The 57,671-nt window shown below is 72.2% G+C and carries 47 protein-coding genes and 3 pseudogenes (1 of these 50 running past the window's edge); 18 read left to right on the forward strand and 32 right to left on the reverse strand.

Translation table 11 applies throughout. From position 1 onward, the window contains the following. Positions 1–110 precede the first annotated feature (110 nt). The 5 genes from AB0412_RS09610 to AB0412_RS09630 form a co-directional block, all read right to left on the reverse strand. Positions 111–2,150, reverse strand: a complete 2,040-nt coding sequence (locus AB0412_RS09610) for an RICIN domain-containing protein (RefSeq protein WP_366401969.1) — start codon at positions 2,148–2,150, stop codon at positions 111–113. A gap of 144 nt (positions 2,151–2,294) precedes the next feature. After that, complete coding sequence (locus tag AB0412_RS09615; RefSeq protein ID WP_366401970.1) at positions 2,295–4,337, reverse strand: beta-galactosidase; 2,043 nt, start codon at positions 4,335–4,337, stop codon at positions 2,295–2,297. Positions 4,338–4,394: 57 nt separating this feature from the next. Then, positions 4,395–5,738: an extracellular solute-binding protein gene (locus AB0412_RS09620; RefSeq protein WP_366401971.1), complete on the reverse strand. Its 1,344-nt coding sequence runs from the start codon at positions 5,736–5,738 to the stop codon at positions 4,395–4,397. Positions 5,739–5,816: 78 nt separating this feature from the next. Beyond that, positions 5,817–6,770 carry a carbohydrate ABC transporter permease gene (locus tag AB0412_RS09625; protein WP_366401972.1) on the reverse strand — a complete coding sequence of 318 codons (954 nt, stop codon included), beginning with the start codon at positions 6,768–6,770 and terminating at the stop codon, positions 5,817–5,819. Between the two features lie 7 nt (positions 6,771–6,777). Next, positions 6,778–7,704, reverse strand: a complete 927-nt coding sequence (locus tag AB0412_RS09630; RefSeq protein ID WP_366401973.1) for a sugar ABC transporter permease — start codon at positions 7,702–7,704, stop codon at positions 6,778–6,780. A gap of 275 nt (positions 7,705–7,979) precedes the next feature. On the opposite strand from AB0412_RS09630, the gene AB0412_RS09635 reads away from it, so the two are divergent. From AB0412_RS09635 to AB0412_RS09645, 3 genes are all read left to right on the forward strand, one after another. Beyond that, positions 7,980–8,969, forward strand: coding sequence for a LacI family DNA-binding transcriptional regulator (locus AB0412_RS09635; RefSeq protein ID WP_366402319.1), 990 nt, complete (start codon positions 7,980–7,982; stop codon positions 8,967–8,969). A 240-nt stretch (positions 8,970–9,209) separates the two neighbouring features. Then, positions 9,210–10,748, forward strand: coding sequence for an MFS transporter (locus AB0412_RS09640; RefSeq protein WP_366402320.1), 1,539 nt, complete (start codon positions 9,210–9,212; stop codon positions 10,746–10,748). Between the two features lie 135 nt (positions 10,749–10,883). Then, positions 10,884–11,936 carry a glycoside hydrolase family 5 protein gene (locus AB0412_RS09645; RefSeq protein ID WP_366401974.1) on the forward strand — a complete coding sequence of 351 codons (1,053 nt, stop codon included), beginning with the start codon at positions 10,884–10,886 and terminating at the stop codon, positions 11,934–11,936. 55 nt (positions 11,937–11,991) lie between these two features. Here AB0412_RS09645 and AB0412_RS09650 read toward each other — a convergent pair whose 3' ends face one another. Then, positions 11,992–12,639, reverse strand: coding sequence for a CBS domain-containing protein (locus AB0412_RS09650; protein WP_366401975.1), 648 nt, complete (start codon positions 12,637–12,639; stop codon positions 11,992–11,994). A 362-nt stretch (positions 12,640–13,001) separates the two neighbouring features. On the opposite strand from AB0412_RS09650, the gene AB0412_RS09655 reads away from it, so the two are divergent. Beyond that, positions 13,002–14,543, forward strand: coding sequence for a von Willebrand factor type A domain-containing protein (locus tag AB0412_RS09655; RefSeq protein WP_366401976.1), 1,542 nt, complete (start codon positions 13,002–13,004; stop codon positions 14,541–14,543). Positions 14,544–14,567: 24 nt separating this feature from the next. Here AB0412_RS09655 and AB0412_RS09660 read toward each other — a convergent pair whose 3' ends face one another. From AB0412_RS09660 to AB0412_RS09745, 18 genes and pseudogenes are all read right to left on the reverse strand, one after another. Beyond that, entirely contained in the window at positions 14,568–16,484 is a 1,917-nt protein-coding gene (locus AB0412_RS09660; RefSeq protein WP_366401977.1) for an AMP-binding protein, read from the reverse strand. Positions 16,485–16,585: 101 nt separating this feature from the next. Next, complete coding sequence (locus AB0412_RS09665; RefSeq protein WP_366401978.1) at positions 16,586–17,533, reverse strand: endonuclease/exonuclease/phosphatase family protein; 948 nt, start codon at positions 17,531–17,533, stop codon at positions 16,586–16,588. A gap of 107 nt (positions 17,534–17,640) precedes the next feature. Beyond that, the gene (locus AB0412_RS09670) at positions 17,641–18,822 is read right to left on the reverse strand and encodes a low temperature requirement protein A (RefSeq protein WP_366401979.1); all 1,182 of its coding nucleotides are present in this window, start codon (positions 18,820–18,822) and stop codon (positions 17,641–17,643) included. A gap of 80 nt (positions 18,823–18,902) precedes the next feature. Then, positions 18,903–19,667, reverse strand: a complete 765-nt coding sequence (locus AB0412_RS09675; RefSeq protein WP_366401980.1) for an SDR family oxidoreductase — start codon at positions 19,665–19,667, stop codon at positions 18,903–18,905. 151 nt (positions 19,668–19,818) lie between these two features. Beyond that, positions 19,819–20,730 (reverse strand): AraC family transcriptional regulator, encoded by a 912-nt coding sequence (locus AB0412_RS09680; protein ID WP_366401981.1) that lies wholly within the window; start codon positions 20,728–20,730, stop codon positions 19,819–19,821. 25 nt (positions 20,731–20,755) lie between these two features. Continuing rightward, positions 20,756–21,148: a DUF2267 domain-containing protein gene (locus tag AB0412_RS09685; protein WP_366401982.1), complete on the reverse strand. Its 393-nt coding sequence runs from the start codon at positions 21,146–21,148 to the stop codon at positions 20,756–20,758. 103 nt (positions 21,149–21,251) lie between these two features. After that, positions 21,252–21,710: a MarR family transcriptional regulator gene (locus AB0412_RS09690; protein WP_366401983.1), complete on the reverse strand. Its 459-nt coding sequence runs from the start codon at positions 21,708–21,710 to the stop codon at positions 21,252–21,254. Beyond that, complete coding sequence (locus AB0412_RS09695; RefSeq protein WP_366401984.1) at positions 21,707–22,201, reverse strand: MarR family transcriptional regulator; 495 nt, start codon at positions 22,199–22,201, stop codon at positions 21,707–21,709. The genes AB0412_RS09690 and AB0412_RS09695 overlap by 4 nt, the downstream gene beginning before the upstream one ends. A 117-nt stretch (positions 22,202–22,318) precedes the next feature. Further along, positions 22,319–23,440 (reverse strand): tryptophan dimethylallyltransferase family protein, encoded by a 1,122-nt coding sequence (locus tag AB0412_RS09700; protein WP_366401985.1) that lies wholly within the window; start codon positions 23,438–23,440, stop codon positions 22,319–22,321. A 197-nt stretch (positions 23,441–23,637) separates the two neighbouring features. Continuing rightward, complete coding sequence (locus tag AB0412_RS09705) at positions 23,638–24,987, reverse strand: cytochrome P450 (RefSeq protein ID WP_366401986.1); 1,350 nt, start codon at positions 24,985–24,987, stop codon at positions 23,638–23,640. Between the two features lie 155 nt (positions 24,988–25,142). Then, positions 25,143–25,733, reverse strand: a pseudogene (locus AB0412_RS09710) (ATP/GTP-binding protein); the annotation flags it as partial. Then, positions 25,708–26,085 (reverse strand): DUF742 domain-containing protein, encoded by a 378-nt coding sequence (locus tag AB0412_RS09715; protein ID WP_366401987.1) that lies wholly within the window; start codon positions 26,083–26,085, stop codon positions 25,708–25,710. The pseudogene AB0412_RS09710 and the gene AB0412_RS09715, both read right to left, overlap by 26 nt. Then, positions 26,082–26,462: a roadblock/LC7 domain-containing protein gene (locus tag AB0412_RS09720; RefSeq protein ID WP_366402321.1), complete on the reverse strand. Its 381-nt coding sequence runs from the start codon at positions 26,460–26,462 to the stop codon at positions 26,082–26,084. The genes AB0412_RS09715 and AB0412_RS09720 overlap by 4 nt, the downstream gene beginning before the upstream one ends. Before the next feature lie 14 nt (positions 26,463–26,476). Next, positions 26,477–27,670, reverse strand: coding sequence for an ATP-binding protein (locus tag AB0412_RS09725; protein ID WP_366401988.1), 1,194 nt, complete (start codon positions 27,668–27,670; stop codon positions 26,477–26,479). A gap of 437 nt (positions 27,671–28,107) precedes the next feature. Continuing rightward, complete coding sequence (locus AB0412_RS09730; RefSeq protein WP_366401989.1) at positions 28,108–28,632, reverse strand: gluconokinase; 525 nt, start codon at positions 28,630–28,632, stop codon at positions 28,108–28,110. Between the two features lie 60 nt (positions 28,633–28,692). After that, a complete protein-coding gene (locus AB0412_RS09735; protein ID WP_366401990.1) occupies positions 28,693–30,120 on the reverse strand; it encodes a glucose-6-phosphate dehydrogenase in 1,428 nt (475 codons plus the stop codon). Beyond that, positions 30,117–31,943, reverse strand: a complete 1,827-nt coding sequence (locus AB0412_RS09740; protein WP_366401991.1) for a glycoside hydrolase family 15 protein — start codon at positions 31,941–31,943, stop codon at positions 30,117–30,119. The genes AB0412_RS09735 and AB0412_RS09740 overlap by 4 nt, the downstream gene beginning before the upstream one ends. 42 nt (positions 31,944–31,985) lie before the next feature. Beyond that, the gene (locus tag AB0412_RS09745; protein WP_366401992.1) at positions 31,986–33,035 is read right to left on the reverse strand and encodes an NAD(P)-dependent alcohol dehydrogenase; all 1,050 of its coding nucleotides are present in this window, start codon (positions 33,033–33,035) and stop codon (positions 31,986–31,988) included. A gap of 226 nt (positions 33,036–33,261) precedes the next feature. Here AB0412_RS09745 and AB0412_RS09750 point away from each other — a divergent pair, with 226 nt between their 5' ends. Further along, complete coding sequence (locus AB0412_RS09750; protein WP_366401993.1) at positions 33,262–34,311, forward strand: lactonase family protein; 1,050 nt, start codon at positions 33,262–33,264, stop codon at positions 34,309–34,311. A 92-nt stretch (positions 34,312–34,403) separates the two neighbouring features. Here AB0412_RS09750 and AB0412_RS09755 read toward each other — a convergent pair whose 3' ends face one another. Then, the gene (locus AB0412_RS09755; protein WP_366401994.1) at positions 34,404–34,823 is read right to left on the reverse strand and encodes a hypothetical protein; all 420 of its coding nucleotides are present in this window, start codon (positions 34,821–34,823) and stop codon (positions 34,404–34,406) included. 129 nt (positions 34,824–34,952) lie between these two features. Next, the gene (locus AB0412_RS09760) at positions 34,953–35,762 is read right to left on the reverse strand and encodes a universal stress protein (protein ID WP_366401995.1); all 810 of its coding nucleotides are present in this window, start codon (positions 35,760–35,762) and stop codon (positions 34,953–34,955) included. 375 nt (positions 35,763–36,137) lie between these two features. On the opposite strand from AB0412_RS09760, the gene AB0412_RS09765 reads away from it, so the two are divergent. The 5 genes from AB0412_RS09765 (at position 36,138) to AB0412_RS09785 (ending at position 42,248) form a co-directional block, all read left to right on the forward strand. Then, positions 36,138–36,560 carry an Hsp20/alpha crystallin family protein gene (locus tag AB0412_RS09765; protein ID WP_366401996.1) on the forward strand — a complete coding sequence of 141 codons (423 nt, stop codon included), beginning with the start codon at positions 36,138–36,140 and terminating at the stop codon, positions 36,558–36,560. A 101-nt stretch (positions 36,561–36,661) separates the two neighbouring features. Further along, the gene (locus AB0412_RS09770; RefSeq protein ID WP_366401997.1) at positions 36,662–37,162 is read left to right on the forward strand and encodes a DUF2267 domain-containing protein; all 501 of its coding nucleotides are present in this window, start codon (positions 36,662–36,664) and stop codon (positions 37,160–37,162) included. 317 nt (positions 37,163–37,479) lie between these two features. Beyond that, positions 37,480–39,192: an enoyl-CoA hydratase-related protein gene (locus AB0412_RS09775; protein WP_366401998.1), complete on the forward strand. Its 1,713-nt coding sequence runs from the start codon at positions 37,480–37,482 to the stop codon at positions 39,190–39,192. 169 nt (positions 39,193–39,361) lie between these two features. Next, positions 39,362–39,808: a helix-turn-helix transcriptional regulator gene (locus AB0412_RS09780; RefSeq protein WP_366401999.1), complete on the forward strand. Its 447-nt coding sequence runs from the start codon at positions 39,362–39,364 to the stop codon at positions 39,806–39,808. Between the two features lie 55 nt (positions 39,809–39,863). Then, positions 39,864–42,248, forward strand: coding sequence for an excinuclease ABC subunit UvrA (locus AB0412_RS09785; protein WP_366402322.1), 2,385 nt, complete (start codon positions 39,864–39,866; stop codon positions 42,246–42,248). Here AB0412_RS09785 and AB0412_RS09790 read toward each other — a convergent pair. Further along, on the reverse strand, positions 42,233–42,517 hold the full coding sequence (locus tag AB0412_RS09790; RefSeq protein ID WP_366402000.1) for a hypothetical protein: 285 nt from the start codon (positions 42,515–42,517) through the stop codon (positions 42,233–42,235). The genes AB0412_RS09785 and AB0412_RS09790 overlap by 16 nt on opposite strands. 21 nt (positions 42,518–42,538) lie before the next feature. Beyond that, a complete protein-coding gene (locus AB0412_RS09795; RefSeq protein WP_366402001.1) occupies positions 42,539–43,540 on the reverse strand; it encodes a TerC family protein in 1,002 nt (333 codons plus the stop codon). A gap of 155 nt (positions 43,541–43,695) precedes the next feature. Here AB0412_RS09795 and AB0412_RS09800 point away from each other — a divergent pair, with 155 nt between their 5' ends. Then, positions 43,696–44,241: a DUF1990 domain-containing protein gene (locus tag AB0412_RS09800; RefSeq protein ID WP_366402002.1), complete on the forward strand. Its 546-nt coding sequence runs from the start codon at positions 43,696–43,698 to the stop codon at positions 44,239–44,241. A 19-nt stretch (positions 44,242–44,260) separates the two neighbouring features. Here the strand turns inward: AB0412_RS09800 and AB0412_RS09805 are convergent, their stop codons facing one another. Continuing rightward, on the reverse strand, positions 44,261–44,917 hold the full coding sequence (locus AB0412_RS09805; protein WP_366402003.1) for a dienelactone hydrolase family protein: 657 nt from the start codon (positions 44,915–44,917) through the stop codon (positions 44,261–44,263). 133 nt (positions 44,918–45,050) lie between these two features. Between AB0412_RS09805 and AB0412_RS09810 the strand changes: the two are divergent. Continuing rightward, positions 45,051–45,703 (forward strand): annotated as a pseudogene (locus AB0412_RS09810) (phosphoribosyltransferase family protein). Between the two features lie 5 nt (positions 45,704–45,708). Here the strand turns inward: AB0412_RS09810 and AB0412_RS09815 are convergent. Next, positions 45,709–46,155, reverse strand: coding sequence for an SRPBCC family protein (locus AB0412_RS09815; protein WP_366402004.1), 447 nt, complete (start codon positions 46,153–46,155; stop codon positions 45,709–45,711). Between the two features lie 169 nt (positions 46,156–46,324). After that, positions 46,325–47,425 carry a C45 family peptidase gene (locus tag AB0412_RS09820; RefSeq protein WP_366402005.1) on the reverse strand — a complete coding sequence of 367 codons (1,101 nt, stop codon included), beginning with the start codon at positions 47,423–47,425 and terminating at the stop codon, positions 46,325–46,327. Between the two features lie 89 nt (positions 47,426–47,514). Between AB0412_RS09820 and AB0412_RS09825 the strand changes: the two genes are divergently transcribed. The 4 genes from AB0412_RS09825 to AB0412_RS09840 all read left to right on the forward strand — a co-directional run bounded on the left by AB0412_RS09825 (position 47,515) and on the right by AB0412_RS09840 (position 55,322). Next, complete coding sequence (locus AB0412_RS09825) at positions 47,515–48,177, forward strand: TetR family transcriptional regulator C-terminal domain-containing protein (protein WP_366402006.1); 663 nt, start codon at positions 47,515–47,517, stop codon at positions 48,175–48,177. A gap of 184 nt (positions 48,178–48,361) precedes the next feature. After that, the gene (locus AB0412_RS09830) at positions 48,362–51,547 is read left to right on the forward strand and encodes an FtsX-like permease family protein (protein WP_366402007.1); all 3,186 of its coding nucleotides are present in this window, start codon (positions 48,362–48,364) and stop codon (positions 51,545–51,547) included. After that, entirely contained in the window at positions 51,544–54,336 is a 2,793-nt protein-coding gene (locus tag AB0412_RS09835) for a hypothetical protein (RefSeq protein ID WP_366402008.1), read from the forward strand. Before AB0412_RS09830 ends, AB0412_RS09835 begins: the two co-directional genes overlap by 4 nt. Continuing rightward, a complete protein-coding gene (locus tag AB0412_RS09840) occupies positions 54,333–55,322 on the forward strand; it encodes an ABC transporter ATP-binding protein (RefSeq protein WP_366402009.1) in 990 nt (329 codons plus the stop codon). The genes AB0412_RS09835 and AB0412_RS09840 overlap by 4 nt, the downstream gene beginning before the upstream one ends. 127 nt (positions 55,323–55,449) lie before the next feature. Here AB0412_RS09840 and AB0412_RS09845 read toward each other — a convergent pair. Continuing rightward, positions 55,450–55,587, reverse strand: a pseudogene (locus AB0412_RS09845) (urease accessory protein UreG); the annotation flags it as partial. A gap of 267 nt (positions 55,588–55,854) precedes the next feature. Between AB0412_RS09845 and AB0412_RS09850 the strand changes: the two are divergent. Both AB0412_RS09850 and AB0412_RS09855 read left to right on the forward strand, forming a co-directional pair. Then, entirely contained in the window at positions 55,855–57,153 is a 1,299-nt protein-coding gene (locus AB0412_RS09850; protein ID WP_366402010.1) for an FAD-dependent oxidoreductase, read from the forward strand. A gap of 108 nt (positions 57,154–57,261) precedes the next feature. Then, on the forward strand, positions 57,262–57,671 hold the 5' portion of the coding sequence (locus AB0412_RS09855) for a GNAT family N-acetyltransferase (protein WP_366402011.1). Its footprint extends 163 nt past the window's final position; only the first 410 of its 573 coding nucleotides appear in the window; its start codon is at positions 57,262–57,264; its stop codon lies beyond the right edge, outside the window.

The raw sequence follows: 57,671 nt of genomic DNA on the forward strand, positions 1-57,671 counted from the left end.
GACCCGGGGGCGGGGGCGCCCCCCCCCGCGGGGGGCGCGGGGGGGGGGGGGGGGGGGGGGGGGGGCCCCGCCCCCACCGCCACAGCGGTGCGGCCGGACCGAAGGAGTGGTCAGTCCGTCACGTCGGTGACCGTCCAGCGCTGGTTGGCGCCCGAGTTGGGCTCCCAGGTGGTGACCGCGGCGCCCTCGTGGGTGGCCTGGCCGCCGACCTCCAGGAGCCGTCCCGTGGCCGCGTTGATCAGCGTCCAGGTGCCGTCTCCCGTGCTGGACATGATCCACTCGGCGGCCTTGTCGTGTCCGCCGGTGACGGGTTCGGCGACCGGCACATCGTTTCGCACGGCCAGGCGCCTGCCGCCGTCCGGCGTGGTGAAGACGTAGCGCTGACGCACCCCGTCGTCCGGGCGCACCGCGCTCAGCCGCCACTGCTGGGAGGCGGAGCCGTCGCCGGTGCCGATGACCAGGCCGGTGCCGTTGTCCGCGACGGTGACGGCCTTGCCGCTCTGCACGCCGGTCAGCGTGTAGGTGCGGCCCTTGCGCAGCAGCGGGGCGTCCTCGGCGACGCCGGAGACGCCCTCGATCACGAAGGACGTCACCGACCGGGCGGGCACGGTGAAGGTGGCCGCACGGTCGCCGACCTTGATCGGGACGTGCCGTTCGAGCTTGCCGCCGGCGCTGGTCACCACCGGGGTGACGGTGGCGTTCCGGCTGACGGTGCGGAACTTGGACAGGTCGACGGTGACCTCACGCGCACCGGTGCTGCTGTTGACGTGGACCAGCGAGGCACCCCTGCCGTTCTTCGTCACCGCGGCGGCGCTGGAGGTGTCGTCCACCTTGATCAGCCGGTCACCGGGCTTGATGAAGTGGGTGAAGTTGCGAGCGGTGTCGAACTTCGTGTTGGTGCGGATCGGGCACGTCTCGAGGGTGTCCTCGGCGGTGCAGCTGAAGGGGAGCTGGATCTCGCCCCAGTTGCCGCCCTTCTCCGACTCGCCGCCCGGCTTCATGTTGTCGTAGTCCTCGACCGGCTGCCAGAACACCCAGGCCCGTGGCTCCAGTTCGCGCAGATCGTCGACGATGCGCTGGGCGAGGCCCAGACCCGGGCGCATGTCGGTGAAGCTCTGCCCGTCGCCCCAGTCGCCCTCGACCTCGCTCATCCACAGCCGTTTGTCCGCGGCCTTCGACAGGTCGCGCACGGTGGTGCGCTGTCCGGTGCCGTAGGTGTGGACGTTCATCTGGCCGACCAGAGCGCGGGCCTCGGGGGAGTAGCCGTTCCAGTTGCGGGCGAAGATCGACGGGTTGGTCTCGTCCATGGCCGAGATCCTCGCGCCGGTCTTCGCCTCCTTCAGCGCCGGGGCGAGGGCGTGCAGCACCTTCTCCTGGAGCTCGGGACCCATGTGGGCGCCTTCCTGGCGTCCGCCGACGGGTTCGCCGTCCGGACCGAGGCGAGTGCTCCAGTAAGTGGTGTTCGGCTCGTTGAAGGGGTCGACGGTGTCGACCTCGATGCCGTGCGCCTTCTCCAGCCGCTTCGTGGCGCCCGCGACGTAGGCGGCGAAGTCCTCGACGGACTCCGTCTTCAGCTGGTCCGCGCCCGCGTCGAACCCGCCGGAGACATAGCCGCTGACGGTCATGAACCAGGGCGGGGAGTTGCTGAAGGTCTCCCAGTGAGTGATGTCCTTCTTGATGCGGTCCACCCACCAGCGCTGGGTCGCGTCCGCCTTCGGGTTCCAGTCGGCGGGGTCGTCGGCGTCCCACCAGCCGGTGTCCTCGCGGGTGGTCCCCGCGGGCGCCTTCCACCAGCCCTCGACGGCCCCGCCGGCGCGCAGATAGTCCTTCACGTCGGGGGCGTTGCCGCCGCCGATGTTGTAGCGGGCGATGTTCAGCGCGAGACCGTCGTCGCCGAACAGGAGCTGGGCGAGCTTCTCGCGGATCTCGGGCGGATAGTCCCCGGTGGCGTTGGCGAACCAGACGAGGCTCGTGCCCCAGCCCTCGAACTCCTCCTGCTGGTAGGAGGGGTCGGGCCGGACGGTGACGGAGGAGACGCCGGCCTCGGGCTGTGCGGTGGACGCGGGGGCGGACATCAGCCCTGCACCGGTGGCGAGGGCGGTGACGCAGGCGGCTGCGAGGAGCCGTCTGCTGCAGGTGCGGCGTGCCATCAGTGTTGCTCCCAACATCGAAGGTGTGGTCGCGCTCTGGTGGACCCTCCCGCCGTGCCGCCGGCAGGGCGGGAGGGACGGCCCCCGGGAAGCGGGTGCGTGCCGTTCCGGGGAGGTGTGTGCGTGCGGCAGCAACCGGATGCGTCAGACGGCCGGCTGCCGCAGGACGGCGACCGCCCTCGGCCCGAGCGCGAGGGCGCCGTCGGCGCCGGTGCCGCCGAGCAGGACGTCACCGGAGAGACCGGGCACCTCGACGGAGCGGTCGGTCCGGTTCACGAGGAAGAGGAACCGCTCGTCTCCCCGCCTGCGCACGGTCAGCTCGACCGACCCCCGCACATCGGCGGGCAGTTCGCTGTCCACCCCGGCCGGTCCCAGCAGCCGCGGCAGCAGCGAGGTGAGCCCCTCGACGCCGAGGCGCGTGGAGACGTAGGCGGCCGAACCGGAGCCGGTCGCCCGCCGGGTGACCGCGGGCCGTCCCGCCTGCTCACCGGTCCGGTAGCGGACCAGGACCTCGGTCTCCGGGGAGGTGACATCGATCCGGTCGGTCCACAGGCTGCCGGTGGTGGCGTCGTCCAGCTCCACCGTGTCACCGGCGAGCAGCGGGGCGAACTCCTCGATGCGGATGCCGAGCAGCTCGCGCAGCGCGCCCGGGTAGCCGCCCAGCCACACGTGGTCGTTCTCGTCGACGACGCCGGAGAAGTACGTGGTGATCAGATGGCCGCCCTGCTCGGCGTACCGGGTGAGGGACTTGGCCAGAGCGTCGGGGACCACGTGCAGCACGGGGGCGATCAGCACCTGGTGGCGGTGCAGGTCGGCCCGGGTGGTGACGAGGTCGGCGCGGACACCGAGGGCGAGCAGTGCCGAGTACCAGTCCAGCGCCTCCTGCCGGTAGTCGAGCAGGGAGGTGGGGTGGGAGTCCTGCTCGCTCGCCCACCACGAGTCCCAGTCGAAGAGGATGCCGACCCGGGCGGGCTCGCGCTCGCTGCCCGCGACCGGCGCCAGCGCCTTCAGGGTCGCGCCGAGGTCGCTCACGGCCCGGAACAGGTCGCTGTCCGCGCCGGCGTGCGGGACCATCGCCGAGTGGTACTTCTCGGCGCCGGCCGCCGACTGGCGCCACTGGAAGAAGCACACGGCGTCGGCTCCGTGCGCGACATGCAGCAGCGAGTCGCGCGCCAGGTCGCCCGGCCGCTTGGGCAGGTTGACGGGCTGCCAGTTGACGGCGCTGGTGGAGTGCTCCATCAGGAACCAGGGCCGTCCGCCGGAGAGGCCGCTGGTGAGGTTGGCGGAGAACGACAGCTCGTCGCGGTCCTGCGGGCCGGGGTGGACGTAGTGGTCGTTGGCGACGAAGTCGACCTCGCCGGCCCAGTCGTCGTAGTTCATGCCCTTGGTGTTGCCCGTCACCATGAAGTTGGTGGTGACCGGGACGTGGGGGGTCAGCTCCCGCAGGATCTCCCGCTCGGCCCGCAGATGCTCCTTCAGCGCGTCCGACGAGAACCGCTTGAAGTCCAGCTGCTGCGTCGGGTTGGGGTGCGAGGCGGCCAGCCGTGGCGGCAGGATCTGGTCCCAGCCGGTGTAGTGCTGCGACCAGAACGCCGTGCCCCAGGCGCTGTTGAGCGCGTCCAGCGTGGTGTAGCGGGCGCGCAGCCAGTCGCGGAAGGCGCGGGCCGCGTCGTCGGAGTAGTCGTAGACGTTGTGGCAGCCCAGCTCGTTGTTGACGTGCCAGGCGACCAGCGCCGGATGCCCGGCATAACGGGTGGCCAGCTCTCGCACCAGGCGCAGTGCGTACCTGCGGAACACGGGCGAGGTCGGGCGCCAGTGCTGCCGCGCTCCCGGCCACAGCGTCTGACCGGTGGCCGTGACCGGCAGGATCTCCGGGTGGGCGGTGGTGAGCCAGGGCGGCGGAGAGGCGGTGGCGGTCGCCAGGTCGACGCCGATGCCGCCCTCGTGCAGCAGGTCCATCACCTCGTCCAGCCAGGCGAAGTCCCAGGAGTCCTCGGCCGGTTGGAGCCGTGCCCAGGAGAAGATGCCCAGCGACACGAGGTTCACGCCGGCCTCGCGCATCAGCCGGACGTCCTCCTCCCACACGGTGCGGGGCCACTGCTCGGGGTTGTAGTCGGCGCCGTAGACGAGACGACGGGCGGGGACACCGTCCGGCCCGCCGACGCGGGCCAGGAGGGTGGAGATCATGGTGGTCCTTCCGGATGGGGGCCGCGGGGGCGGCACCGACGCGCCGCCCCCCGCGGGCTACTTCTGGACGGTGAAGCCCTGCTCGTTGCCGTACTCGACCGAGGCGTCCTGCCAGGACTTCAGCCCTTCGGCCAGCGTGGTGTCCGATACGTAGGCCTTGCCGACGGTGTCGTTGAAGATCGAGTTGGCGTACACCTGGTACGGCAGGTACGACCAGTCGTCGGCGACGTCCGCGGCCGACTCGGCGAAGATCTTGTTGGCCTGCTGCCCGCCGAAGTACGGGAACTTCGTCTCCTGGAACTCCGTGGAGTTCAGCTGCTTCGTGGTCGCCGGGAAGGCGCCGTTCCGCACCCGCGTGTCCACACCGTCACCGGCGTTCGCGTACTCCACGAACGCGTACGCGAGCGCTTCGTTCTTGCCGAGCTCGGGCAGGGCCAGGGCGCTGCCGCCGTTCTCGGCGCTCGCCTTCGCGCCCGCCTCCCACTGCGGCAGCGGGGCGACGCGCCAGTCACCGGCGGCGTCCTTCACCCCGGAGGCGAGGTTGGCGGGCATCCAGGCGCCGATGGCCAGCGTGGCGATGGTGCCGTCGCCGAGACCCTTGTACCAGTCGTCGGACCAGCTGGTGACGGGGGCGATGAGCTTCTCGTCGAGCAGCTTCTGCCAGGTGCCCGTGAACTTCCGGGCGCCCGCGTCGGAGAAGTCGACCTTCACCTCGGTGCCGTCGACCGTGTAGGGCCGCGAACCGGCCTGCCACAGCAGGCTGGTGGTGAAGCCGGCGTCACCGGCGTCGTTGGTGATGTACGCCTTCGGGTCCGCCTTGTGCAGTTTGCGGGCGGCGTCGACGTACTCGTCCCAGGTGCTGGGCACCTCGATCTTGTGCTGGTCGAAGACCTTCTTGTTGTAGAACAGCGCCATCGGCCCGGAGTCCATGGGCAGTCCGTAGATGCCCTCGCCGCCGGCCTTCACGCCGTTCCACGGCCCGGGGGAGAACTGGTCGGAGAGCTTGTCGGCGCCGAAGCCCTTGAGGTCGGTGAGCTGCTTCGTCAGCGCGTACTGGCCCATGGCGTAGTACTCGACCTGGGCGACGTCGGGAACGCCCTTCTTGGCGGATATCGCGTTCTGCAGCGCCTTGTACTGGTCGTTGCCGGTGCCCGCGTTGACGAGGTTCACCTTGACGCCGGGGTGGGCCTTCTCGAAGTCGGCGGCCACCTGCTTGAGCGTGGGTTCCCACGCCCAGACGGTGATGGTGCCGCCCTTCTTCAGCGCGGCCTGGACGTCCGCCTCGGAGACCGCGTCGGGGCCGGAGCCGGAGTCGTCGGAACCGCCGCAGGCGGTGGCGCCCAGGGCGAGGGCGCAGACGAGGCCGATGCCGCGCAGCAGGCGGCGGGAGTATCTGGGCATGGTCGAGCTTCCACTTCGTCGTGGTCGGGAAACGGTGGCGGGTGAGGACGTCGAGGGGGAGGGGCGGGGAGGGGCGGGCTATTCCTTGACGCTTCCGGCGGCGAGCCCGGACTGCCAGTACTTCTGCAGCAGCAGGAACGCGGCGATCAGCGGCACGATGGTGAGCAGCGAGCCGGTGATGACCAGGTGGAACACCGGCTGGCCACCGGCCGTCTCGGCCTGGGCGTTCCAGCTGTTCAGGCCCAGGGTCAGCGGATACCAGTCCGGGTCCTTGATCATGATGAGCGGCAGGAAGTAGTTGTTCCAGGTCGCGACCATGGTGAACAGTGAGACGGTGACGATGCCCGGCGCGAGCAGCGGCAGCGCGACGGTGAAGAAGGTGCGCACCTCGCCGGCGCCGTCGATCCGTGCCGCCTCCAGCAGCTCGGACGGGATCGCCTCACCCGCGAACACCCACATCAGATACAGGCCGAAGGGCGAGATCAGCGACGGGATGATCACCGCCCACGGGGTGTTGGTCAGACCCATGTTGCTGAACATCAGGAACGTCGGCACCGCCAGCGCGGTCCCCGGTACGGCGACGGCACCGATCACGACGGCGAACACCGCCCGGCGCCCCGGGAAGTCGAACTTCGCCAGCGCGTAACCGCCCAGCACGGCGAGGAAGGTGGCACCGCCCGCGCCCAGCACCACGTACAGCAGGGTGTTGAGCAGCCAGCGGGTGAACACCCCGTCGTCGTAGGTGAACGTCTCGGCGATGTTGTCCCACAGCGCGAAGTCGCCGTCGAACCACAGGCCGAACGAACGGGCCAGTCCCTCCTGGGTCTTGGTGGCGCTGACGACCAGCCACACCAGCGGCACGAGACTGTAGAGCAGCACCAGTGAGGTGAGCAGGGTCAGCAGGACGCTGCGGCGGGGACGGCCGGGGGAGTGCCCGCGCCGGGGCGTGCGCAGCCGGGGCACGGATCCGGAACCCCGTCCGGTCGGGGACGTCGCGGAACCGGTGGAGGCGGGGGTGACGGTGGTCGTCATCGCTGCTTCACACTCCCTTGCGCATGCCGCGCAGCTGGACGACGTAGGCGATGACCATGGTGATCAGGCCCATGACGATGGCGACCGTCGCGGAGTAGTTGTGCTGCTGACCGGAGAAGGACAGCGAGTACGTGTAGAAGTTGGGCGTGTAGTCGGTGGTGAGGGCGTTGGGCGCGAGCTTCTGCAGCACGCTGGGCTCGTTGAACAGCTGGAAGCTGCCGATGACGGAGAAGATCGTCGCGATGACGAGGGCGCCGCGGATCGCCGGCAGCTTGATGGCGGTGATCACCCGCCACTGCCCGGCGCCGTCGATCTCGGCCGCCTCGTACAGGGAGTGCGGGACGACCCTCAGCGCCGAGTAGAAGATCAGCATGTTGTAGCCGACGAACTCCCAGGTGACGATGTTGCCGATGGCGGTCAGCACCAGGTCGGGGGAGAGCGGGTCCGGCAGCGACACCCCGAGCGCCTCGTCGATGTCGCCGACGAGGCCGAAGCGGGTGCCGTACATGAAGCCCCACATCAGAGTGGCCACGACGGCGGGCACCGCGTACGGCAGGAAGATCGATATGCGGAAGAAGTTCTTGCCGTAGAGGCGTCCGCTGTCCAGCGCCAGGGCCACCAGCAGGGCGATGCCGAGCATGACCGGCACCTGGACGCAGAGGAACAGCGAGACCCGGCCGAGTGCGGCCCAGAAGTTCTCGTCCCTCAGGGCCTGTTGGTAGTTGTCGAGGCCGACGAAGGTCGTGCCGCCGATGAGCTGGTCGCGGAAGAGGCTCAGGTGGAGCGAGTAGGCGATCGGCGCCAGGAACACCAGGGCGAACACCGCCACGAAGGGACCGATGAACCCCCACCCCGTCCAGGAGCGGCGGTCCCGTCGCGCCGGGGGCGGTGCCGGCCGCGGCTCGGCGGCCGCCGGCGGTTGCAGCGTCGTCATGTCGTTCCTCGCTCGTCCACGTCCTGGAGGCCCCCATGTTTACGTAAACATCGAGCGCCCGGGAAGAGGGCGGAGACTGTTATGTTTACGTAAACATGCGGTGGCGGCATGTCTACACTGCCCCGAGGACGACGGTCAAGGCTCCTCGAGACGCGGGGGCACGAGCACGGCGGCAGAGAGGTGGCGGACGGCACGTGGACACGGCAGAGGGAGTCGCCGACGCGCGGGACGACGGCACGCGGCGCCGGCGCGGAGCCAGACTGCCGACGGCCTCCATGGCGGACGTGGCCCGCTTGGCGGGGGTCTCCTCGCAGACCGTCTCCCGCGTCTCCAACGGCTACGCCGGGGTGACCGAGAAGACCCGCCGGCAGGTGCTGGCCGCGATGAAGGAGCTCGGCTACCGGCCCAACAGTGCCGCCCGCGCCCTCAAACGCGGCGAGTTCCGCACCATCGGCGTGATCACCTTCTCGCTGGCGACCACCGGGAACGTGCGGACGCTGGAGGCGATCGCCACCTCCGCCGCACGCGAGGGCTACGCGGTGACGCTGCTGCCGGTCGCGGTACCGACGCAGGACGAGGTGCGCGGCGCCTTCTCCCGGCTGGAGGAGCTCGCCGTCGACGCGGTGATCGTCATCATGGAGGTCCACCTGCTGGACGCCGCGACGATCCAGCTGCCCCCGCACGTCCAGGTGGTGGTCGTCGACTCGGACGCGGGCGACCACTACACGGTGGTCGACACCGACCAGGCGGGCGGCAGCCGCGCCGCGGTGCGGCACCTGCTCGGCCTCGGCCACCGCACGGTGTGGCATCTGGGCGGCCCCGAGGGTTCCTTCGCCGCCCAGCGCCGCACCGACGCCTGGCGGGCCGCGCTCACCGAGGCGGGATGCGCACCGCCGCCGCTCCTGCGCGGCGACTGGTCCGCCGAATCCGGCTACCGGGCCGGCCTCGAACTCGCCGCCCATGAGGACTGCACCGCCGTCTTCGCCGCCAACGACCAGATGGCCCTCGGCCTGCTGCGCGCCCTGCACGAGCGTGGCCGGCGGGTCCCCGAGGACGTCAGCGTCATCGGCTTCGACGACATACCCGAGGCGTCCTCGTTCCTGCCCCCGCTGACCACGGTTCACCAGGACTTCGCCGAGGTGGGACGGCTCTGCGTGGAGGCGGTGCTGCGCAAGATGCGCCGGGAGGGCCCGGAGCGGGGCACGACCCTGGTTCCGACCCGCCTGGTCGAACGCGCCAGCACCGCGCCCCCACCGCACGCCTGAGCAGCCGCGCGTCCCGCGGGCCGTTCGTGCCGTGTTTCACGGGCGGCGGTGCCGGGTTCCACGGGGTGATCCGTGCCCTGTCTCACGGGGCGGTCGGTGCCAGGGTGGCCTGCGTGAAGCCGGGATGCGACGCACGGGGTCCGGTCGCAGACTGAACGGGTGAGCGGCAGCTTCGAAGGGCGCGACGGGACGGCGCCCGGAGCCCGTGCGGTGCCGCGGCAGTCCCTGGCACTGGCCGCGATGCTGTTCGCGGTCTCGATGACGTTCATCGACCAGACGATCGTCGCCATCGCCGCCCCGGACATCGTCCACGAACTCGGCCTGTCGACCTCCGGGATGCAGTGGGTGGTCAACGCCTACCTGCTGGCGCTCGCGGCGTTCTTCGCCCTCGGCGGCCGGCTCGCGGACCTCGTCGGCGCGCGACGCGTGGTGATCGCCGGAACGCTGATCTTCGTGATCTCGTCGGTCCTGTGCGGCTGCGTGCCCGAGGGCGACGTGGCGCAGCCCTGGCTGATCGTCTTCCGGGCGACCCAAGGGCTCGGAGCCGCGCTGTTGTTCCCCGCCGCCCTCGCCGTCGTCGTCGCGGTGTTCCCCGTCGAGCGGCGCGGGCGGGCACTGGCCCTGTTCTTCGGCCTGTCCGGCGCCCTGACCGCCGTCGGCCCGCTGCTCGGCGGCTGGCTCACGGCGTGGACCTGGCGCGCGATCTTCTGGGTCAACGTCCCCGTCGCGCTCGTCGCACTCGCCCTGACCCTCGTGGCCCGCATCGCGGACCGGCCGCGCCGCGAGTCCCTGGACGTCCCCGGCGCCGTCCTCGTCGCCATCGGCATGGGCCTGAGCGTCCTCGGCTTCCAGCAGGCGTGGTCCTGGGGCTGGGACAGTGCGGCGACGTGGGTCTGCGTCGCGGGCGGGCTCGCCGTGCTCGTGGGATTCGTCCGCTACGAGCGGCGGGTGACGCACCCTCTGGTCAACCTGCGGGTCTTCCGCGATCCGGCGTTCACGGCGGACGTCGCCGTGCTGTTCTTCGCGATGCTCGCCTTCGTGCCGCTGTTCTTCTTCGCCTCCGTCTACGCCCAGGTGTCGCTGAGCGCCTCACCGAACCAGGCCGCCCTGTTCCTGCTGTACTTCTTCGCGGGCTTCGCCCTCGCCTCCCAGTGGGGCGGCCGGATCCTCGACCGGCGCGGGGCACGTCCCGCGCTGAAGCTGGGGGCCCTGCTGGGCGCCGTCGGGTTCGCGCTGTGGGCGGGCAGGACGACCGATCTGTCGATGCACGACCAGTGGCCCTACGCGGCGCTGGCCGGCGCCGGCATCGGCTTCATCCTCGCCCCGGCGTCCACGGACGCCGTCAACCGCGCCATCGGCGCCTCCTACGGCGAGGTCACCGGCATCACGCAGACCGTGCGCAACTACGCGGCGAGCGTGGGCCTGGCCGTCTACGGAACGATCCTCACGCACGTCACCAAGGACAACGTCGTGGCCACGCTGCGGTCCCGGGGCCTTGCGCAGGGCGAGGCCGAGGACGTGGCGCGCCAGGTCACCGAGGCGGTGACCGGCAGCGGCGACACGCGCGTCCCCGAAGGCGGCGGTGCGGCCGGCGCGGCGATGCGGGACGCGATGGCGGCGGTGCGGATGGACTTCGCCGAGGCGAACCAGTGGGTGTTCTACGGCATGGCGATCGCCCTCGGCCTGGCCTTCCTGTGCGCCCTGCGCCACCCGGGCAGCCGTGTGGAGACGGCGCCCTCCTCACCGCAGGGGATCCGGCCCGAGGTTCCCGCTCGCTGACGCGGTGCCCGCTCCGGGCCGCTCTCGCCACACTCCTGCGGGCTTCTTTGTCGTGAACCTTGCCATCCGGTCCCGGCTCTAGTTCCATGCTCCGTTAGGAAAGTTTCCTAACCGATGCGTGATCGGAGCCCCCACATGAGACCGGCACGTACCCACCGACGCCTGGCCGCCGTCACCGCGGCCCTCGGCGGCCTCCTCCTCGCCCTCACCGCCACGCCCGCGGCGACCGCCGGCGCCTCGGCGGCCCCCACGCCCGTCGAGGCCAACGGACAGCTCGAGGTCTGCGGCCTCAAGCTCTGCAACGAGCACGGCAACCCCGTCCAGCTGCGCGGCATGAGCACCCACGGCACCCAGTGGTACCCGCACTGTCTGACCGGCGGTTCTCTCGACGCCCTCGCGCGGGACTGGAAGGCCGACGTCCTGCGCGTGTCCACCTACGTCCAGGAAGGCGGCTACGAGACCGACCCCGAGCACTTCACCGACCTGGCCCACGCCCTGATCCAGCAGGCCACCGCCCGCGGCATGTACGTGATCGTCGACTGGCACATGCTCGACCCGGGCGACCCGGACGCCAACCTGTCCGCGGCCCGCACGTTCTTCACCGAGATCGCCAAGCGCAACAAGGGCAGGAACAACATCCTCTACGAGATCGCCAACGAGCCCAGCGGAGTGAGCTGGTCACGCATCAAGAGCTACGCGGAGCGGATCATCCCGGTCATCCGGAACATCGACTCCGACGCGCCGATCCTCGTCGGCACCCGGGCCTGGTCCTCGCTCGGCGTCTCCGAGGGCTCCGACGAGTCCGAGGTCGCCGGCAACCCCGTGCGGGCCGCCAACATCATGTACACGTTCCACTTCTACGCCGACTCGCACCGGGACGCGTACCTGGCCACCCTCGCCCGCGCCGCCGACCGGATCCCCGTGTTCGTCACCGAGTTCGGCACCCAGAACTACGCCGGTGAGGGCTCGAACGACTTCGCGATGTCCCAGCGGTACCTGGACCTGATGGCCGCCGAGAAGATCAGCTGGGTCAACTGGAACTTCTCCGACGACCACCGCACCGGCGCCGTCTTCAGGTCCGGCACCTGCAACGCCGACGGCCCCTGGACCGGCACCGCGTCCCTGAAGCCGGCCGGAGTCTGGATCCGCGACCGCATCCGCACCCCGGACCACTTCCCCACCTCCTGACCAGGCACGACCCGCTCGCCCGCCCCGAGGGTCCGCCCTCGGGGCGGGCGGTTGCTCACGGTGCGGCGTCGGGCACCGGCCGGAACTCCACGTCCACGACGCCGTCCACGTCCCGGCACAGCTTCTCCAGCTCCCGGGCCGTGGCCTCGGAGGACAGCCGCCCGCTGAGCACGACGTGCCCGTGCGCCACGTCCACGTGCACCGCCGAAGGGGACTCCCCGAGCTCCTTGACCAGGACGTCCTCCACGATCTCCGTACGGATGGCCTGATCCTTGCGCACGAACACCCGCAGCAGATCGCTCCGGCTCACCACGCCGATCAGCCGCCCCTCCCCGTCGACCACCAGCAGCCGCTTGATGCCCTGCTGCGCCATCACCCGGGCGGCCTCCACCACGTCCCAGTCCTCCGAGGCGCACACCGCCGGTGAGGTCATCAGACCGGCCGCGTCGGTGGCCCAGGCCTTGGCGGGCCGGCGCGCCGCCGCCCCCGGCGCGTCGTCGGCGTCGTCCTCCACGCGCCCCCACATCTTGTGCAGGAGGTCCGCCTCCGACACCACCCCCACCGGGCGGTCCTCGGCGTCCACGACCGGGACGGCCGTGATGTCGTACTCGAGCAGCAGGTGCGCGATCTCCTTGAACGGCGTCCCGCTCTGAATGCGGACGACCGCGTCGCTCATCACATCGCGCACCTTCTGGTGGCTCATCGGAGTGCTGTCCCTTCCTGGTCCTGTCCGGTGCTCCTCCCATCATCCTCGGACGCGGCACGCGCCCGTGCGCGCGCAGCGGCGCGTTACCGAGGGCTGACGGCGTGACAGTCGGGTCACATCCGGCACCCGCCGCGGCGGAGGCTGCGTAACGCCGCCGCCCGCGCCGTCCGCACCGGCCCGCGCCCGTTCGGCCGACGGTGACGCGGTCGCGCAGGTCAACGGAAGATCACCCACCGGTCTCGGCGGGCCCTCGCCGTGGCCGCTTCGAGACGCAGCTGTGACGCTCCGTACCGCACGTTCCGGTGTGCCCCGCCGTCACAGTCACAGAAGTCGGCCAACGCACCCAGGGGGAACCGAAGATGAAGTGGCACGGGACACGACGGCTCAGTGGCGCGCTGCTCGCGCTCACGGCGGCGAGCGGTCTGCTGCTCACCGGATGCAGCGGCGGCAGCGGCGGCCGCAGCGCCACCGACAGCCGCTACGACGGGGGAGGCGGCAACGGCTCGGCGCCGCTGCCCGCTCCCGACGGGCCGACGGGCGGAGAGCGCGAGGGCGGGCAGGAGTCCCGGGACATCGCACCCGAGCCCGACTACCTGTCCACGTTCGCCCTCGACGTCGACACCGCGTCCTACGGCTACGCCCGCCGCACCCTCGCCGACGGCCGGCTGCCGGACCCGTCGACCGTCCGGCCCGAGGAGTTCGTCAACAGCTTCCGCCAGGACTACGAACGCCCCGACGGCGACGGCTTCAGCGTCACCGTCAACGGCGCCCGCACCGAGGAGGACGACTGGTCCCTGGTCCGCGTCGGCCTGGCCACCCGGCCCGCCGAGGACTTCGGCGAACGCCCGCCCGCCGCCCTCACCTTCGTCATCGACATCTCCGGCTCCATGGCCGAACCGGGCCGCCTGGACCTCGCGAAGAAGTCCCTCGGCGTGATGACCGACCGGCTGCGCGACGACGACTCGGTAGCCGTGGTCACCTTCAGCGACGAGGCCGAGACGGTCCTGCCGATGACCCGCCTCGGCGGCAACCGCGACGAGATCCACGACGCCGTCGACAGCCTGGAGCCCACCGACTCCACCAACCTCGGCGCCGGCGTGGAGACCGGCTACGAGACCGCCGTCGAGGGCCTGCGCGAGGGCGCCACCAACCGGGTCGTCCTCGTCTCCGACGCCCTCGCCAACACCGGCGACACCGACGCCGACACGATCCTCGAACGCATCGCGGAGCACCGCCGCGAGCACGGCATCACCCTCTTCGGCGTCGGCGTCGGCAGCGACTACGGCGACGCCCTGATGGAACGCCTCGCCGACCAGGGCGACGGCCATACGGTGTACGTCTCCGACGAGGAGGAGGGCCGCAAGGTCTTCTGCCACCAACTGCCCCGCAACATCGAGCTGACCGCCCGGGACGCCAAGGCCCAGGTCGCCTTCGATCCGCAGACGGTCGCCGAGTTCGCCCTCGTCGGCTACGACAACCGGCGCGTCGCCGACGACGACTTCCGCGACGACCGCGTCGACGGCGGCGAGGTCGGCCCCGGCCACACCGTCACCGCCCTCTACGCCGTGCGCACCAAGTCAGGTGCCGACGGCCACCTCGCCACCGCCACCGTCCGCTGGCTCGACCCCGGCTCGCGCAGCCCGCACGAGGAGTCGGGCGACCTGGAGACCGACGACCTCGACGACTCCGTGTGGAGTGCCGGCCGCGGCCTCGCGGTCACCGCGACCGCCGCCTACTTCGCCGACGCCCTGCGCTCCTCCGACCACCGGCACAGCGGCCTGCCCGGCGCACCCGGCCTCGGTGAACTCGCCGACCGCGCGGGCGACTTGGCGGAGCGCACCGAGGACGAGGACGTGCGCGGACTCGCGGAGGCGATCCGCACCGCCGACCGGCTCGACTGAGCCCGGCCGGAGCGGCGGTGCGGGTCAGGCGTACAGCTCCTCGATCTCCTTCGCGTACGCCTCCTGCGCCGCCTGCCGCTTCACCTTCAGCGACGGGGTCAGCAGCCCGTTCTCCTCGGTGAACTCGCCCTCCACGAGCCGGAAGGCGCGGATCGACTCGGCGCGGGAGACGGCCTCGTTGGCGTAGTCCACGGCCTTCTGCACATCGGCGCGCATGCGGGGGTCCCGTACCACCTCGGACATGGGGGTGTCGGCGGGCATCCCCCGCACCGCGAGCCAGTGCGCGACGGTCTCCGGGTCGAGGGTGATCAGCGCGGCGACGAACGGGCGGTTGTCGCCGACGACGAGGCACTGCCCGATGGGCGGCCGGCTGCGCAGCCGGTCCTCAAGGACGGCCGGCGAGACGTTCTTGCCGCCGGAGGTGACGATGATGTCCTTCTTGCGGCCGGTGATGGTGAGGAAGCCGTCCTCGTCGAGGGAGCCCAGGTCGCCGGTGGTGAACCAGCCGTCGTGGAGCACCTCGTCGGTGGCGGCCGGGTTGTTCCAGTAGGACCCGAAGACGATGCCTCCCTTGATCCGCACCTCGCCGTCGTCGGCGATGCGCACCGCCGTCCCCGGCACCGGCAGGCCGACCGTGCCGGGTCGCGGACTCAGCGGCGGCACGATGGTCGCGGCGGCGGTGGTCTCGGTCAGGCCGTAGCCCTCGTACACCATGATTCCGGCCGCGTAGAAGAAGAGATTGAGGTCGCGCTCCAGCGGGGAACCGCCGCTGATCGCATAGCGCATCCGGCCGCCGAGTTCCTTGCGGACCCGGCGGTAGACCAGCAGGTCGTACAGCGCCCAGGCGGCGTACAGGCCAGGCCCCGGGCCCTTGCCGCGGCCCAGGAACTTGTTCAGGTGGGCCTCGCCGAAGCGGACGGCGATGCGGTGGGCCCGTTCGAAGGAGGCACCCCGGCCGATCCTCTCGGCGGTGGCGCGGCCGGTGTCGTGGATCTTCTCGAAGAGATACGGGACCCCGACGAGGAAGGTCGGCCGGAACGCCTTGAGGGCGGGCCGCAGTTCGTCGGGCTTGATGCTCGGGCAGTGGCCGATCTCGATGCGGGCCATCAGACAGGCGATCTGCAGCGTGCGGCCGAGGATGTGGGCGAGCGGCAGGAACAGCAGGGTGGAGGCGACCTGGTCGGTGACCTCCTTGAAGATGGGGTGCAGCAGCTCGACGGTGTTGGCCGCCTCCGCGTGCAGATTGGCGTGCGTGAGGACACAGCCCTTGGGGCGGCCGGTGGTGCCGGAGGTGTAGCAGACCGTCGCCGTGGTGTCCGGCGTCAGCGCCGTGCGGCGCTCGGTGACCTCCTCGTCGGGGACGTCCCGGCCGAGGGCGGTCAACTCCGCGAGGGCGTCCGCGTCCAGCTCCCACAGGCGCGGGGGAGCGGGGTGGGAGGCGGTGCCCGCGGTGACCGTCGCGGTGTTCTCCGGGGTCTCCGTGACGACGTACCGGGCGCCGGAGTCACGCACGATCCACTCGACCTGGTCCGCCGAGGAGGTGGCGTACACGGGGACCGTCTGGCCGCCGGCGGACCAGATCGCGAAGTCCAGCACCGTCCACTCGTAGCGCGTCCGGGACATCACCGCGACCCGGTCGCCGGGCCGGAGGCCGGCCGCGATCAGGCCCTTGGCCACGCCCGTGACCTCCCGGGCGAAGGCCGCCGCCGTCACCGGCTGCCAGACGCCGTCCCGCTCCCGCCGCAGCACCACGGCGTCGGGCGCCTCGGCCGCGTTGGTGAACGGGATGTCGGCGGTGCTGCCGGTGGCCGGCCGCGGGGCGAGCGGCGCGGCACGTACCTCACGGACGACGCCGCGTTCGTCCTGCACGGTCTCGACCCTGGTGCGGGTGGCCAGGTCGGTGCGTCGTTTCGCCCGCTTCAGATCCTTGCGTACGCCCATGGCGGCTCCCGGTCGCGGTGAGGCTGCTGGTGCTTCCGTTCTTCCTTACTCCAGAGTCAACTTACCCATGCGTAAGAATGCGTCAATGGCAGGGGCCGGGCTCAGCGCGGGGTGAGGTGCGCGGCGACGGGGAGATGATCGCTGCCGGTTCGGGGCAGGGGGCGGATGCGGGCGACGGTCGCCGAGCGGGCCATGACCTGATCGATCCGGGCCAGCGGGAAGGCCGCGGGGAAGCTGAGGGCCAGCCCTCGCTCGGCCACCTCCAGGCGCGAGGTCAGCGGCGCGAGACCACGGTCGTGCACGGTGCCGTTGAGGTCGCCCATCAGCACCACGGTGCGGGTCCGCTCCGCGGCGACGGCCTCGCCCAGCAGCCGCGCGCTCTCGTCCCGCCGGGAGGACGCCAGGCCGCGGGGTCCGACGCGGACCGAGGGGAGATGCGCGACGTACGCGGCCACCTCGCCCCTCGGGGTGTGCACCAGGGCACGCAGGCCGCGCTGCCAGGTCCCCTCGATCCCCCGGGGCCTGATGTCCAGCGGCCGCGCGTCGCCGAGCGGATGCCGTGACCAGAGCCCGACGGTCCCGCGGACCGCGTGGTACGGGTAGCGGGCGGCGAAGGCTTTCTCATAGACCGTCAGCGCGGGAGGCACCAGCTCCTGGAGCGCGATGAGGTCCGGCTCGGCGTCCATCAGGACGCGCGCCGTGCCCGCTGGATCGCTGTTCTCGTCGCTGACGTTGTGCTGCACCACCACCAGACCGGCGCCGCCGGGCTCGGCCGCCGCGGGCAGCAGCAGCCCGCCGAACAGATGCGTCCAGGCCGCCACCGGCAGCATCACCGCCACCAGCGCGACCGCCGAGCGGCGCAGCAGCGCGACGCACAGCAGCACCACGACCACCACACCGAGCCACGGCAGGAACGACTCCAGCAGACTGCCCAGCCGCACACCGGTGTTCGGCACCGCGCCGTGCCACGCCAGCAGCCCGGCCGTCACCACCGCGCACCCGGCGACCGCGTGCCCGGTCTCCCACCCGCGACGACCCCACGCACCCATGCCCCGCCCCCCCGCCCACGGCGTCCCGCCCCTGTCAGCTGTTCGGCTGTCAGCCAGGACGATCACCGCGGCACAGCGGTTGCAGCCCCGTCAGAAGCACCTGGGACTCAGGAGGCGGCCTCCGGCTCCACCACCTCGCCCCGGCGCAGCCACAGCGTCGCCGCGACCAGCAGGGCGGCGACGACGCCGGTGGTCACGATCGGACCGGGCAGGTAGGTGGCGGCGAGCACGGCGAGGACCGCGACGGCCCACATGGCGTCCTCGCCCCAGGAGCCCGGCCGGCGATGCAGCAGCCGCAGGACGGCCAGGTAGACCGCGACGGGGACGGTGTAGAACGCGGTGGTCGCGGTGTCACCCAGATGCCCGTGGCCGGCGATGTGGGCGACGTTCAGGGCCAGACCGGCACCCACGGCTGCGGCGGACGCGAAGACGACGTAGTGGCCGTAACCCCAGAACAGGGCGGTCCTCAGCGCGGTCAGCCGGCGGCGGGCGTCCTGGGAGAAGTACAGCCACCACAGGGCGAAGACGGTCAGCACACCCCCCACGGTGAGACCCGTGACGTCGCCGAAGGAGAGGTCCGTGTCGAGAGCCGAGCGCACGGACACCGTGGCGGCGGTGATGGTCTCGCCCAGCACGATGATGGTGAACAGGCCGTAGCGCTCGGCGATGTGATGCGGATGCCAGGGAGTGACCGCGGCGCGCTCGGCCCATGCGGGGACGGAGAGTTCGGCCACGACCAGGACCGCGAAGGACACCAGACCGGCGTCGTCGGGCAGCGCCACACGCGCCACCCAGCCCACCTGGACGACGGCGATGCCCACGGCGTAGCGCAGGCACGTGGCACGCCGGTCGGGGTCGGCGTGCGCGGCGCGCAACCACTGCACGACCATGGCGAGCCGCATCACCACGTAGCCCCAGGTGATGAGGGTGAAGTCGTAGTCCTCCAGCGCCTTGGCGGCACCGGCCGCCACGATGAGCGCACCCGTGATCTGCACCAGCGTCAGCAGCCGGTAGGGCACGTCGTCGGTGTCGTAGGCGGAGGCGAACCAGGTGAAGTTCATCCACGCCCACCAGATCGCGAAGAACACCATGGCGTAGCCCAGGACGCCGTGACCGACGTGCCCGGCGGCGGCCTCGTGCTCCAGTGCGGCGGCGGCCTGGGCGACGGCGGCGACGAAACACAGGTCGAAGAAGAGTTCCAGGACGGTGGCGCTGCGGTGCGGCTCGCCGGCCTGACGAGGCTTCATCGGCCGGTACCAGGCTCCGACGGCGCTGCTGGGCTGAGACATGTTCGCGGTCCTGTGGGGTGGGATACGGGACGGCACGATGAGCGCCGCCGAGGGCGCTCATCGTAGGGGCGGTGCGGCGGTCAGCGCGTGGTGTAACCGCCGTTGAGGAAGAAGGTCTGCCCGTTGGCCCACCAGCCGTCGGTGAGCAGGTGCCGGACCCACGGCACGATGTCCTCGATCTTGGTGAGGTCGCCGTTCATCGCGGACGACTTGTGGTACGCGATGGAGTCCTCGTCCTCCGCCGGATAGAAGAAGGAAGTGTCCATCGGGCCCGGCGCGATGTTGTTGACCGAGATGTTCCGGCCGTACAGCTCCTTCGACAGGGCCCGGGTGAAGTGCTCGACCGGTGCCTTGCTGCCCGCGTAGGAGGAGTACAGGCCGGTGTAGGCGGCGAGCAGGGACGTGACGATCGTGATGATCTTGCCGCCGTCCGCCATGCGGCGGGCCGCCTCGCGCATGACGAAGAACGCCGCCTTGGAGTTGACCGCGAACATCTGGTCGTACTCCTCCTCGCTGATCTCGGTCAGCGGCTTCTTCAGCACCATCCCGGCGGTGTTGATGCTGTAGTCCAGCCTGCCGAACCGGCCGACGACCTCGTCGAACACCCGCTCCACCTCCGCGGGGCGGGTCAGGTCGGCCTGTACGGCGAAGGCCTCGCCCGCGCCCGCGTTGATCTGGTCGACGACGTCGTCGGCCTTGGCGCGGGAGGAGTCGCTGTTGTAGTGGACGGCCACCCTGACGCCGTCCGCGCCGAGTGTGGTGCTGATCAGACCGCCGAGATTGCGGGAGGCGCCGCCGACGAAGGCGACCTTGCCGTCGAGTGTCCTGTCCGGGGTGGTGACCATGCCGGCCTCCTTGCAGATGAGTGACGTCGGCGCCCGCCCCCGCTCGGCGACGACCCTGGCGGGCGCGGTGCGCTGTCACCAGGCTCACCGGACACTCCCGTGCGGATCTTGAACGATCCGATCGTCCTTGGAACGAACCGCTCCCGCATTCTCAGCCGCCCCCGCGGAGCCCTCCGTGCCCGTTCCCGCCGGCTCCTCCGTGGTCCCGCAGTGATCGCGGCGTGGTGCCGAGGTGCCGGCGCATCACGCGGGTGAGATGGCTCTGGTCGGCGAACCCGAGGTCCAGGGCGATGTCGGCGATCGGCCGGTCCGTGCCCAGCAGCGAGCGCCGGGCCTGCTCCAGACGCTGCCGCATCACATAGCGGTGCGGCGACTCCCCGGTGGAGGCACGGAACGCGCGGGTGAAGTGCGAGGAACTGAACCCGGCCACCGCCGCGAGGTCCTCCAGAGCGACACGGGAGGCCAGGTTCGCGTGGATGAAGTCCAGCACCTCGGCCAGCCGCCGCGGCGGAAGCCCGCCGTCCCTGACGGCCGTGTGGCGCCGGGGGCTGCCACAGGTGCGGACGATCAGGGCGCAGGCGGCCTGCACCAGGGACTCCGCATACAGCCGGTCCGCTTCCGCGGGCCGCTCGAACTCCGCCAGCAGCCGCTCGACCAGCATCCGCAGCAACGGGTCCTCGAAGTGGAACCGCGGCGCCAGTTCGAACCGGCCGCCCGCCCCGGCCTCCTCGGCCAGTTTCTCCAGCCATTCCGGTTCGATGCCGAGCAGCATCAGCTCCACATCGTCCTGCCAGCGCGGGCGCGAGGCCCAGCCAGCCGGGTTCACCAGGGCCTGCCCCTGATGGAACCGCTCCCGGCGCATGCGGCCGTCCGCCGACCAGCGCAGATTCGCCGACCTGCCGGTGTGCACCACCAGCACGTGCTGGGCGGGGCCCACCGGCAGCGGGGCGGTGTCGGCCGTACCGGCCGCCCGCTCCACCGCCCGCTCGACCACCGCGTGGCCCAGCAGGTCGCCGCTGCCGGAGAGCCACCGCAGATGCGGCTTGATACGCGAGACACTCACCCCACCATCTTGGGCGCCGGTGAGCTCAGTCGGCCAGTTCCGGCTTTCCGAACAGGACGGCGTAGCCGGAGGGGAGCTGGCTGAGGATCTGGTTGAGCTCGCCTCCGCTGACGCTCTCCGCCAGCGTGGACAGGACGGCACTGGCGTCCCACTGAGCGGTGCGCGGCCGGGCACCGGTCCGCTCGCCGACCCGCTCGTAGAACTGCTCCAGCCCGAAGCTCTCGGCGTGCTGCGCCTTGGCCTTCGACAGCATGGGGCCGAGATCGCCGGGCAGCTGCGCGGCGAGGTCGTCCACCTCACCGGGGCTGATGCGCTGCGCCAGCACCTCCAGAACGGCCTCCGTCATCTTCGCCGCCTCGTCCTGCGACGTGTACTCACCGCGCTCCCGCACACGGGCGAGGAACTCGTCGTACCTCATGATCACCTCCGTGTCGGTCCGTGTCGGTCCGTCCTCTTCACCCCGGTACCCATGAGCGGCGGAGCTAACGGTGCCGGGGGGTGCGCTGGACCGAGGTGAGCAGTCAGCCGGACAGTGCCGCGAGCTCCGCGTCGGCGCGCTGGGTGACCAGGGCGAGGACGCGGCCTGCGGCGGCGAGATCCTCGGCCGGTATCCCGCCCCAGATGCGGGCGCTGATGGGCGCGGTCTCCGCACCGACCGCGGCCAGCAGCTCCCGCCCGGCGTCGGTGGGCCGGAGGCGCCCGCCCTGCGCGACGAGCAACTGCTTGGCCACCAGCTCGTCGAGAGTGGCGCGGAGGCCGGCCGGATCCGCCTTGAGCGAGGCGTGGACCTGGGCCACCAGCTCGTCCGGCGTGCGCGGGGAGTCCGCGGTGACGGCCGCACGCAGGGCGATCTGCTGCGGGAACGTGACGCCGTGCCGGGCCAGAACGTGCTCCAGGACGCCTCGGGCGGCGTAGTGGGCGAGCCCGAGCGCACGGGAGTCGGCGGCGGGTGCGGTGGTGGCGGATGAGGTGCTGGTCATGGTGATGTCCCCTGGGTGCTCTCGTCGTTCGGTACGGGTGGAGCGAGAGGTGCGTCGAGCAGGGTCGTCAGCTCGTCGGTGAACGCGCGGGTCCGCGGCGCGTCGAGACCGCCGAGCGGCTCCAGCAACTGCTGCAGCAGATCGTGGACCACCCCGATGGCCTGCCGTGTGACGGCCCGGCCCTGCCCCGTGAGCGCGAGCTGAACGGCGCGCGGGTCACGGGGATCGCGGGTGCGGTCGATCAGGCCGGCCGACTCCAGTGCACGGGCCAGCTTCGAGACGTACAGCGCCTCCATGCCGGTGTGGTCGGCCAGTCGGCGCTGACTGGGGCGCTCGCCGGCGCGCTGCATGCCGTACAGCGACGCGACCAGGGAGTACTGCGCGTGGGTGAGTCCCAGCGGGGCCACCGCACGGTCGACCGCGACACGCCACTTGTTGGCCAGCCGCCACACCAGGAATCCGGGCGTGGGGCCCGGCGAACCCTTGCTCATGGCATATAGCGTACATGGCTACTATGTACATGGCTACTATATTCACGGACCGGCCGAGAGACGGAGCGACCGGCCCGCCCGCCGACCCCATGGCGGCCGGGCGGGCGGACGGCCGGCTCAGTGCACCGGCTGCGCGGAGCGGGCCGGAGCCTTGTTCGGGGGTCTGACCGCGTACGCCTCCGAGGAGAGGTACGTCGTCACCCGGGGCGGGCGGTCCTGCTGGTGGGCGAGGGCCAGGTAGGCGATCAGGCCCACCCCGGCCTCCGGGCGGCGGAGGGTGAGGGCCGCCAGGGCACCCGGCAGGACGCCGGCGTCGATGCCGTACCGGTGCAGCACCCTCGTCGCGCGGGCCAGGGCCTCCCCGTCGTGCTCGGCGTAGTCGCGCACGGGGATGTGCAGGGTGAAGCCGCTCGGCCACGCGGTCCCGGTGTCGGTGAAGGAGTGGCAGGTCAGACCGGGGCGTCCGGTCAGAAGCGGCGCGTGAGGGCCGGCGGCGGCGCGATGGAAGGCCTCGATCGAGGCGGGGTCGGGGCCGGGGTGCATACGGGACAGCCGTGCCGCCCCGGCGGCCGACAGATCGTCATGGCGCAGGTAGACCTTCACGCGTGGCTCGTCCCAGTCGCCCAGGTCCAGGGCGAGGAACGGGTAGCCGTCGGCTTCGGGGAGGACATCGAACGCCTTGTGGTGGCCGAGACGCCGCAGCGCCTCCCGCACCGTCCCGACGGAACGTTCCGCCCCGTTGGCGGCCGGGTCGAGGTACACCTTCACGCCGGGCACACCGCCGGGGCGCAGTTCCAGAGCGCACCACAGCGCGAGGGCGCCCTGCGGCTCCGGGGGCAGGAACAGGTCCTCGAGCGCGTCGAGGGTGTCCGTGCTGAAGTTCCAGCGCCGCGTCATCGCGCGTACCGCGGCGAGCCCGGCGCGGCCGTTTCGGGCCAGGCCGGCCGCGCCGCACCCCGGTTCCACCAGCACCCGCACGGCGGGAGCCGCGTCCGGCCGGAAGGAGAGCGAGAACTCCACCGGGGTGTGGTCGTCGGACAGGAAGGTGCGGGACGGGGGCGGCAGGTCGAGGGGCCGTCCGGCGACCGGGCCGAGGGACTCGGACAGGACCCCCGCGTACGTGTCCGCGTCGGCCTCGGACAGACCCGCGACCGCGCACAGCCGGCGCAGCTGTGCGCTGGTGAAGGCGCCGAGGGTGGGCGTGCCGGGACGCACGCCGCCGGCCCGTGGCGCGGTCACCGGGTCACCCCGCGCCGCACAGGAAGATACCCGCCTCGGGAGGCGGGTATCGGCGGTCTCGGCAGGAATGCGGCGTCCATGGATATGTGGTCCACGGCACCTCCTTTGCGGGTAAGCAACTCGAATGCCGCGTTGCTCACTACCCCTGCCGTTCAACCTTCATGCGGAAGAGGGGTGTTGGGCAGGTGTTAGCCGTGTCACCTTGTGAGCCAGTTGAGGAACTGACTCCACATACCCGTGCGTTCGGCCTTGCGCGCCGTGCCCGCACCCCGGTCCTGCGCGGATGCGGTCACCGCGGGTTCCGGGGCGTGCTGTCCCGCCGCGCGCACCGGTGTGAACCTGGCCGGCAGAGCGGTGAGCGCGCGGTGGAAGGGCCCCGGCCGCCAGGTGAGGCTGTCCTCGGGGACGGCGAGATGGAGGTCGGGCAACTGGTTGAACAGGTCCTCGACGGCGGTGACCGTGATGTGCCGGGCGGGCTCCTTGGACGGGCAGGCGTGCGGGCCCGCGCTCCACGCCAGGTGGGCGCGGTTGCTGCCGGAGCGCCGCGCGGCCGTCTGCGCAGGGCCCGTGTTGGCGGCGGCGAAACTCACCAGCACCAGGTCGCCCGCCTGGAGCTGCTGACCGGCGAACTCCATGTCGGACGCCGGGTAGTGCGGCGCGTAGTTCGCCATGGGCGGGTTCTCCCAAAGCGTGTCGTCGAGGGCCTCGTCGATGAGACCGCCCTCGCGGGCGTACCGCTCGTGGGTCAGCAGGCGGTGCAGCGTGTTGCCGATCAGATTCCTCAGCGGCTCGGCGCCGGCCCCCAGCAGCAGTGCGAGCTGATGCACCATCTCCTCGTCGTCCAGGCGGGCCTGATGCTGCATCAGCCAGGAGGTGACGTCGTCGCCCGGCTTGCTCCGCTTCAGCGCGACGAGTTCCCCCACCGCCTGGAACAGCACCTCGGTCGCCTTGTCGGCGTTGATGCCGTCGAACATCCCCGAGATGCCGAACAGCACCCGGTCGCCGATCTCCGGCGGGCAGCCGAAGAGTTCGTTGAACACGAACAGCGGCAGCTGCCTGGCGTAGTCGGCCAGCAGATCGGCCGACCCGCGGCCCGCGAACTGCGCCACGAGATAGCGCGACGCCTGCTCCGTGCTGCGGGTCAGCCGGCGGGTGTCCACCCGGGCCATGGAGTCGGTGACCGCCTGACGCAGCCTCAGATGGTCGGCGCCGTCGGCGAACATGCAGTTGGGCCGGTACGCCAGCAGCGGTGCGACCGGGCTGTCCGGGCCGACCTTGCCCTCGCCGAAGGCCCGCCAGCGGCGCGCGTCCTTGCGGAACGAGCCGGAGTCCTGGAGGAGTTGCAGCGCCGCCGCGTAGTCGGTCACCAGCGTGGCCTCCACGCCGGGGGCGAGTTCGACGGGCGCCGCGGGCCCGTAGTGCCGCAGGAAGTCGTAGTACGCCTGCGGGGCGGCGGCGAACTCCGGCCCGTACAGCGGGACCCGGCCGCCCGAGCCGTGGGCCGGGCAACCCGGCGGCGGGACCGGGGCGTTGTCGTGAGCGTTCATGTCTGCTCTGCTCTCAGTTCACTGTCGAGCGCGGTCTATTGAGCGGTCTCGTGCGCGGTCGCATGAGGCGTCGGGTGCGTGGTGGCATCGGGGTTCGGGTGCGCGGTGGCGTGAGGCGCCGGGTGCGCGGTCGCCTGGGGAGGGTGTGTGGTCTGCTGCGCGCGGTCCAGCAGGTAGCGGACCAGCGTGGTGAGCGCGGCGGCCGAGGACCCCTCGTCGCGGGCGTCGCAGGTGACGACCGGGGTGTCGTCGAGCAGGTCCAGTGCCTCCCGCAGCGCCCGCTCGTCCCGCGCCGGCGCGCCGGCGAAGTGGTTGACGGCGATGGCGTAGTCGAGGCCGTAGCTCTCGATGAGGTCGATCACCGGGAAGGAGTCCGCCAGCCGCTCGGGGTCGACCAGGACCAGCGCGCCGAGGGCACCGCGGGCCATGTCCTCCCACATCTGCACGAACCGCTGCTGGCCCGGCGTGCCGAACAGATACAGCACCACGCGGTCGCTGATGGTCAGGCGCCCGAAGTCCATGGCGACCGTGGTGGTGGTCTTGCCCTGGACCCCCTTGAGGTCGTCCACCGACTCGGCGGCCTGCGTCATCGTCTCCTCGGTGGACAGCGGCTCGATCTCGGAGATCGATCCGATGAACGTGGTCTTGCCCACCGCGAAGTGCCCGACGACGAGGATCTTCACCGCGGTCTGTGTCGCTCCGCCGCGAACATAGGCCCGCTCACCCAAACTTGGCGCGGAGACCATTGAGCACCTCCTCGAGGATCTCCCGGTCCGCGAGCCGGGCGGGTGCCACCGGCGGGCGGGTGATCAGGTAGCCGCCCTCGGTGAGCGAGGCCAGCAGGATCCGTACGACACCCAGCGGCAGCCGGGTGTGGCCGGCGATCTCGGCGACCGAGAGATAGCCGGCGGAGCAGATGTCGAGCAGCGTCTGTTCCTCGGGGGACAGCCGCATCGGCCGCTGCGCGTGGTCGGGGGACGCCGTCACCAGGGTGATGAGCGACAGCTGCTCCTCGTCGGGCAGCTCGCGCCCCTTGGTGATGACGTACGCCCGCACTAAGGCGGTGTCCTCCGGCTCCCAGCCGTCGCGCCCCGTCATGAGCGGGCGCCGAGGTTCTCGCGCGGCGGCGTCGTGAGCTCCTTGCCGAGCCGGGAGACGAGCTGCTGCATGCGGAAGGTGATGTCGGCCATGTCGACGTCCGCGGTGGCGGACACACCGAGGTAGGCGCCCTCCCCGGCGGAGATCACGAAGACCCAGCCGCCGTCGAACTCGACCAGTGTCTGGCGCCACGTCTGGCTCGGGTCCTCACAGAAGAACCCGAGGGTGCGGCTGAGGGACTGCACCCCGCTCATCGCCGCGGCGACCCGGTCCGCGTCGTCCCTGCCGAAGTCCTTCGTACGGGCCATCAGCAGACCGTCGGCGGATATCAGGACGGCGTGCAGGGCCCCCGGAATCTCCAGAGCGCTGTCGAGCATCCATGACAGATCGTTCACGAGACCTCATGTCCTTCGCTGCTTGCACCGGGTGTGCTGCTCGTCGGGTCCGCTCCGTCCGGCTCCGCGGCCCGCCCGGACCGCGTGCCCCGCTGGAAGGCGCCCATGATCCGCGCCTGCTCGGCGTCCGAGCGGCCCGGGCGGGGGGCAGGCCGCTCGCCGTCGGTCTGCGGCACGATCGCCATCGGCCGTTTGCGGCGGCGCCGGGGCAGACCGTCCGCGGTCGACGCCGGGGCGAGCGCCGCCTCGGGTCCGCCGTCGTGGCCGGTCCCCGCGGCCGGACGGGCGGCGGCGGAGTGGGCGGCCGGTGCCGGTGCCTTCTTCTCCGGCATCGAGGTGAGCAAGTCGTGCGGGAGCAGCACCACCGCGCGCACGCCGCCGTAGGGGGACGAGGAGTCCACGGACACCTCGAAGCCGAACCGCTCGCACAGCAGGCCGATCACCGCGAACCCGAACTGCGGCGGATTGCCGAGGCTCGCCACGCCCGAGGCGCGCTCACTGCTCAGCAGCTTCGCGGCGCGGACGCGCTCCTCCTCGCTCATGCCGACGCCCGCGTCGTCGACGACGATGCAGATGCCCTTGGGCACCGTCCGGATGTTGATCTCGACGACGGTGTCCGGGCTGGAGTAGCTGGTGGCGTTGTCGAGCAGCTCGGCGAGGGCCAGGGCGACGGGTTCGACGGCGCGGCTGGTGATGCCGAAGTCGACCTGGGAGAGGATCTCCACCCGGCGGAAGTGCCGGATCCGGCCCTGGGCGCTGCGCACCACGTCGTACACCGAGGCGGTGTCGCGGCGTCCGCCCAGCCAGCCGTCGCACAGCACCGCGATGGACTGGGCGCGCCGGCCGAACTGCGAGTTGGTGTGGTCGATCTCCAGCAGGTCCTGGAGGATCGCCGAGTCGCCGTACTTGGTCTGCAGCCGGGACAGCACGAGCTGCTGCTCGGCGGCGAGGCCCTGAAGCGTGCGCATGGCGGACTTCAGAACCGTCTTCGTCTCTTCCTCGGCCTGTTCCTGAGCCGCCTGCACGGATTTCGCGTAGTCGTTCTCCAATTGCGCGTAATGCTCTCTGAGCGCGTGCGTCTCCTGTCGCGCGGCACGCGCCGCCCGGCGCTGGCGGACGATCACGGTGAGGGCGGCAGCGAGGGCGGCGACCAGAGCCCAGAGCAGGGGGCTCGCTGCGTATGGCGTCATAGGACTCTCTTCAGGCGACTGGCGGCCGGCGGTGCCGGCGAGGTGTCGGCGTCCATGGCAGGCGGTCAGCGCCCGCTTCGAAAACGCGGTGATCGTATCACCGGCCGAACACATGAACTGACGTCAAGACCCTTGCGAACACCACGGGTTGTCCACATGTCGGGCTGTCACGTCTGCTCGCCGTGTTCGCCCACCCCGACGACGAGTCCGTCTTCGCGGGCGGCGTCCTCGCCCGGTACGCTCGCCGCGGCACTGCGCACCCTCGGGGCCGGACGTGCACACCCACAGGGTGGCCACGCCCGCCGTCCAGCCGGCCGCCTCGGGCTCCTTCCGGGGACAGGAGAGTTCCTGTCCGTCCTTGGACCCCTGCGAGTGGGACGGGCGCACCGGATCCGCCTCGGTGTCACCGTGACGCTCTTGCTCCTGTCAGGTCCGAGTCATCGTCGCGGGAGCAGCTCCATGGCTGCCCGGACGATGTCCTCGGGAGCCGGTGTGGCGTCCAGCGAGGCTCCTCGCTCGTCGGCCTCCAGGGGTTCGAGCGTCGCCAGCTGGGAGTCGAGCAGCGTCTGCGGCATGAAGTGGCCGGAGCGCCCACCGAGCCGATCCGCGAGTACTTCGCGATCGGCCGTGAGCTGGAGAAACAGCACGGAGGGGCATGCCTGCCTCAGCGTGTCCCGATACCGTCGCCGCAGGGCGGAACAGGCGACCACTCCTCCGCTGCCGACTGCTTCGCATTCGCTCAGCCAGCGCCCGACGGACTCCAGCCACGACCGGCGGTCCAGGTCGTCCAGCGGCACTCCCGAGGCCATCTTCCGGATGCTGGCGGGCGAGTGGTGTTCGTCCGCCTCCGCGAACGGGACCCCCAGCCGCTCGGCCAGGCGCCGGGCGACCGTGGACTTGCCCGCCCCGGAGACACCGCTGACCACGACACACGGAGGAGGTCTGTCGGAACTGCGAGTCATCGGGTCTCCTTCGGAACGGCGCGTTGCCTCGGGCCCCGCCCGGCCGTCGTGGGGTTCGCCTCAGGAGTCGGTCGGAAGGACCGCGTCCCGGTGCAGCAGGTCGTCCCGCCGCCCGGGGGCCGCCGGCCGTGGCGGCGGTCCCTCCGAACCGGCCGAGTACTCCTCCAGGGGTACCAGCTCTCGCTCCCAGGCGGACACGACCGGCTCGAGGACCCGCCAGGCCTCTTCCGCCTCGTCGCTGCGGATGGACAGCGCGGGGTCCCCGTTGAGGACGTCCAGCAGCAGGCGGCCGTAGGCGGGCAGATCGGCGGGATCCATCCCGGCGGTCAGCGACAACTGCGTGAGGGTCTCGGTGCGCGAGCCGGTCACGGTGACGTCCAGGCTGAGGCTTTCGGGTTCCAGCCCGAAACGCAGCACGTTGGGCTGGACGTCCGCATCCTGCCCGAAGGGCAGGTGAGGGACGCGGCGGAAACGCACCGCGACCTCCTTGCGGTTCCTGCCGAGGGCCTTCCCGCTCCGCAGCCGGAACCTGGTGCCCGCCCAGCGCCAGTTGTCCAGTTCGAGCTCGACCTCGGCGAAGGTCTCGGTCCGGCGCCGCGCGTCGACACCGTCCTCCTCGGTGTAGGCGGGCACTTCATGCCCGTTGCACCGGCCGGCGGAGTAGCGGGCACGGCGCGTGCGGCGCCGGACGTCGTCGTCGGTCATGCACCGCACCGATCTCAGCACGTCGACCTTCCGGTCCCGCAGATCCCGTTCGCCGAGGGTGAGGGGCGGCTCCATCGCGACCAGGCACAGCAGTTGCAGCAGGTGGTTCTGCACCATGTCCTTCAGGGCACCGACGTGGTCGTAGTAGCCGGCCCGCCCTTCCAGAGCGAGGGTCTCGTCCCAGACGATGTCGACCTCGGCGATGTGGGTGCTGTTCCAGATGGGTTCGAGCACTCGGTTGGCGAGCCTGCTGCCGAGCACGTTCTGGACCGTGGTCATGGCCAGGAAGTGATCGACCCGGAAGACAGCGCGCTCCGGAAGGAGATCGGCGAGCAACCGGTTCAGCTCCTGTGCGCCCGCCAGGTCCTCGCCGAAGGGTTTCTCCAGCACGATGCGGCTGCTCGGGGGCAGTCCCGCCTCGTGCAACGCGGTCACCGTCGCCGGGAAGAGCGACGGGGGCAGAGCGAGGTAGACGGCTACGGGGTCGTCACCCGCGACGACCGTGCCCACCTCCGCAGGGTCCGTGACGTCGGCCCGCCGGTAGTCCGTCGACGCCACGACGGCCCGCCGGGCGTCGGTCGGAATATCGGCGCCGTGGCGGTCGAGTTGGGCACTGGCCCACTCCCGGTACCGTGCACCGTCCCAGTCCTCCCGGCTGGCGCCCGTCAGACTGAACCGGTCGTCGATGTGTCCTGCCTCGCGTAGGGCGGCCAGTGCCGGCAGGAGGTATCGGCCGGTCAGATCACCGGTCCCGCCGAAGACGACGAGCCGTTGAATGGTCACCGGGTTCCGCCCTTCGCCCGTTCCAGGTTCACGCCGCTGGCGATGATTCCGATGTGGCTGAACGCCTGAGGGAAGTTGCCCATGAAAGCTCCGGTGGTCGGGTCGATCTGCTCCGACAGCAGCCCCAGGGCGCTCGCCCGCGCGCACAGTGACGCGTACAGCTCTTCGGCCTTGTCGAGCTGCCCTTGGCCGATCAGGTTGTCCACCATCCAGAAGCTGCACAGGACGAATGCGCCCTCGTCGCCGGCCAGGCCGTCGGGATGTTCGTCGTGCAGATAGCGGTAGAGCAGCCCGTCCCCGGCCGAGAGGCGCTGCGCCACGGCCCGGGTGGTCGCCACCATCCGGGGGTGGTCGACCGGAACGACATGGCGCAGCGGCAGGGCCAGCAGGCTCGCGTCGACCACGCCGCCGCCGTCCAGGTACACGCTCAGCGTCTGGGCCTTCTCGTCCCAGGACTCTTCCAGGACGAGGTCGCGCAACCGGTCTGCCGCGACGCGCCAACGGCCGACGTCACCGGGCAGATCGAAACGCTCCGCGATCTGTGCCGCCCGGTCCAGTGCCACGTGGCACAGCCCGGCGGAGTAGGTGAACGGGCGGCCCTCGCTGCGGATCTCCCAGATGCCCTGATCGGGCTGGCGCCAGGCGTGTTCGGCGGCGTCGGCGAGCCGCGCCAGGCCGGCCCACATGGCGGGCTGGATCTCGCCGCCTCGACGCAGCCATTGGTCGGCGCAGTCCAGGATCTCACCGTAGACGTCGTGCTGGCGCTGGTCGGCCGCGCCGTTGCCCCAGCGGACGGGCGAGGAACCACGGTAGCCCTCCAGTTCGGCGTCCTCGATCTCGTCCGGCACCAGGTCGCCGTCCAGGGTGTACATGATGCGGGGCCGGCGGCTGCGCTCGAAGGCGTCGAGGACCCAGCCGAGGAAGGCGTCGGCCTCGCCCTGGAAGCCGATGCGGCGCAGGGCGAAGACCGCGTAGGCCGCGTCCCGGATCCAGGCGTAGCGGTAGTCCCAGTTCCGGCCTCCTCCGATCGGGGCGGGCAAGGACGAGGTGGGCGCGGCGGCCAGCGATCCGTTCGCCCAGTCGTCGCACATCTTCAAGGTGATCGCGGCACGTCTGACCAGGTCCCGCTGTGGCCCGGCGTAGTCGCAGGACCGCATCCACCGCCGCCAGGCGTCTGCCGTCTGGCGCAGCATGGCGTCTGGGTCGAAGCGGTGATGGCGGTGAAAGCGTCCCCAGGACAGCACCACGTCGAAACGGTCGCCCTGTCTCAGGTCGTGTGTGGTGCGCAGGCCGCCGAGCGGATGGTCGGAACGCAGGTGCAGGCGCAGATCCGCCCTGCGGGCGGGACGGACCTCCAGTCCGCTGAACAGATGGTGGGCCTGCGCGCCGCCGCGGGGCTCCAGCACCACCCTGAGGCGTACCTCTCCGTCGAGGACCACCACGGAGCGGACGAGTTCCGCGCGGCTGGACGGCGCGTCGTCGGACAGGTCGGCTCCCGAGCGCAGGACCAAGGCGTCCGTGACGCGCACCAGACCGGTGTCGCTGCGCATCTCGGTGTGCAGCACGCCGGTGTCGGGTTCATAGTGCTGGCGCGCCTCGACGAGGTTCTCCGGCGCCACGGTGAAGTGGCCGCCCCGCAGGTGGTCCAGCAGCGCACAGAACAGCGGTTCGGAGTCGAACCGGGGCAGGCACATCCACGCAATGGTGCCGTCCAGGCCGACGAGTGCCGCGGTGGTGCCGTCCCCGATCAGGCCGAGGTCCTCGAGCGGCAGGTAACCGTCCGCCCGGCGAACGGGGCGGAACGGCGGGTCGGATTCGTGCATACCGAATCTCCTTGCCCAACCTGCGGATTCCTGCGATGCCGCCTAGAAGGCGACCAGGACCTTGATGACGTCCTCCAGCTTCTTGTCCGACACCTCGAAGGCGCGCTCCATCTCGTCGAACGAATACGTGTGCGTCGTCATGCGGGTGGGGTCGAGGCGGCCCTTCTCGAGGACGCGCAGCAGGCGTTCCATCCGGAGCCGTCCGCCGGGGCAAAGACCGGAGCTGATCGTCTTGTCGGCCATTCCCACGCCCCAGGCGACGCGGGGGATGCTGACGTGGTCACCGGACCCGAAGTAGCCGACGTTGGAGACCGTCCCGCCGGGCTTCGTGATCTCGACGGCGGTTCTGAAGGTGATGTCCGCACCCAGCGCCTCGATCGCGGTGTCCACTCCCTGACCGTTTGTCAGTTCCAGGACACTCTCGACGACGTCCTCGCGCGTGAAGTCGACGATTTCGTCCGCTCCGTAGAAGCGTGCGAGTTTCTGCCTGCTCGGCACCGACTCGACTCCGATGACGAGTCCGGCGCCCTGGAGTCTGGCCCCTGCTGTTGCCATCAGTCCCACGGGGCCCTGGGCGAGGACGGCCACGGTTCCGCCCATCGGGATGTTTCCGTGCTCGGCACCCATGAATCCCGTGGACAGCATGTCGGCGCAATACACGGCCGCTTCGTCGGAGATTCCGTCGGGGATCTTCGCGAGGTTGGCGTCGGCGTCACCGACATGGAAGTACTCGGCGAACACGCCGTCCTTGGAGTTCGCGAACTTGAATCCCCCGAGCGGTCCTCCTGACTGGGACGGGTAGCCGTTCTGGGACGCCATGTCGCCCCAGTCCGGGGTGATGGCGCCGACGAGAACGCGGTCGCCCGGCCGGAAGTCCTCGACGTCGCCGCCCACGGCCTCCACGACGCCCACCGCCTCGTGCCCCAGCGTCAGATTCTCCCGCGGCCCGATCCCGCCCTGCACGGTGTGGGAGTCGGACGTGCAGATCAGGGCTCTCGTCGTCCGTACCAGAGCATCACGGGAACCGACGTCAGGCACCGGCTTCTCCATGAAGCCCACGCTGCCGATCCGCTCCATGACGAATGCCTTCACCGCTGCCTCCTGTCGGCACGTCCGGGGTCGAAAGGGAGATCCGGAGCCATCGGTGAACCGGATTCCGCAGCCGCTGCCCACCCGGGTCGCGCACTGGTCGCCATTGACCCCACATTCCCGCAGCCCCGGACCGGCCGCAAACGCTCACCCCGTTGATTAGTGCTTCCAGGTCAACCACGAACCGGCATGCCCCGTACTTCGGCCATCGCTCATAGGGTGGTCGCTCATGGACGGCACGGGCGCACTCAGGGCCTTCATCGGCTCCTTCACGTCGAGCGGCGGACAGGGAATCACCCAGACCGAGGTGGATCCGCGGACCGGTGCCCTGACCGCGACGGCCACGGTGGCCACCGTTCCCGACCCGTCGTATCTGGCAGTCGGGCACCGGGACACCGGCCGCCCTGTTGTCTACTGCGTGTCCGAAACAGCCCGGGGAGCGGTGGCCGCCTACGACGTGTCGGGCCCCGGACTCAGGCCGCTCGGCGATCCGGTCCAGGTGCACGGGGCCGAGCCGACGCATCTGGCCGTCTGCCAGGACCACCTGGTGACGGCCAACTACGGCTCCGGAAGCGTCTCCGTGCTGCCGCTGGCCGCCGACGGCACGCCACGGTCACCGAGCAGCCGACTGCAGCACGAGGGACACGGCCCGCATCCGGAGCGCCAGTCGGCCCCACACGCCCACCAGGTGGTTCAGGATCCCTCGGGCCGCTGGGTCTTGAGCGTCGACCTCGGCACCGACTCGGTGCGGGTCTGCGCCCTGGAAACGCACTCCGGAGCGCTCAGCGTCCACAGCACCACCCGGTTGCCGCCCGGAACCGGGCCGCGCCACCTCGCCTTCCACCCGCGCGGGGAGCACGCGTACGTACTCGGTGAGCTGCGGCCGACCGTCGCCGTGTGCCGCTGGGACGCGGCGACGGGAGCGCTGCGGCAGGTCGGGGAATGCGCTCTCTTCCAGCACGGCGCCGATGTCCCGGTGCAGCCGTCCGCCCCCGTCGTCTCCCATGACGGCCGGCACATGTGGGCGGCCGTACGGGGCACCGACAGCATCGTGGTCCTGTCCCTGGACGAGACCGGCGACCGGCCGGAGGTCGTCACGTCGGTGCCGTGCGGCGGCCGCTGGCCGCGTGACCTCGTGCTGCATCCGTCGGGCAGCCGGCTGTACGCGGCCAATGAGCGCTCCGGGGATGTGACCTGGTTCGACCTCGACCGCACAGGCGTGCCACGGCGAGCCGGGGCACTCACCGTGCCGTCGGCGTCCAGCGTCGTCTTCGTATGACGCGGAACGTGCGCAGAGCCGTCCGGCCGACGCAGCCCGTGGCCGGGGACGGCCGGCAGGAAGCCGGCGCGGCAACGTCCGGAAGAGGCAGCCTAGTCGTCCATCGCGATGAACCTGGTCAGCGTCCACAGGGCGAGGAGGTCGAGCGTCATCACGCTGATCGCCCACAGCGGGTAGTAGGGGAGGAACATGAACTGGGTGATCAGGCTGACCGCGGCCAGTGCCACACCGGCTCCTCTGCCCCAGCTCTGGCCGAGCAGTACTCCCAGACCGGCGGCGACGAGTCCGATGCCGACAACGATGTGGATCGAGCCCCAGGCCGTCAGATTGAAGTCGTAGGTGTAGTCAGGGGAACTGAAGATGGTGTCCCGGGTGACGCCGACGACGCCGAGGAGAATGCTGAGCGTGCCGCTCAGCTCCAGCGCCCAGCCGGCGAAGAGGGCAGGGCCATCGCTCGGTGGGCCTTTCCTGCTGCGGGGGTGCTGCCGCGTGTCGCCGGGTGTCTGTGCCACGTCAGGGCCCTTCTGTGAGTGTGTTCAAGGCTGATCAACGGGAGTGTGTCCTGTGAGCGGCGCCGTGAGGTTCGCGAGGGCCTAAAAATCGTCGCGCTCCGCGAAGGGGTCCGGCCTGCTCGCAGCGCATCACGCGTGCCCGGGCACGACGACGACGGAGCTGTGCGCGTGGTGCAGCAGCGCCTGGCTCACCGACCCCAGCAGCAGACCCGTGAACCCACCGCGTCCCCGGGCGCCGACGACCACGAGTTGGGCGTTCCTGCTTCTCTCGATCAGCACCTCGCGGGCTTCGCCACTCGCCACCTCGCGCCTGACCGTGACGTCGGGATGCCTCTCTGCGTGGCCGGCGAGCGCCTGTGCCAGCAGTCGCTCCGGGCTTTCGACGCCGGTACCGGCAGGTGCGTGATCCGGCAGCCATACGTGGACGGCGGCGATCTCAGTGCCGCGCAGCGCCGCCTCGGCGAAGGCGAATCCGACCGCCTTGTCACCGGCGGGGGAGCCGTCGACACACAGCACGATCGGTCCGGCAGCGGCGGATCCCTCGCGGGCCACCATCACCGGACACTGACTGTGGGCCGCAAGGGACGCGGCCGTCGACCCCAGCAGCATGCTGAGGAAGCCGCCCGTCCCGCGGGCCCCCACGACCAGCAGGTCCGCCGTCCGCGACTCGGCCTCCAGCACGGACACCGTGTCGCCGGGCACCATGGTCTCGGTGACGGTCACCTCGGGGACCACGCTCCGCGCACGGTCCGCGGCCTCGCTGACCAGCCGGTTGAGCGGTGTGGTGTCCAGCGGCGCGTACATGGGTCTGACCGGCCAGTTGAGGACGTACACCACGCGCAGTTCCGCACGACGTCGCCAGGCCTCCCTGGCGGCCGTCTCCACCGCGGCGAGACTGGACGACGAGCCGTCCGTTCCTACGACCACCCGGTTGCCCATCACTCCTCCATGAAGCGTCGCCACTCACGTCGGCACGTGTGACCTTGCTCCTGACGTCGGTCGTCATGTGGTCGTGGCCGAGGTGACCGCCGTGACGACCGAAACATGAGCGGAGACGATCGAGTTCTGCCGGATCGACCCGGAATCGATGTTCCGCGCTGCGTGAGGGGGACACGATTCGGCTTGGGCCATTCGGCGGCAACACCGGTGGGCCGTCAGGCGCCGATCAGGACTCGCCTCCTCGTCCGGGGCCGGAGAACGCAGTGTCCCCGAACCTGAGTCGGGGCTTGTCAAGTTTCCTCTCCGGAGCTATATAAGTAGACGTCCGTAGAGCATCGCACCGGACGCCGACAGCAGAGAGAGGAGTGGACTGTGATGCTCATGCGTACCGACCCCTTCCGCGACCTCGACCGGCTCACGCAGCAGGTCTTCGGCTCCGCCGCTCGCACGTCGGCGATGCCGATGGACGCCTACCGGGCAGGGGACGAGTTCGTCGTCCACTTCGATCTCCCCGGCATCGACCCCGAGACGATCGACCTGGACGTCGAGCGCAACGTGCTCAACGTGCGCGTCGAACGCCGCTCCCCGGCCCCGGAGAACGCGGAGCTGATCGTCGCCGAGCGCCCCACCGGCACCTTCACCCGCCAGTTGTTCCTCGGCGACACCCTCGACACCGAGCGCATCGACGCCTCGTACGACGCCGGTGTCCTGACCCTGCGCATCCCGGTGGCCGAACGGGCCAAGCCGCGCCGCATCCAGATCACCGGCGGCGACAGCCGCAAGCAGATCAGCAGCTGACCGTACCCACGCAGCGCGTCCCGCGGACCCCGGCCGCCCGCGGGGCGCGCCCCCGTGCCGGGGGAGCGACCGGAGGCCCCGGAGGAGGAGAGGAGCCCCACATGACCACGCTGACGCCGCACGAGACCGCGATGCCGAGCCCGCAGAGGGTGATCCCGGCCCCGAACCGGGACCGCAGCGTCCCCGTCCCGCAGTCCGACGAGGTCGGCTGGCAGCAACTGGTCTACGCGGTACGGGAGTCCGGCCAGTACCGGACCCGAGCGGAGGCGGAGAGCGTCACCCGGATCGTCCTCTCGGCCCTCGGTGGCCATGTCGTCGGCGACGAACGCGTCGATCTGGCCCGATCGCTGCCCGAGGAGGCGGCTCGGGTGGTCGCGTCCCAGATCCCCGCCACCCGCGAGCTGACCGCGGCGGAGTTCGTCGACTCCGTGGCCGCCCGGATCGAGGGCTCGACCCCGGCGACCGCCCGCTGGGACGTCAGCTCGGTCCTGAGCGTCCTGCCGTCCCTGGTGGGCGACGCCCTGATCACCCGTATCCTCGCCCAACTGCCCCCGGGCTACGCCCTCCTGTTCGGCCGGGCGGAACTCACCCCGGCGGAGTGACCGGCCCGCACCCGGTTCCTCCTCGGACCGACTCCGGGCCCCGCTCCGGCCACCGTGGTATCCACCGTGGCCCGGGGCGGGGCCCAGCGCCTCGACCGCACGCCCGCCGGACCGGCCGACCCCCGTCATCGCACCGATCCGCCCAGATGTCCGCCACCTCCCGCCCCCTCGCCCGCGCACGCCTCCGGCCCCCCACAGCCCCGGAAGATCAAGGCAGCGCGGAGTCCGCATCCCCGAACCGGCTCCCGCGGTAAAACGGCCGAAATACCGGCGGGCCCCCTATGCGGGCCCCGCCGGAGGGACGACCATCCGGCAGCATGGACATCCTGCTCGTCGCCAGTGCGTTCAACAGCCTCGCCCAGCGCGTCTACGCCGAACTCTCCGACCAGGAGCACCGCGTGGACGTCGTCCTCGCCTCCCACGGAGCCGACGCGATGCGCGCCGCGGTACGGCAGGCGCGCCCCGAGCTGATCATCGCGCCCATGCTGAAGACGGCACTGCCCGACGACGTGTGGCAGCACCACACCTGTCTGATCGTGCACCCCGGGCCGCCCGGCGACCGTGGCCCGTCCTCCCTCGACTGGGCGCTCGCCGAGGGGGCCACCCGGTGGGGCGTGACGGTCCTTCAGGCCGAGGCGGCGATGGACGCGGGCGCCGTCTGGGCAGCCGTGCCGTTCGACGTGCCGCCGGTGGGCAAGAGCGACCTGTACCGGGGTGAGGTCTCCGACGCCGCCGTGGCCGCCGTCCTGCTGGCCGTGCGGCGCTACGCCGGCGGGGCGTTCAAGCCGCAGCCGCAGTCCGACCCCTCGATCCGCGTGGTGTGGCGGGACTACTTCCGCCAGGAGCGGCGGCGGATCGACTGGGACGGCGACACCACCGACACGGTGCTGCGCACGCTCCGCGCCGCCGACTCACAGCCCGGCCTGCTGGACGAACTCCTCGGCCGTGAGGTGTTCCTGCACGGCGGCCACCCCGAGGACGAACTGCGCGGACGCCCCGGCGAGCTGCTCGCCACCCGGGCGGGCGCGGTGTGCCGGGCCACCCGGGACGGCGCGGTGTGGATCCCGGAACTGCGCCCGCGCCGCGCCTCGGGCGATCCGGCACCGTTCCGGCGCCCCGCGGCCTCTGTCCTCGCCTCCCTCCGGGCCGCGCCCCGCCTGGCTCTGCCGGAGCTTCCCGCCCCGCTCGAGCTCCCGCCCGGCCGGCGCACCTGGACGGACATCCGCTACCGGCAGCGCGGCGACGTCGGTTTCCTGACCTTCTCGTTCCCCGGCGGCGCGATGAGCACCGGGCAGTGCCGCAGGCTGCTGGCCGCCTACCGGTACGCGCTCGCCCGCCCCACCTCGGTCCTGGTGCTGGGCGGCAGCCGCGACTTCTTCTCCAACGGCATCCACCTCAACGTCATCGAGGCGGCCCCCGACCCCGCGGCCGAGGCCTGGGCCAATCTGCACGCCATCGACGACCTGGTGGAGGCCGTGCTGCGCACCACCGACCGGCTGGTCGTCGCCGCCCTGGGCGGCAACGCGGCGGCGGGCGGCGTCATGCTCGCGCTCGCCGCCGACGAGGTGTGGTGCCGCACGGGCGCCGTCCTCAACCCGCACTACCGGCGGATGGGCCTGTTCGGCTCCGAGTACTGGACGTACACCCTGCCGCGCCGCGTCGGGGCCGGCACCGCGGAGCGGCTGACCACCGAGGCGCTGCCGGTCAGCGCCACGTCCGCCGCCGCCCTGGGCCTGGTGGACCGCCTCCTGCCGGTCGCGGCGCAGGAGTTCGCCGCCGAGGTGGAGCGCAGGGCAACCGGTCTGGCCGCCGTGGCGGACCTGGACCGGCGGATCGCGGCCAAGCGTGCCCGGCGCGCGCGGGACGAGTCGGCGCGGCCGCTCGCGCAGTACCGCGAGGCCGAACTCGCCCGCATGGGCGCCATCCTCTTCGACCCCCACGCCCCTCACCACGCCCTGCGCTCCGCCTTCGTCCGCAAGGCACCGCCGGCCGGCGCCCGGCCCCTCGCACCCGCCCCGGACCCCGGCTGACCGGCGCCCGGATCACACTTCCTGGCCCTCCCGCACCACGACCACGGGGCAGACGGCGGGGCCTTCCCGCGCGAACGGCCCCTGGCACTGCTACGACAACGCTGCTCCCGTGCGCCGGACCTCGCCGACCGGCCGCGCGGCGCGCCCGTCACATGGCACGATTTCGCACGTGACCACCAGCAAAAGCGCCACACCTCAGCAGTTGCGCGACCTCGCGCGGCTGCGCCGCGTCCGGGACCGCATCGACCGGGAGTACGCGAAGCCGCTGGACGTCGAGGCGCTCGCCCGTGGCGTGCACATGTCGGCCGGACACCTCAGCCGCGAGTTCCGGCGCGCCTACGGCGAGTCGCCCTACGGCTACCTGATGACACGGCGCATCGAGCGGGCCATGGCGCTGCTGCGCCGAGGCGACCTGAGCGTCACCGAGGTCTGCTTCGAGGTCGGCTGCTCGTCCCTGGGCACCTTCAGCACCCGCTTCACCGAGCTCGTGGGGGTGCCGCCCAGCGTCTACCGCCGGGAGGCGGCGCGTGCCACGGCCGGACTGCCTTCCTGCGTCGCCAAGCAGGTCACCAGACCGGTCAGAAATCGAGAAGCGCCGCCCCTGAGCCGTGACTAGCGTGACGGTCATGGACACCGCCGAGCCGTTCGAGAACCGTCCGAGGAGCCAGAAGATGACCAAGGCCAAGACGACGAACTCCCAGTCGCCCGCCTTGCACGCCGCCGACAGCCACGACCTCATCCGCGTGCACGGCGCGCGGGAGAACAACCTCAAGGACGTCAGCGTCGAGCTGCCCAAGCGCCGGCTCACCGTGTTCACCGGAGTGTCCGGCTCCGGCAAGAGCTCCCTGGTGTTCGACACGATCGCCGCCGAGTCGCAGCGGCTGATCAACGAGACGTACAGCGCCTTCGTGCAGGGTTTCATGCCGAACCTGGCCCGGCCGGAGGTCGACGTCCTCGACGGTCTCACCACGGCGATCACCGTGGACCAGCAGCGGATGGGCGGCGACCCGCGCTCCACCGTCGGCACCGCCACCGACGCCAACGCGATGCTGCGCATCCTCTTCAGCCGACTCGGCACCCCGCACATCGGCGGACCCGGCGCCTTCTCCTTCAATGTGCCCACGGTCAAGGCCGCCGGCGCGATCACGGTCGGCAGCGGCAAGAAGGAGAAGGTCACCTTCACCCGCACCGGCGGCATGTGCCCCCACTGCGAGGGCCGCGGCAAGGTCTCCGACATCGACCTCACCCAGCTCTACGACGACTCCAAGTCCATCGCCGAGGGCGCCTTCACCATCCCCGGCTGGAAGTCGGACAACGTGTGGACCGTCGGGCTCTACGCCGAGTCCGGCTTCCTCGACCCGAACAAGCCGATCCGCGAGTTCACCAAGCAGGAGATGGAGGACTTCCTCCACCGGGAGCCCACCAAGGTGAAGGTCAACGGGGTCAACCTGACCTACGAAGGCCTCATCCCCAAGATCCAGAAGTCCTTCCTGTCGAAGGACAAGGAGGCGATGCAGCCGCACATCCGGGCCTTCGTGGAGCGGGCGGTCACCTTCACCGACTGCCCCGAGTGCGACGGCACCCGGCTCAGTGAGGCGGCCCGGTCCTCGAAGATCAAGGGCATCAACATCGCGGACGCCTGCCGCATGGAGATCCGCGATCTGGCCGCGTGGGTGCGCGAACTCGACGAGCCGTCCGTGGCCCCGCTGCTCACGGCGCTGCAGGGCACCCTCGACTCGTTCGAGGAGATCGGCCTCGGTTACCTCTCCTTGGACCGGCCCGCGGGCACCCTGTCCGGCGGCGAGGCGCAGCGCGTGAAGATGATCCGCCACCTCGGCTCCTCCCTCACCGACGTCACCTACGTCTTCGACGAACCGACCATCGGCCTGCACCCGCACGACATCCAGCGGATGAACGACCTGCTGCTGCGGCTGCGCGACAAGGGCAACACGGTGCTCGTCGTGGAGCACAAGCCGGAGGCCATCGCCATCGCCGACCACGTCGTGGACCTCGGCCCCGGCGCCGGCACGGCGGGCGGCACCGTCTGCTTCGAGGGCACGGTCGAGGAGCTGCGCAAGAGCGGCACCGTCACCGGCCGGCACCTCGACGACCGGGCGGCGCTGAAGGAGACGGTGCGCACCCCCACCGGCAAGCTGGCCGTCCGCGGCGCGTCGAAGAACAACCTCCAGAACGTCGACGTCGACATCCCGCTCGGCGTGCTCACCGTCGTCACCGGTGTCGCCGGCTCCGGCAAGAGCTCGCTCATCCACGGCTCGATCCCGGCGGACGAGGGCGTCGTGTCCGTCGACCAGACCCCCATCCGCGGCTCGCGGCGCAGCAACCCGGCGACCTACACCGGACTCCTCGACCCGATCCGCAAGGCCTTCGCCAAGGCCAACGGAGTCAAGCCGGCGCTGTTCAGCGCCAACTCCGAGGGCGCCTGCCCCACCTGCAACGGCGCCGGTGTCATCTATACGGAACTCGGCATCATGGCCAGCGTGTCCTCGCCCTGCGAGGACTGCGAGGGCAAGCGGTTCATGGCCGACGTGCTGGAGTACCGCTTCGGCGGGCGGGACATCAGCGAGGTGCTCGGGATGTCAGTGACCGAGGCCGAGGAGTTCTTCCGCGAGGGCGAGTCACGCCTGCCCGCGGCGCACAAGATCGTCGAACGGCTGGTGGACGTCGGGCTGGGCTACCTCACGCTCGGCCAGCCGCTCACCACGCTCTCGGGCGGCGAGCGGCAGCGGTTGAAGCTCGCCACGCACATGGGCGACAAGGGCGGTGTCTACGTCCTCGACGAGCCCACCACCGGTCTGCACCTGGCCGATGTGGAGCAGCTGCTCGGGCTGCTCGACCGGCTGGTGGACGCCGGCAAGTCGGTCATCGTCATCGAGCACCACCAGGCCGTCATGGCGCACGCGGACTGGATCATCGACCTCGGCCCCGGCGCGGGCCACGACGGCGGCCGGATCGTCTTCGAGGGCACGCCCGCCGACCTGGTCGCCGACCGCTCCACCCTGACCGGCGAGCACCTCGCGGCCTACGTCGGCGCCTGACGCGAGGACGTCTCCTCCACCCGCTGGGCGGCCTCCTCGGGGCGCTGGGAGGTCGCCCCGGGACGGTGGGCGGCCTCCTCCTCGTCCGGGGTCGCCTCCTGCGGCTCGTACTGCTCGCAGTGCGGGTTGTGACAGGGGCCCGCGATCCACAGCGGGACGTAGACGCCCATCGTCCTGTGGCGTTCCACCACGGTCTCGACGGGCTGTTTGCACGACGGGCAGACCTGACCGGCGGGCAGGGTCACCCGGTGTTTCCGCTCACGGTTCATGGCCAGGATTTTACTCTCGCTTTAATGCCTTTCGGGAGAGTCGTCCTGCGTGGAAATGTCGGACGGAGGCAGCTTTCCGGCGAGCTCCGAAGGCGGGGGCCGCAGCAGACTCAGCGCGATCGAGACGGCCAGCACGATCACGATCACGGACAGGCTCAGCCAGGACGGCACCTCCGGAATGGCCGGGCTGATCAGTTTGTGGGAGGCCTGCAGGATGAGCTTGACGCCGATGAAGGAAAGAATCAGCGCCAGGCCCTTGCTCAGATAGTGGAAGCGGTCGAGCAGCCCGGCCAGCAGGAAATACAGCGCCCGCAGTCCGAGAATCGCGAAGGCGTTGCTCGTGTAGACGATGAACGCGTCGCTGCTGACGGCCAGCACCGCGGGCACGCTGTCGACGGCGAACACCAGGTCGGCGGCCTCGATCGCGGCGACCACCGCGAGCAGCGGAGTGGCCACGCGCTTGCCGGCCTCCTTGACGAAGAACCGGGTCCCCGCGTACTCGTCCCGCACCGGAACGACCTTGCGCAGCAACCGCACGGCGATGCTCCGGCCGGGGTCGAAACTGTTGTCCTCCTCATTGAGGATCTTGTATGTGCTGTAGAAGAGGATGGCGGCGAAGACGAACAGAACGGCGGTGAAGCGGCTGACCACCGCCACCCCGGCCGCCAGGAACACCCCGCGGAAGACCAGCGCGCCTAGCACCCCGAGAAACAGCACCCGGTGCTGATAGGCGCGCGGCACCTTGAAATAGGCGAAAATCAAGGCGAAGACGAAGAGGTTGTCGACCGAGAGACTCTTCTCCAGCAGCCAGGCGGTCGTGTACTCCACGCCCGGTCTCGTCCCCACCACCAGAAAGACGACGGCGCCGAAGAGCACCGCCAGTCCCACCCACACTCCGCTCCACGCGGCGGCCTCACGAAACCCGATGATGTGCGCCTGCCGGTGCGCGAGCAGATCCACCGCCAACGACCCCAGCACCGTGACGGCGAACACCATCCACAGCCACACCGGCACGTCGTGCACGGGCCCACCCCCTCGGAACGCGGGATCGACCGGGGGCCTATCTCGAGTCTGGGGCATCCGCCAGCCGCTTGTCTCTTCGGCGGTGCGACGACTTCGGGGGAGGGGATAGGTTGGCCCCTGGATGCTGCCGCGAGGCCGGTCGGAACAGGGGCGTGATGGCGGGTGACGACAGCCGAGCGGGCGCAGGGTGCGTCAACTACGGCATTCCGGGGGCGACCGACCCCGGCGTTCCGCTCTGGCAGGCCGCGCCGTCCGGGTTCCGGCGGTACGAGAGGACCGTGGTGATCGGCCGGGGAGCGGACGTCTGGTCGGCCGCTCGGGACGCCGTGGTGCTCTGGGAGGTCAAGCGCCGCAGCGGATTCGCCGTCGCGCAGGCCGACGGGAGCGGGATCCGGGTGCGCGAGGGAGGGCGCTACACCATCACCGCCGGGCGGTGGTGGTTCATCGTCTCGGAACCTGTCGAGGTGGTCGCCGTCATCGACACCGAGGACCGGTGCGGTTTCGCCTACGGCACCCGCCCGGGCCACCCCGTCCGCGGGGAGGAGGCGTTCATCGTCCACCGGGGTGACGACGGACGCGTGTTCCTCACCCTTCGCTCACTGACCCGGGCGGCGCCGGCAGGTCCCTGGCGGACCCTGTTCCCCGTGCTGCTGCTCGCCCAGTTCTGCGTGCGCAGGCGGTACCTGCGCGCGCTGGCCTGAGCGCCCGGTCGGGGACCGGTCACCGGCTCGCAGGTGTCAGGTAGTCGCCGAACCATCCGGCGGCGGCCTCGGCCACCTGCTGCAAGGCACCCGGCTCCGGGAACAGGTGGGTCGCCCCCGGCACCACATGGATCTCGTGCTTGCCCGACAGCCGGCTCGCCGCCCGGCGGTTGAGATCCAGTACCGTCTCGTCGTTGCCGCCCACGATGAGCAGAACCGGTGCCGCCACCAGTTCCAGCGCCTCGTCGGCCAGATCGGGACGTCCGCCCCGCGACACCACCGCCGACACCCGCCTCGGTCGCTCGGCCGCCGCCACCAGCGCCGCCGCCGCACCCGTGCTCGCCCCGAACAGGCCCACCGGGAGGTCCGCGGTGTCCGGGCGCTGCTCCACGTAGTCGACGGTCTCGGCGAGCCGTCGCGCGAGCAGGCCGATGTCGAAACGGTGCCGGGCGGTCACCAGGTCGTCGCGCTCCTCGTCCTCCGTCAGCAGATCCAGCAGGAGCGTCCCGAACCCGGCCCGGTGCAGCTCGGCGGCGACCGCTCGGTTGCGCGGGCTGAACCGCGAGCTGCCGCTGCCGTGCGCGAACAGCACGATCCCGCGGACCTCGTCGGGAACGACCAGATCGGCGGGCAGGGCCACCGTCCCCGAGGGGACCGTCACGGTTTCGGAGAGCATGCCTCGTCATCTCCCTCCGGCTGTCCGATGCCCGCCGCCCGGGTACCCGGCCGCTCCCGTTTCGGCACCCCTTCGCTGGAAACCCCGGTAGGCGGACCTGCACGGTCCTGCACCGGAAGGCAGGCATCCGACCATGCGATTCCACGACCGCCGGCAGGCCGGAGAGCAGCTGGCCCTCCGGCTGATGGAGTGGGCCGCCGACGGTGACCTGGTGAACGCCGTCGTCCTGGCCCTGCCCCGCGGCGGCGTCCCCGTGGCGGCCGAGGTCGCCCGGGCCCTGAAGCTGCCGCTCGACGTCCTGGTCGCGCGCAAGATCCCGGCTCCCGGCAGCCGCGAGACGGGGATCGGCGCGATCGTCGGCGAGGACCCGCCGCTGTACGACCGACGCGCCCTGGAGATGCTGGGCCTCAGCGAGGACCGGCTCGGCTCGCAGGTGGCGCGGGAACGCACGGAACTGCACCGCAGGCAGCAGGTCTACCGCGGCGGCAGGCCCGCCCCCGGGTCACCGGCCGCACCGTGATCGTCGTCGACGACGGACTCGCCACGGGCGTCACCGCACGCGCGGCCCTGCGCCACCTGCGCCGCCACGACCCCGCCCGGCTGGTCCTCGCCGTCCCGGTCTGCGGGCCCGCCACCGCCGAGCTGCTGCGCGACGAGGCCGACGACCTGGTGTGCCTGCACCAGCCGACGGGCTTCCACGCCGTGAGCGAGTGGTACGAGGACTTCGCCCAGGTCGGCGACGAAGAGGTACGGCAGACCCTGCGCGAGCTGAGTGCCGTCGCCTGACGGCGTCAGACCCTCGTGCTGTGCTCGCGCACCGCGATCCGTGCCAGCTTCGTCAGCATCATCCCGTTGCGCACGGAGACGACGTAGTCAATGGGCAGCCCGTGCATCCGGGTGCCGGGGCCCCGCAGCGGGTGCCAGTCGAGGACGAACAGGGTGTGCTCGCCCCACGGGATCAGGTTCATGGCGATACGGGCTGCGCCGAACGGATCCGCCTTCGCCTCGAGTTCCAGCCGCCGTTCGGGTTCGCAGATGCGGACGACACAGGTGTCGTCAAGGGTCAGCGGACCGACGCCGACCCGCACCCTCAGCCGGGCGCCCACGTCCGGCCAGTGCGGGTCCGCGGTGAGGACCTGCTGCGTGCCGGTCACCCACTCCCCGTACCGCCGGCCGTCGGACAGCAGCTCCCAGACCTCGGACGGCGAACTCAGGATCAGACGACGGTTCCGGGCCACGCGCATCACGCTCCTCGTCCGGCACGGCCGGGGCGCCCAGCACCCGGCCTGTCGCATCCCACCCTCGCGCCGACCGGTCCGCCCGCACACCCGGGCAGGTCCATACGGGGAAGCGCGCGGCAGGTCCTCACGGGGAAGAGCGAGGGCGGCCCGGCGGCCGGTCGCTGCCTCAGCCGGCGGTCAGCACACGCCAGTCGCGCGCACCGATGTCGGCCGGCGTGCCGTCGAGGATGCGCGCCGTGCGGGTCGCCGGTTCGAGGGTGAGCGTCGCGAGGCTCGCCCAGCGGCCGCCGAGCGGCTTGTCCGGATCGGGCAGGCAGGTCACGGGCGGCTCGCCGGGGCCGGTCACGAGACACTCCGCGAGGTCGTCGACCGTCGCCGGCGGCGGCCGGCGGGCGAGGCGGGCGCGGACGAAGTCGTGGCGCTCGCCGGAGTCCGGCTGGTAGAGCCATGTCTTCTCGCCGGCGGCCGGCACCGGGGTCAGGAAGTGGTTGGTGCGCACGAGCGTGCCGTCCCGCGCCGGCACCTCGAAGACACCCGCCGGGCTCAGGTCGAGCAGCACGGCGTCCGTGTCGTCGAACAGCGCGAACGACCCCGACGAGGCGAGCGGCGCGCTGCGCACGATCTCCACCGCCTCGGCGACACTGCCCGCCTCCTCCAGGACGACGGCCGCGAGCACGTGCACCGGCACGCCACCGACGCCGTCGCGGACATGGCCGAGGATGTTGAAGTGCAGGGCGAGACCGGCGCTGTTGACGCCCATCTTGCCGAGGATGCCGTTCTCGGTGAGCCCGGCCACGGCATGCCGCCCGCCCCGTGACCGAAGCATGTGCCACTGGCCGCTCAGCTCGACATGCCAGTCCCACGTCTGGACCCCGAACGGGTGCGGCGAGGCGCCGTCGCCGGGGACGCGCACGAGGGTGGTGCACTCCCCGGGCGGCACGGCGGTGCCGCCGGCCAGGATCTCGGTGCGGGCGTTGAGCGCGGCGACGCGCCACTCCTCGACGCCCGCGCCCCGGGCGATGCCCAGGATCTCGGCGTGCGCGGCGGGACGGAAGTCCCCGACGGCGTCGAGGGCCCGCAGGGCGTCCTCCCTGACCCGGGCGGGGCCGATGCCGCCGAGCGCGAACAGCCGGTCGTACACCTCCGCCGCGGCGAGGACGCCGTCCCTCAGCTGCTCACCCCGGGCGAGGCCGCGGTGGTACGGATCGGGGTCGCAGACCTCGATGTGCGGACGGTGGGCGGGGCGGGGGACGGAGGTCCGGGTCACGCGTTTCCTTCCGTGCTTCACTGGTCGCGGGCCTTTGTTGGCCGCTCGACCAACTGTATATTGGTCGTCGATCCAATAACCTGTCGTCCATGACGTCAAGACCCGCGCAGAGGCGGACCCGGAAGCCGCCCGAAGAGCGCCGCGCGGAGATCGTCGAGACGGCCGCGCGGATCGCGCTGGCGGAAGGCCTGGAGCTGATCACGCTGCGGCGCGTCGCGGACGAACTGGGCGTGCGGCCCGGCCTCATCAGCCACTACTTCCCGGTCGCGGACGACCTCGTGTGCGAGGCGTTCATCCTGGCCGCATCCGAGGAGCGCGCCGCGCTCCTGCCGGCCGACGAGGAGGACCTGCCCCCCGTCGACCGGCTCGCCCGCTTCCTCGTGGGCCTCGCCGACGGAGACCACCTGGACCTGAGCCGCCTGTGGCTCAACGCACGGCACCTCAGCCGGTTCAGGGCGTCCTTGCGGCAGGCCGTGCGCACCCAGGAGTCGACGATGCGCGGCGCGCTCGTGTCCCTCATCGACGACGGCGTCGAGGCGGGGCAGTTCACGACCGACGACCCGATGAAGGAGGCCCTGCACATCCTCGTCGCCGTCGACGGGCTGGGCGCGTACGCCAACGACGATGCGGACCCGGACGCCCCGGACGTCACGGACGTGGCCGTCGAGACCGCCGAGACCCGGCTCGGCCTGCCCCGCGGCACGCTGCGCGCCCGAGCCGCCGCTCGAGAGCAGGTTCGCCCGAGCCCCTGACCCGCCCACGACTGAGCCGAGTTCGCCACTCCCTGGGCCCCCGACGGCGAGTTCGTCCGAACGATTGCCCGACTCCCGCGGCGGACCATACTGTGGCGGTCCGTGGGACGGGGGGAGACGGGGGAGTTGAGCGGGAGACGTACGCCGCCGTCGGCGTTGCGGGGCGGCCCGGCAGCACGGGCTGGTGCTGGTCGCCGCGGGGCTCGCCGTCCTGCTCGCCGCCACGGTCCTCGCCGCGCTCGCCGCACTCACCGAGAAGGCCGTCGAGGGCGGCGCCCAGCGACGGCTCGGCCGCGATCCCGACGCCGCGATCGGCGTCACCGGCCCGCACCGGGAGCGTGACGCACGGACCGTCGACACGCTCGTACGGGCCGCCGTCGACCGCACCTTCGGCGGCGTACCGCACCACACCTGGTCCGCGCTGCGGGTCCCGGCCGCCCGTTCCGCCCAGCTGACCGTCACCGAGGCGGACGGCCGCCGCCGCGAGGACGCCCGCGTGTCCCTCGCCGCCCTCCAGGACACGCGGCGGCACACGACCGTCGTCGCGGGCCGCCTGCCACGGCCGGCCGGGGGCGGCGGACCGCTCGAGACCGCGCTCAGCGACGTGTTCGCGGCCGAACTCGACGTACGGCCCGGCGACGACCTGCGGATCCAGCCGGCCATGGGGCCGCAGCTGCGCCTGCGGGTCGTCGGACTCTACCGGCCGAGCGAGCGCAGCCCGGCCGTCTGGGCCGGCCTGAGCAGCACCACCTTCGGTACGTCCGACAGCGTGGCCCTGATGACCCGTCAGGCGCTCACCGCCGCCCCCCGACTGGCCGAGGACGCCGGCGCGCTGTGGCTGGGCGTGCCCGACGCCGCACGGCTGCGACTGGCCGATATCGGGCCGCTGCGGGAGCGCGCCGACCGGTTCGCCGGCAGCGACGTCGCACGCTCCGTCCACCGCGACGCGCGGCCCACCACATCCCTGCGGGCCTCGTCCACGCTGGACAACGCCCTGGACGACCTGGCCACCCCCATCGCCGTCACCCGCGCCGGCCTGTACGTGCCGGCGACCCTGCTCGCCGCCCTCGCCGCGGCGGCCCTCGTCCTGACCGCCCGCCGGCTGGCCGAACACCGCCGTGCCGAACTCGCCCTGCTGGCCGCCCGCGGCGCCGGGACCTGGCGGCTGGCCGGGACGACGGCCGCCCTGTGGGCGCTCGTCGCCGTCCCGGCGGGCCTGGCCGCGCCGTTCCTCGCCGGCCCGCTGCTCAGGCTGCTCGACGGCGCCGGCCTGCTGCCGGGGGACGTCCCCGCGACGGCGAACGTGACAGCGGGCCGGGTGGCCGCACTCCTCGCCGTCGCGGTGCACGGAGCCGCACTGCTGCTGCCGACCCTGCGGACCGCGCGGGACCGGCACGCGGTGCGCGGCCTGCGACTGCGCCTCGGGCGGTTCGCGGGGGCCCAGCGGTTCGGCGCGGACCTGGGGCTCGCGGCCGTCGCCGTACTGGGCTGGCTGCAACTGAGCCAGTACCGCACCCCCGTCACCCGTGGCGGCGTCGACCCGGTGCTGGTGCTCGCCCCCGTGGCGATGACCACCGCCGCCGCGCTGCTGGTCCTGCGCGCCCTGCCGCTGATCGCCCGGCTCACCGACCCGCTGGCACGCGGCGGCACCGGACTCGTCCTGCCGCTCGGCGGCTGGCAGATCGCTCGCCGCGCCACCCGGCACGCCGGACCCGCCCTGCTGGTGACGCTCGCCCTGGCCGTGGCCGCGCTCAGCAGCACCGCGCTCGCCATCCTGGACCGCGGCGACCACGACCAGGCGGTGTTCCGGGTCGGCGCGGACCTGAGCATCGCCCCCGGGGAACGGCTCGCGCCCGCCGAGCGGCGCACCACGTACGGCGCGCTGCCCGGCGCCCGCGCCACCACCCCCGTGGTCGAGACACACGGCTACCTCGGCCAGAGCTGGGTCACCGTCACCGGCGTCAACACCACGAGCGGCCCCGCCCCCGCCCTGCGCCGCGACCTCACCGACCGGCCCGTGACCGATCTCGTGGCCCCGCTCGGCCGGAGGATCCCCGGCCACGGACTGCCGCTGACCGGCACACAACGGCACCTCCCGCTGCGCGTCCGGCTCTCCGCCGACGGACCCGGCACCCCCGTACCCGTCCGGCTGACCCTCCACTTCCTGGACGCCGACGGCCTCGCCCACACCGGCGAGGTCAGCCTCCAGGACACCGGCGGCGCCCCGCGCACCGTTCACGTTCCCGTCCCGGCCGGCGACGGCGCACGCATCGTCCAGCTCGGCCTGAGCATGGCCGGCGAGAAGGTGCGGCGCACCTACCGCCTCACCGTCGACCACGTGTCCGGCCTCACCCGGCCCGCCCGCTGGCACGACCTGCGCGCCGACCGCCCCGACCGGCACGCCGCGGGATGCCCCGAGGCCGAGCCTCCCCGGCGCCGCGGCACCGCCCCGGGCCCGGTGCTCTGCTCCGACCGGCCCGCGCCGGGCACCCTCCTCGACGCCGTGCTGCGCGGACCCGACACGGCCCTGAAGTACCCGACGTGGAGCGTGCGGCTCGGCACCGACCGGGTCAAGGGGCGACCGGCCGCGCCCGCGCTCGCCGACCGTACCCTGCTCGCCTCCGGAGTGGTCCGCGTCGGCGACAGAGTGACCCTGCAGACCGCCGAGGGCGGCACCGCACGCCTCGAGATCACCGGGGAGATCGACGCCGTGCCCGGCGCCGACCGCGACCGGCCCCGGCTGCTCGCCGACTCCCGGGCGATCGCCGCCCAGTTGGTGCTCGACGGCGCCCTGCCGGCCACCGAGTCCGCCTGGTGGGTGGCCACGACCGGGGCGGACACGACAGCGGCGATGCGTGCCGTCCGTGCCGACCCCCGCCTCGGCACCGCCGTCGACGTCCCGCACACACGCGCCCTGCTGGCCGCCGACCCGCTGCGCCAGGGCGCCCGCGCAGCCCTGACCCTGTGCCTGGTCCTCGCCCCGGCGTTCGCCGTGGTGGGCTTCACCCTGCACACGGCCCTCACGGCACGGTCCCGGTCGGGCGAGTTCGCCCTGCTGCGGGCCCTCGGCCTGCGCCGCGGCCAGCTCGCCGCCTGCCTGTGGACCGAACAACTGGCCCTCGCCGCCGTCGCCGCGCTCCTCGGCACGTTGCTGGGCACCGCCCTCGCCGCCATGATCACCCCGCTGGTCACCGTCGACGACACCGGCGCACCCGTCTATCCCGCCCTGCTCACCGACGTCCCCTGGCTTCGTGTCACCGTCACCGCGGCCGCGACGACCCTGGCGATCTGCGCGGTCGTCACCGTAGCCGCCCGCTTCCTCGGCCGGGTCGACCTGGCACGAGTCCTGCGCGCGGGGGAGGACCGATGAGACGCCCGGCCTCGCTCCGCGCTCCGGTCGCCCTGCGCGAGGTGCGGGCAGAACTGCCGACGCTGGTCTGCCTGACCCTGCTGATCGCGCTCCTCACCGGCGTCGCCGCCGCCGGGCCCGCCCTGGTCGACCGGTTCGCGGGAGAGGCGCTCGCCTCCCGGCTGGAGCAGGCGCAGCAGGCGGTGCCCGGCATGGACCTCAACGCCCGGTTCGACCCGGCGACGGCCCCGGGGCCCGGCTCCCGCCCGACCGACCTGAGCGAGGACCTGCATCCTGTCACCACCGTCATCGAGAACGCAGCCCCCGGCGCGCTGCAGGGCCGCCTGGCCCCGTACGCGACCCGCGTGGAACTGCCCCCCGTCCGCGCCCGGTCGGCCGGCCGGGACGTGGGGCTCGCCCTGGTGTACGCCTCGGACGCACCCGGCCGCGCCGACTACGCCGAAGGCCGCCCGCCCGACCCGGACAGCCCGGCGGTCGAGATCGCCGTCTCCACCCGGACGCGCGACGCGCTGCATCTGCGGCTCGGGCAGCGACTGCCGCTGTCGCCCGGCACGTTGAGGCCCGTCGACGCCACCGCCGTCGTCGTCGGATTCTTCACCGCGGACGAGCGGGGCGGGGCACCCGGAACCCGGCTGTGGCGTGAACAACCCCTGCTGGCCCGGCCGTCGCAGCACCCGCCGCGCAGCGGCGCCGCGCCCGCCTGGGAGGCCCGGGCCCTCGTCGCGCCGCGCACCGTCACCACGCTCCAGGACCAGGCAGGCATCACCCTCACCGTCACCTGGAGCCTGCGGCTCGACCTCGATGCGCGTACCGCCGCACGCCTCGCCGGCGAGGACGGGCAGCGTGAGCTGCGGCGGCTGCTCACCCGCTACCCGGACGACGCGCGGACCGCCTACTGCGGTGACATCGGCGGCTTCGGCGGCATGTACTGCTCCATCGGCCACCATCAGGCCTCCACCCTGGACCACCACACACGGCTCCTCGACGTGCTCGACGAGTTCGGCCGGCAGTGGCGGCAGGGCCGCGTGGTGATCTCCTTCGCGCTCGCCTCGCTGCTCGTCGTCGGACTGCTCACCGCCGTCGCCACCGCACTGCTGGCGCTGCGCCGCCGCCTCGACGTCCACCGGCTGCAGTGCGCCCGCGGCGCCTCCGCCACCGGTCTCGCGCTGGCCCGGGCGGCACACACCGCGCCCGCCGCCGTCATCGGACTCGCGGGCGGACTCGCCGCCGCGCGCTCCCTCCCGTCGGCGTCACCCGCGTACCGGTACGGCGTGGGCGTCGCGGTGCTGTGGCTGCTGCTGCCCGCGTTCACCTGGTACGCGCTCCGCGACCGCGCCGCACCCACCCGGCGGGACCCCGCCCCCTCGCACCGGGCCGGCCGCCGCCTCGTAGCGGAACTGGTCACGCTCCTGCTGGCCGCGGCCGGTGTGGCGGCGCTGCGCGCCCGGGGCACGTCGGCCGCCGCGGGCCCCGACCCGCTGCTCGCGGCGGTACCGGCCCTGCTGGGCCTGGTCACCGTCGCCGTGCTGGTGCGCTGCTACCCCCTGCCCGTGCGGCTCCTGGCCCGCTGGACGGCGCGCGGGCGCGGTGCGGTGGCGCTGATCGCGTTCGCCCGCGCCGCGAAGGAGGCCCCGGCCCGGGCGCTGGCGCTGCTCGTGCTGGTGGTGACGCTGGCCGGTGCGGTGTTCGGCGGACTCGTCGCCGGCAGCCTGGCCGACGGGCGGCGCGCCACCGCCGCCTGGCAGGTCGGCGCCGACGCGTCGTTCCTCGGCCACCACCCCGACGTCGCCGAACGGCTCACGCGGGTGCGGGGCGTACGGCACACCGTCCACGTGCGCCAGCTGCGGGTCGACCCGACGAGCGCGACCAGCGGCGAACGCCACGGTGTCGCCAGTCTGCTGGGCGTCGACGGGGACCGGCTGCGGGCAGCCTCCCCCGGATCGCGGGCCGCCCGGGCGCTCGCGGCGGCCGGAATCGACGGAACCGGGCCCGCCGGCCCCGACATCCCCGTTCTGGCCACCGGCGCCCGGACCGGCGACGTGCTGACCATCACGTCGCACGGCAGAGAGCTGCGCCTGCGCGTCGCCGGAGCGCTCCCGGAGACGGTCCTGCGCGACCCGGCCCTCGGCCCGGTGCGCACCTCGACCACGGCGCGGGACCGGATGCTGCTCACCGACAACCGGGCCCTCGCGTCCATCGACCCGGGCGACTTCGAGCAGACCGCGTTGCTGCTGTACGGCCCCCGGCTGGACGTGCGGGAACTGCGGTCGATCGTGCCGAGGGCGGCCTCCGGCGCGGCCGTCGGCGAGCTGCGCGTTCGCGCCGAGGAGGAGACCGACGCGGCGTCCGACGGCATGGTCCGCGTGCTCGTCGCCGCCCACACCGGCTGCACCGCGCTCGCCGTCGCCCTCGCCCTGCTGGCGCTCGTCCTGGACCTGCTGCTGTCCGCCCCGGCGCGCGGCCGCACCGCCGCCTTTCTGCGCACCCTCGGTCTGGGCCGCCGCGCCACATCGGCACTGCACCTGCTGCAACTGCTGCCGATGGTGCTGGCGGCGGTCGTGGGCGGTACCGCGCTGGGCATGGCCCTGCCGGCGCTGCTCGGACCCGCCCTGCAACTGCGCGAGTTCACGGGCGGACCCTTCGCCCCCACCGCCGACCCCGACCTGCTGCTCACGGCCGCCCTCGGCGCCGGGTGCGGTGTGCTGGTCCTGATCGCGGTGGGTGTGGAGACCTGGTGGGGACGGCGCCGCCGGCTCGGCGCGGTCCTGAGGCTTACGGAGGAACGGTGAGCGAACCCGAACCGAGCGACCTGCGCCGGCTGGAGGAACGGGCCCGCGCCGCACGGCGCCCCCTCCCGGACGAGGGCCTGATCGTCTGCGACAACCTGGTGCGCGTCTACCGCACCGAGGAGGTCGAGGTGCAGGCCCTCCAGGGGCTCGACCTCGTCGTCGAGGAGGGCGAGTGCCTGGCGCTCGTCGGCGCCTCCGGGTCGGGCAAGTCGACGCTGCTGTCCATCCTCTCGGGACTCGACCTGCCCACGGCCGGCCGCGCCCGGGTCGCCGGACACGACCTGCTCGCCCTGCGCCGCCGCGAACGCCTCGACTACCGGCGGCGCACCGTCGGGTTCGTCTGGCAGCAGACCGGCCGCAACCTGGTGCCGTACCTCACCGCCCAGGAGAACGTGGCCCTGCCGATGAAGTACACGCGCGTGCCACGCCGCGAACGCCTCACGCGGGCTACCGAACTCCTCGACGTGCTCGGCGTCGCCCACTGCCGCGACCGGCGGCCCGCCGAACTCTCCGGCGGCGAACAGCAGCGTGTGGCGGTCGCGGTCGCCGGCGCCAACACCCCGCGCGTGCTGCTCGCCGACGAACCCACCGGGGAACTCGACACCGCCAGTGGTGAGTTGGTGTTCGACGCGTTGCGCCGCGCCAACGAGCAGCTCGGCGTGACCGTCCTGGTCGTCACCCACGACCCGCTCGTCTCCGGCCAGGTCCGCCGTACCGTCCGCATCCGCGACGGCCGCACCTCGACGGAGACGCTGCGCGGGCCCGGCGCCGCCGCCTCCGAGGAGTTCACGGTCCTGGACCGCGCGGGCCGCCTCCAGCTGCCCGGTGAGTACGTGGAGCGCTACGGCCTGCGCGGCAGGGTCCGCCTCACCCCGGAACGGGACCACGTGGGCGTGTGGCCCGACCGCCCACGCGTCCCCGACAGCCCCGAGGGCCCGACGAGTTCGCCCGGCCCTGACGGGCCGGATGACCTGCGGCAACCCTGACGGCCGATGTGCTCCGGCAGCGCCGATGACCCGACGGGCTCCGGCAGCCCCCATGGCCCGTCGAGCTCCGGCAGACCCGATGACCCGTGAGCCCCGACAGCCTCCCGGCCCGAAGAGCCCCAGCCCCGATCGCCAGTGAGCCCCGGCGCAGAGCCCGGCACAGGGCGGCGACGGTGGCGGTCTTCCCGGACCCCACGGGCCCACCCGGCCCGATCCACAGAGCACGCCGACTGCCGTCGGGGAGCCGGGCGTCGGCACTGAGGGCGGTGGGGGCCGGCGTGGGAGTGGCCGAGGGGCAGCCCCCGGCCCGGGAGCCCCAGCCCCCGACGGCCCGTGAGCCCCGGCAGCCCCAAGGCTCGATGAACCCAGCAGACCCCGATGCCCCCACAGACCGGCACGCCCGGCAGTGAGCAGCGCCACGTTCGTTCGGTGTTGGTACTGGTGTGCGGCATGGTTCTGTTGGGCAGTCAATGGCTGACCCGGGAGCAAGTCGCTCGGGCGGGGTGCGAGTCGGTGTGGTGGGGAGTGGGACGTGCGGGTCTGCGTGATCGGGGCGGGTCTGTCGGGGCTGGCGGTCGCGCGTGCCCTGAAGGAGTCCGGTGTCGAGTTCGTCTGCCTCGAGAAGTCGCCCGGCGTCGGGGGCATCTGGCGCCGGCCGCAGGCGGGTGAGCGAGGCCCGGGCTATCTGTCTCTCCACCTGAACACGGCCAAGCAGCTGACGGGGTACAGCGATTTCCCGATGCCGTCGGCGTATCCGCTGTATCCCCGGCACAGCGATGTCGCCGCGTATCTGCGCTCGTTCGCCGAGTGGGCGGGCGTGCTGGACCACGTGGAGCTGCGCACCGAGGTGGTCTCCGCGGACCCGGACGCCGACGGCACCTGGACGGTGGTCAGCCGCGGCGCGGACGGCGCTCTGGCCTCGCGGCGTTTCGAGCAGCTGGTCGTCGCCTCCGGACACCACTCGGAGCCCGCGATGCCCGACCCGCTCCCGGCGGGCTCGGAGGGGTTCACCGGCAGGATCCTGCACTCCCTCGACTACCGCGACGGCAGTGATTTCGCCGGGCAGCGCGTGGTCGTGGTGGGACTGGGCGCCTCCGCGGTGGACATAGCCGCCGACCTCTCCCGCCATGCCGAGCAGACCCTGCTGTCCGTGCGCCGGGGACTGCACGTGGTGCCCAAGCAGCTGTTCGGCATGTCGCTGGACGAGATCGCCGAGGCCCCCTGGTGGAACGAGATGTCGCTGGCCCAGAAGCGCCGCTTCGTGGAGCAGGCGCTGCTGGTCGCCCGGGGCAGGCTCGCGGACTACGGGCTGCCCGAACCGGACCATCCGATCTTCTCCTCCGCCGTGACGATCTCCGACGAGATCCTCAGCCGCATACGGCACGGCAGGGTGACGCCGAAGCCGGCCATCGCCTCCTTCGAGGGCGGCCGGGTGGTCTTCACCGACGGGACCTCCGCGGAGGCCGACGCGGTGGTGTACTGCACGGGCTTCCGGATGGCGTACCCCTTCCTGCCCGCGGGCTGCCCCGCGGCCCCGGGCGGCCCGGTCGAGCTCTACCGGCGGGTCGTGGCACCGGACCGGCCGGGTCTGTACTTCGTCGGTCTGGTCCGTCCCGTGGGCGCGATCACCCGGCTCGTGGAGGCGCAGGCCCAGTGGGTCACCCAGATCGTCCGGGGCGAGGTCGTACTGCCCTCGCGGGAGGCGATGCGCGAGGAGATCACCGCGTATCTCGCCACCATCGCCGAGCGGTACGGACTCACCCAGGGCGCCTCGATCCAGGTCGATGTCGGCCCCTATCTGGGGGAGTTGCGCGAGGTCCTGAGTGTGTAGGGCCTGTTGCGAAAGTCCCGTCTGCCGGGCGACGCCATGCAACAGGCCCCAGCCCGCCGCCCGGTCTGCCGCGCGGCGGCGTCACCGGCAGCGTGCCATCGTGGTGCCATGACCATCGATGTCCGCCCGGCCACGGTCTTCGAGGACGTGCGCGCCGTGCTCGGCCCGAAGTCACCGGGGGCCAATGTCTGCTGGTGTCTGAGCTACCGCGTCCCGTCCAAGCTCAACAACGAGCTGCGCGGGCCCGCCCGCGGCGAGTACGTGGCGCGGCTGTGCCGTGCGGACCCGCCGCCCGGCGTCCTCGCCTACGACGGGGACGAGCCGGTCGGCTGGGCCGCCGTGGCGCCGCGTGCGGCCACGTCCTTCGCGCGCAACCGCAAGATCCCGCACATCGACGACCTGCCGGTGTGGTCCCTGTGGTGCATCCGCGTCCGCCCCGGCCACCGCAAGCAGGGCATCTCGCACGCGCTGATCGCCGGCGCGGTCGAGTTCGCCCGCAGTCACGGCGCACCGGCGAT

This window comes from Streptomyces sp. NPDC052012 (assembly GCF_040689265.1).
Taxonomy (GTDB): domain Bacteria; phylum Actinomycetota; class Actinomycetes; order Streptomycetales; family Streptomycetaceae; genus Streptomyces.

Excerpts from the sequence above, each read along its gene's own strand:
- AB0412_RS09645 (WP_366401974.1), top strand. The coding sequence starts at position 10,884 with ATGAGACCGGCACGTACCCACCGACGCCTGGCCGCCGTCACCGCGGCC.
- AB0412_RS09660 (WP_366401977.1), bottom strand. The coding sequence starts at position 16,484 with ATGGGCGTACGCAAGGATCTGAAGCGGGCGAAACGACGCACCGACCTG.
- AB0412_RS09675 (WP_366401980.1), bottom strand. The coding sequence starts at position 19,667 with ATGGTCACCACCCCGGACAGGACACTCGACGGCAAGGTCGCCTTCGTC.
- AB0412_RS09685 (WP_366401982.1), bottom strand. The coding sequence starts at position 21,148 with ATGAGGTACGACGAGTTCCTCGCCCGTGTGCGGGAGCGCGGTGAGTAC.
- AB0412_RS09740 (WP_366401991.1), bottom strand. The coding sequence starts at position 31,943 with ATGCACGAATCCGACCCGCCGTTCCGCCCCGTTCGCCGGGCGGACGGT.
- AB0412_RS09615 (WP_366401970.1), bottom strand. The coding sequence starts at position 4,337 with ATGATCTCCACCCTCCTGGCCCGCGTCGGCGGGCCGGACGGTGTCCCC.
- AB0412_RS09620 (WP_366401971.1), bottom strand. The coding sequence starts at position 5,738 with ATGCCCAGATACTCCCGCCGCCTGCTGCGCGGCATCGGCCTCGTCTGC.
- AB0412_RS09665 (WP_366401978.1), bottom strand. The coding sequence starts at position 17,533 with ATGGGTGCGTGGGGTCGTCGCGGGTGGGAGACCGGGCACGCGGTCGCC.
- AB0412_RS09670 (WP_366401979.1), bottom strand. The coding sequence starts at position 18,822 with ATGTCTCAGCCCAGCAGCGCCGTCGGAGCCTGGTACCGGCCGATGAAG.
- AB0412_RS09725 (WP_366401988.1), bottom strand. The coding sequence starts at position 27,670 with ATGACGCCATACGCAGCGAGCCCCCTGCTCTGGGCTCTGGTCGCCGCC.
- AB0412_RS09655 (WP_366401976.1), top strand. The coding sequence starts at position 13,002 with ATGAAGTGGCACGGGACACGACGGCTCAGTGGCGCGCTGCTCGCGCTC.
- AB0412_RS09630 (WP_366401973.1), bottom strand. The coding sequence starts at position 7,704 with ATGACGACGCTGCAACCGCCGGCGGCCGCCGAGCCGCGGCCGGCACCG.
- AB0412_RS09785 (WP_366402322.1), top strand. The coding sequence starts at position 39,864 with ATGACCAAGGCCAAGACGACGAACTCCCAGTCGCCCGCCTTGCACGCC.
- AB0412_RS09640 (WP_366402320.1), top strand. The coding sequence starts at position 9,210 with ATGCTGTTCGCGGTCTCGATGACGTTCATCGACCAGACGATCGTCGCC.
- AB0412_RS09800 (WP_366402002.1), top strand. The coding sequence starts at position 43,696 with ATGGCGGGTGACGACAGCCGAGCGGGCGCAGGGTGCGTCAACTACGGC.
- AB0412_RS09790 (WP_366402000.1), bottom strand. The coding sequence starts at position 42,517 with ATGAACCGTGAGCGGAAACACCGGGTGACCCTGCCCGCCGGTCAGGTC.
- AB0412_RS09705 (WP_366401986.1), bottom strand. The coding sequence starts at position 24,987 with ATGAACGCTCACGACAACGCCCCGGTCCCGCCGCCGGGTTGCCCGGCC.
- AB0412_RS09635 (WP_366402319.1), top strand. The coding sequence starts at position 7,980 with ATGGCGGACGTGGCCCGCTTGGCGGGGGTCTCCTCGCAGACCGTCTCC.
- AB0412_RS09765 (WP_366401996.1), top strand. The coding sequence starts at position 36,138 with ATGCTCATGCGTACCGACCCCTTCCGCGACCTCGACCGGCTCACGCAG.
- AB0412_RS09715 (WP_366401987.1), bottom strand. The coding sequence starts at position 26,085 with ATGACGGGGCGCGACGGCTGGGAGCCGGAGGACACCGCCTTAGTGCGG.
- AB0412_RS09825 (WP_366402006.1), top strand. The coding sequence starts at position 47,515 with ATGACGTCAAGACCCGCGCAGAGGCGGACCCGGAAGCCGCCCGAAGAG.
- AB0412_RS09835 (WP_366402008.1), top strand. The coding sequence starts at position 51,544 with ATGAGACGCCCGGCCTCGCTCCGCGCTCCGGTCGCCCTGCGCGAGGTG.
- AB0412_RS09805 (WP_366402003.1), bottom strand. The coding sequence starts at position 44,917 with ATGCTCTCCGAAACCGTGACGGTCCCCTCGGGGACGGTGGCCCTGCCC.
- AB0412_RS09730 (WP_366401989.1), bottom strand. The coding sequence starts at position 28,632 with ATGACTCGCAGTTCCGACAGACCTCCTCCGTGTGTCGTGGTCAGCGGT.
- AB0412_RS09610 (WP_366401969.1), bottom strand. The coding sequence starts at position 2,150 with ATGGCACGCCGCACCTGCAGCAGACGGCTCCTCGCAGCCGCCTGCGTC.
- AB0412_RS09760 (WP_366401995.1), bottom strand. The coding sequence starts at position 35,762 with ATGGGCAACCGGGTGGTCGTAGGAACGGACGGCTCGTCGTCCAGTCTC.
- AB0412_RS09650 (WP_366401975.1), bottom strand. The coding sequence starts at position 12,639 with ATGAGCCACCAGAAGGTGCGCGATGTGATGAGCGACGCGGTCGTCCGC.
- AB0412_RS09770 (WP_366401997.1), top strand. The coding sequence starts at position 36,662 with ATGACCACGCTGACGCCGCACGAGACCGCGATGCCGAGCCCGCAGAGG.
- AB0412_RS09625 (WP_366401972.1), bottom strand. The coding sequence starts at position 6,770 with ATGACGACCACCGTCACCCCCGCCTCCACCGGTTCCGCGACGTCCCCG.
- AB0412_RS09690 (WP_366401983.1), bottom strand. The coding sequence starts at position 21,710 with ATGACCAGCACCTCATCCGCCACCACCGCACCCGCCGCCGACTCCCGT.
- AB0412_RS09775 (WP_366401998.1), top strand. The coding sequence starts at position 37,480 with ATGGACATCCTGCTCGTCGCCAGTGCGTTCAACAGCCTCGCCCAGCGC.
- AB0412_RS09720 (WP_366402321.1), bottom strand. The coding sequence starts at position 26,462 with ATGCTCGACAGCGCTCTGGAGATTCCGGGGGCCCTGCACGCCGTCCTG.
- AB0412_RS09695 (WP_366401984.1), bottom strand. The coding sequence starts at position 22,201 with ATGAGCAAGGGTTCGCCGGGCCCCACGCCCGGATTCCTGGTGTGGCGG.
- AB0412_RS09750 (WP_366401993.1), top strand. The coding sequence starts at position 33,262 with ATGGACGGCACGGGCGCACTCAGGGCCTTCATCGGCTCCTTCACGTCG.